The organism is Microbacterium sp. T32 (assembly GCF_001619615.1).
In the GTDB taxonomy this organism is placed as follows: domain Bacteria; phylum Actinomycetota; class Actinomycetes; order Actinomycetales; family Microbacteriaceae; genus Microbacterium.
Genome location: NZ_LQQP01000002.1, coordinates 113,638 through 170,515, shown reverse-complemented (window position 1 = coordinate 170,515; position 56,878 = coordinate 113,638). Strand labels below are relative to the sequence as shown.

The 56,878-nt window shown below is 71.1% G+C and carries 54 protein-coding genes and 2 tRNA genes (2 of these 56 running past the window's edge); 24 read left to right on the top strand and 32 right to left on the bottom strand.

All coding sequences use genetic code 11. The features are described from left to right. A protein-coding gene (gene phoU, locus AVW09_RS01620; protein ID WP_063256346.1) for a phosphate signaling complex protein PhoU crosses the window boundary here: on the top strand, positions 1-45 show its 3' end. 630 nt of this gene lie to the left of the window's left edge; the window shows 45 of its 675 coding nt (coding positions 631-675); its start codon lies off the left edge, out of view; the stop codon is at positions 43-45. A gap of 63 nt (positions 46-108) precedes the next feature. Here the strand turns inward: phoU and AVW09_RS01615 are convergent, their stop codons facing one another. Further along, the gene (locus tag AVW09_RS01615; RefSeq protein WP_063256345.1) at positions 109-855 is read right to left on the bottom strand and encodes a phosphoglyceromutase; all 747 of its coding nucleotides are present in this window, start codon (positions 853-855) and stop codon (positions 109-111) included. A 59-nt stretch (positions 856-914) separates the two neighbouring features. On the opposite strand from AVW09_RS01615, the gene AVW09_RS01610 reads away from it, so the two are divergent. Next, positions 915-1,703, top strand: coding sequence for a class I SAM-dependent methyltransferase (locus AVW09_RS01610; protein WP_063256344.1), 789 nt, complete (start codon positions 915-917; stop codon positions 1,701-1,703). Position 1,704: 1 nt separating this feature from the next. Here AVW09_RS01610 and AVW09_RS01605 read toward each other — a convergent pair whose 3' ends face one another. The 4 genes from AVW09_RS01605 to AVW09_RS01590 all read right to left on the bottom strand — a co-directional run bounded on the left by AVW09_RS01605 (position 1,705) and on the right by AVW09_RS01590 (position 4,952). Beyond that, a complete protein-coding gene (locus AVW09_RS01605; RefSeq protein ID WP_197462532.1) occupies positions 1,705-2,814 on the bottom strand; it encodes an FUSC family protein in 1,110 nt (369 codons plus the stop codon). Between the two features lie 10 nt (positions 2,815-2,824). Continuing rightward, positions 2,825-3,928 (bottom strand): CAF17-like 4Fe-4S cluster assembly/insertion protein YgfZ, encoded by a 1,104-nt coding sequence (gene ygfZ / locus AVW09_RS01600; RefSeq protein ID WP_063256343.1) that lies wholly within the window; start codon positions 3,926-3,928, stop codon positions 2,825-2,827. Continuing rightward, positions 3,928-4,527, bottom strand: a complete 600-nt coding sequence (locus tag AVW09_RS01595; RefSeq protein ID WP_063256342.1) for an FABP family protein — start codon at positions 4,525-4,527, stop codon at positions 3,928-3,930. The genes ygfZ and AVW09_RS01595 overlap by 1 nt, the downstream gene beginning before the upstream one ends. A gap of 134 nt (positions 4,528-4,661) precedes the next feature. Beyond that, positions 4,662-4,952: a hypothetical protein gene (locus AVW09_RS01590; RefSeq protein ID WP_063256403.1), complete on the bottom strand. Its 291-nt coding sequence runs from the start codon at positions 4,950-4,952 to the stop codon at positions 4,662-4,664. Positions 4,953-5,104: 152 nt separating this feature from the next. Here AVW09_RS01590 and AVW09_RS01585 point away from each other — a divergent pair, with 152 nt between their 5' ends. From AVW09_RS01585 to AVW09_RS01570, 4 genes are read left to right on the top strand one after another with little or no spacing between them, the layout of a single operon-like run. Next, on the top strand, positions 5,105-5,797 hold the full coding sequence (locus tag AVW09_RS01585; RefSeq protein WP_063256341.1) for a response regulator transcription factor: 693 nt from the start codon (positions 5,105-5,107) through the stop codon (positions 5,795-5,797). A 55-nt stretch (positions 5,798-5,852) separates the two neighbouring features. Next, positions 5,853-8,021 carry an RNA degradosome polyphosphate kinase gene (locus AVW09_RS01580; RefSeq protein ID WP_063256340.1) on the top strand — a complete coding sequence of 723 codons (2,169 nt, stop codon included), beginning with the start codon at positions 5,853-5,855 and terminating at the stop codon, positions 8,019-8,021. Next, entirely contained in the window at positions 8,018-8,956 is a 939-nt protein-coding gene (locus tag AVW09_RS01575) for an NUDIX hydrolase (RefSeq protein WP_063256339.1), read from the top strand. Before AVW09_RS01580 ends, AVW09_RS01575 begins: the two co-directional genes overlap by 4 nt. Continuing rightward, on the top strand, positions 8,953-9,465 hold the full coding sequence (locus AVW09_RS01570; protein WP_063256338.1) for a hypothetical protein: 513 nt from the start codon (positions 8,953-8,955) through the stop codon (positions 9,463-9,465). The genes AVW09_RS01575 and AVW09_RS01570 overlap by 4 nt, the downstream gene beginning before the upstream one ends. 307 nt (positions 9,466-9,772) lie before the next feature. Here AVW09_RS01570 and AVW09_RS01565 read toward each other — a convergent pair whose 3' ends face one another. Continuing rightward, complete coding sequence (locus tag AVW09_RS01565) at positions 9,773-11,071, bottom strand: M1 family metallopeptidase (RefSeq protein WP_063256337.1); 1,299 nt, start codon at positions 11,069-11,071, stop codon at positions 9,773-9,775. Beyond that, positions 11,068-15,006 carry a Pls/PosA family non-ribosomal peptide synthetase gene (locus tag AVW09_RS01560; protein WP_231901731.1) on the bottom strand — a complete coding sequence of 1,313 codons (3,939 nt, stop codon included), beginning with the start codon at positions 15,004-15,006 and terminating at the stop codon, positions 11,068-11,070. The genes AVW09_RS01565 and AVW09_RS01560 overlap by 4 nt, the downstream gene beginning before the upstream one ends. Before the next feature lie 169 nt (positions 15,007-15,175). Between AVW09_RS01560 and AVW09_RS01555 the strand changes: the two genes are divergently transcribed. The 4 genes from AVW09_RS01555 (at position 15,176) to pstB (ending at position 19,357) form a co-directional block, all read left to right on the top strand. Then, positions 15,176-16,297: a phosphate ABC transporter substrate-binding protein PstS gene (locus AVW09_RS01555; protein WP_063256336.1), complete on the top strand. Its 1,122-nt coding sequence runs from the start codon at positions 15,176-15,178 to the stop codon at positions 16,295-16,297. 162 nt (positions 16,298-16,459) lie between these two features. Next, a complete protein-coding gene (gene pstC / locus AVW09_RS01550; RefSeq protein ID WP_063256335.1) occupies positions 16,460-17,461 on the top strand; it encodes a phosphate ABC transporter permease subunit PstC in 1,002 nt (333 codons plus the stop codon). A gap of 5 nt (positions 17,462-17,466) precedes the next feature. Next, a complete protein-coding gene (pstA, locus tag AVW09_RS01545) occupies positions 17,467-18,561 on the top strand; it encodes a phosphate ABC transporter permease PstA (RefSeq protein WP_063256401.1) in 1,095 nt (364 codons plus the stop codon). A 16-nt stretch (positions 18,562-18,577) separates the two neighbouring features. Continuing rightward, the gene (pstB, locus tag AVW09_RS01540) at positions 18,578-19,357 is read left to right on the top strand and encodes a phosphate ABC transporter ATP-binding protein PstB (protein ID WP_063256334.1); all 780 of its coding nucleotides are present in this window, start codon (positions 18,578-18,580) and stop codon (positions 19,355-19,357) included. 54 nt (positions 19,358-19,411) lie between these two features. Here the strand turns inward: pstB and AVW09_RS01535 are convergent, their stop codons facing one another. The 4 genes from AVW09_RS01535 to sigK all read right to left on the bottom strand — a co-directional run bounded on the left by AVW09_RS01535 (position 19,412) and on the right by sigK (position 22,655). Continuing rightward, the gene (locus tag AVW09_RS01535; RefSeq protein ID WP_063256333.1) at positions 19,412-20,296 is read right to left on the bottom strand and encodes an aminodeoxychorismate lyase; all 885 of its coding nucleotides are present in this window, start codon (positions 20,294-20,296) and stop codon (positions 19,412-19,414) included. 269 nt (positions 20,297-20,565) lie between these two features. Continuing rightward, positions 20,566-21,204, bottom strand: a complete 639-nt coding sequence (locus AVW09_RS01530) for a hypothetical protein (protein WP_063256332.1) — start codon at positions 21,202-21,204, stop codon at positions 20,566-20,568. A 51-nt stretch (positions 21,205-21,255) separates the two neighbouring features. Continuing rightward, positions 21,256-22,056 (bottom strand): anti-sigma factor, encoded by an 801-nt coding sequence (locus AVW09_RS01525; RefSeq protein WP_063256331.1) that lies wholly within the window; start codon positions 22,054-22,056, stop codon positions 21,256-21,258. After that, a complete protein-coding gene (sigK, locus tag AVW09_RS01520; RefSeq protein ID WP_197462531.1) occupies positions 22,053-22,655 on the bottom strand; it encodes an ECF RNA polymerase sigma factor SigK in 603 nt (200 codons plus the stop codon). Before sigK ends, AVW09_RS01525 begins: the two co-directional genes overlap by 4 nt. A gap of 310 nt (positions 22,656-22,965) precedes the next feature. Between sigK and AVW09_RS01515 the strand changes: the two genes are divergently transcribed. Both AVW09_RS01515 and AVW09_RS01510 read left to right on the top strand, forming a co-directional pair. Continuing rightward, positions 22,966-23,637, top strand: a complete 672-nt coding sequence (locus AVW09_RS01515; protein ID WP_063256330.1) for a fasciclin domain-containing protein — start codon at positions 22,966-22,968, stop codon at positions 23,635-23,637. 203 nt (positions 23,638-23,840) lie between these two features. Continuing rightward, positions 23,841-23,913 (top strand) — tRNA-Lys (locus tag AVW09_RS01510). Positions 23,914-23,964: 51 nt separating this feature from the next. Here AVW09_RS01510 and AVW09_RS01505 read toward each other — a convergent pair. After that, complete coding sequence (locus AVW09_RS01505) at positions 23,965-24,339, bottom strand: hypothetical protein (RefSeq protein ID WP_063256329.1); 375 nt, start codon at positions 24,337-24,339, stop codon at positions 23,965-23,967. Positions 24,340-24,492: 153 nt separating this feature from the next. Next, positions 24,493-25,107, bottom strand: a complete 615-nt coding sequence (locus tag AVW09_RS01500; RefSeq protein ID WP_063256328.1) for a hypothetical protein — start codon at positions 25,105-25,107, stop codon at positions 24,493-24,495. A gap of 175 nt (positions 25,108-25,282) precedes the next feature. On the opposite strand from AVW09_RS01500, the gene AVW09_RS01495 reads away from it, so the two are divergent. The 3 genes from AVW09_RS01495 to panB are packed head-to-tail and all read left to right on the top strand — an operon-like array spanning position 25,283 to position 27,788. After that, a complete protein-coding gene (locus AVW09_RS01495) occupies positions 25,283-26,044 on the top strand; it encodes a DUF2520 domain-containing protein (protein ID WP_063256327.1) in 762 nt (253 codons plus the stop codon). Then, positions 26,041-26,931: a pantoate--beta-alanine ligase gene (panC, locus tag AVW09_RS01490; RefSeq protein ID WP_063256326.1), complete on the top strand. Its 891-nt coding sequence runs from the start codon at positions 26,041-26,043 to the stop codon at positions 26,929-26,931. Before AVW09_RS01495 ends, panC begins: the two co-directional genes overlap by 4 nt. Beyond that, entirely contained in the window at positions 26,928-27,788 is an 861-nt protein-coding gene (panB, locus tag AVW09_RS01485) for a 3-methyl-2-oxobutanoate hydroxymethyltransferase (RefSeq protein ID WP_063256325.1), read from the top strand. Before panC ends, panB begins: the two co-directional genes overlap by 4 nt. Here panB and AVW09_RS01480 read toward each other — a convergent pair. After that, positions 27,785-28,216 carry a VOC family protein gene (locus AVW09_RS01480; RefSeq protein WP_063256324.1) on the bottom strand — a complete coding sequence of 144 codons (432 nt, stop codon included), beginning with the start codon at positions 28,214-28,216 and terminating at the stop codon, positions 27,785-27,787. The two genes, panB and AVW09_RS01480, sit on opposite strands and share 4 nt — an antisense overlap. A 181-nt stretch (positions 28,217-28,397) precedes the next feature. Between AVW09_RS01480 and AVW09_RS01475 the strand changes: the two genes are divergently transcribed. Then, a complete protein-coding gene (locus AVW09_RS01475) occupies positions 28,398-29,345 on the top strand; it encodes a dioxygenase family protein (RefSeq protein ID WP_063256399.1) in 948 nt (315 codons plus the stop codon). A gap of 15 nt (positions 29,346-29,360) precedes the next feature. Here the strand turns inward: AVW09_RS01475 and AVW09_RS01470 are convergent, their stop codons facing one another. Genes AVW09_RS01470 through AVW09_RS01455 form a run of 4 tightly spaced genes read right to left on the bottom strand, consistent with a single transcriptional unit; the run spans position 29,361 to position 34,529 of the window. After that, positions 29,361-30,197 carry a DUF6671 family protein gene (locus AVW09_RS01470; RefSeq protein WP_063256323.1) on the bottom strand — a complete coding sequence of 279 codons (837 nt, stop codon included), beginning with the start codon at positions 30,195-30,197 and terminating at the stop codon, positions 29,361-29,363. After that, positions 30,194-30,517: a P-II family nitrogen regulator gene (locus tag AVW09_RS01465; RefSeq protein WP_063256322.1), complete on the bottom strand. Its 324-nt coding sequence runs from the start codon at positions 30,515-30,517 to the stop codon at positions 30,194-30,196. The genes AVW09_RS01470 and AVW09_RS01465 overlap by 4 nt, the downstream gene beginning before the upstream one ends. Then, positions 30,514-33,063 (bottom strand): DUF2309 domain-containing protein, encoded by a 2,550-nt coding sequence (locus tag AVW09_RS01460; protein WP_063256321.1) that lies wholly within the window; start codon positions 33,061-33,063, stop codon positions 30,514-30,516. The genes AVW09_RS01465 and AVW09_RS01460 overlap by 4 nt, the downstream gene beginning before the upstream one ends. Further along, a complete protein-coding gene (locus tag AVW09_RS01455) occupies positions 33,060-34,529 on the bottom strand; it encodes a proton-conducting transporter transmembrane domain-containing protein (protein WP_063256320.1) in 1,470 nt (489 codons plus the stop codon). The genes AVW09_RS01460 and AVW09_RS01455 overlap by 4 nt, the downstream gene beginning before the upstream one ends. Before the next feature lie 99 nt (positions 34,530-34,628). Between AVW09_RS01455 and AVW09_RS01450 the strand changes: the two genes are divergently transcribed. Then, positions 34,629-34,901, top strand: a complete 273-nt coding sequence (locus AVW09_RS01450; protein ID WP_063256319.1) for a helix-turn-helix transcriptional regulator — start codon at positions 34,629-34,631, stop codon at positions 34,899-34,901. A gap of 39 nt (positions 34,902-34,940) precedes the next feature. On the opposite strand, the gene AVW09_RS01445 is transcribed toward AVW09_RS01450, so the two are convergent. Beyond that, positions 34,941-36,416: a sensor histidine kinase gene (locus AVW09_RS01445; protein WP_063256318.1), complete on the bottom strand. Its 1,476-nt coding sequence runs from the start codon at positions 36,414-36,416 to the stop codon at positions 34,941-34,943. Beyond that, positions 36,413-37,135 carry a response regulator transcription factor gene (locus tag AVW09_RS01440; protein ID WP_082822759.1) on the bottom strand — a complete coding sequence of 241 codons (723 nt, stop codon included), beginning with the start codon at positions 37,133-37,135 and terminating at the stop codon, positions 36,413-36,415. The genes AVW09_RS01445 and AVW09_RS01440 overlap by 4 nt, the downstream gene beginning before the upstream one ends. 154 nt (positions 37,136-37,289) lie before the next feature. Here AVW09_RS01440 and AVW09_RS01435 point away from each other — a divergent pair, with 154 nt between their 5' ends. The 5 genes from AVW09_RS01435 (at position 37,290) to AVW09_RS01415 (ending at position 42,823) form a co-directional block, all read left to right on the top strand. Further along, complete coding sequence (locus AVW09_RS01435; protein WP_063256317.1) at positions 37,290-38,765, top strand: ABC transporter permease; 1,476 nt, start codon at positions 37,290-37,292, stop codon at positions 38,763-38,765. Positions 38,766-38,800: 35 nt separating this feature from the next. Further along, positions 38,801-39,520 carry an ABC transporter ATP-binding protein gene (locus AVW09_RS01430; RefSeq protein WP_063256316.1) on the top strand — a complete coding sequence of 240 codons (720 nt, stop codon included), beginning with the start codon at positions 38,801-38,803 and terminating at the stop codon, positions 39,518-39,520. 109 nt (positions 39,521-39,629) lie between these two features. Beyond that, entirely contained in the window at positions 39,630-39,881 is a 252-nt protein-coding gene (locus AVW09_RS01425; RefSeq protein WP_063256315.1) for a hypothetical protein, read from the top strand. Positions 39,882-40,003: 122 nt separating this feature from the next. Continuing rightward, positions 40,004-41,590, top strand: a complete 1,587-nt coding sequence (locus AVW09_RS01420; protein ID WP_063256314.1) for a molybdopterin-dependent oxidoreductase — start codon at positions 40,004-40,006, stop codon at positions 41,588-41,590. Between the two features lie 117 nt (positions 41,591-41,707). Then, positions 41,708-42,823 (top strand): sensor histidine kinase, encoded by a 1,116-nt coding sequence (locus tag AVW09_RS01415; RefSeq protein WP_082822747.1) that lies wholly within the window; start codon positions 41,708-41,710, stop codon positions 42,821-42,823. 10 nt (positions 42,824-42,833) lie between these two features. On the opposite strand, the gene AVW09_RS01410 is transcribed toward AVW09_RS01415, so the two are convergent. The 12 genes from AVW09_RS01410 to AVW09_RS01355 form a co-directional block, all read right to left on the bottom strand. Further along, complete coding sequence (locus AVW09_RS01410; protein ID WP_063256313.1) at positions 42,834-43,409, bottom strand: isochorismatase family protein; 576 nt, start codon at positions 43,407-43,409, stop codon at positions 42,834-42,836. 37 nt (positions 43,410-43,446) lie between these two features. Further along, on the bottom strand, positions 43,447-43,842 hold the full coding sequence (locus tag AVW09_RS01405) for a hypothetical protein (RefSeq protein ID WP_063256312.1): 396 nt from the start codon (positions 43,840-43,842) through the stop codon (positions 43,447-43,449). 162 nt (positions 43,843-44,004) lie between these two features. After that, positions 44,005-44,080, bottom strand: a tRNA-Thr gene (locus tag AVW09_RS01400). Between the two features lie 70 nt (positions 44,081-44,150). After that, positions 44,151-44,816, bottom strand: coding sequence for a deoxyribose-phosphate aldolase (gene deoC / locus AVW09_RS01395; RefSeq protein ID WP_022877762.1), 666 nt, complete (start codon positions 44,814-44,816; stop codon positions 44,151-44,153). A gap of 74 nt (positions 44,817-44,890) precedes the next feature. After that, positions 44,891-46,438: an alpha/beta hydrolase gene (locus tag AVW09_RS01390; RefSeq protein WP_231901730.1), complete on the bottom strand. Its 1,548-nt coding sequence runs from the start codon at positions 46,436-46,438 to the stop codon at positions 44,891-44,893. Continuing rightward, a complete protein-coding gene (locus AVW09_RS01385) occupies positions 46,435-47,610 on the bottom strand; it encodes a DNA polymerase III subunit delta' (protein ID WP_063256311.1) in 1,176 nt (391 codons plus the stop codon). Before AVW09_RS01385 ends, AVW09_RS01390 begins: the two co-directional genes overlap by 4 nt. Positions 47,611-47,685: 75 nt before the next feature. Next, complete coding sequence (gene tmk, locus AVW09_RS01380) at positions 47,686-48,360, bottom strand: dTMP kinase (protein WP_063256310.1); 675 nt, start codon at positions 48,358-48,360, stop codon at positions 47,686-47,688. Then, complete coding sequence (topA, locus tag AVW09_RS01375) at positions 48,357-51,065, bottom strand: type I DNA topoisomerase (RefSeq protein ID WP_063256395.1); 2,709 nt, start codon at positions 51,063-51,065, stop codon at positions 48,357-48,359. The genes tmk and topA overlap by 4 nt, the downstream gene beginning before the upstream one ends. A 389-nt stretch (positions 51,066-51,454) precedes the next feature. After that, positions 51,455-51,787 (bottom strand): TadE family type IV pilus minor pilin, encoded by a 333-nt coding sequence (locus AVW09_RS01370; RefSeq protein ID WP_063256309.1) that lies wholly within the window; start codon positions 51,785-51,787, stop codon positions 51,455-51,457. Beyond that, positions 51,784-52,014: a DUF4244 domain-containing protein gene (locus AVW09_RS01365; RefSeq protein WP_063256308.1), complete on the bottom strand. Its 231-nt coding sequence runs from the start codon at positions 52,012-52,014 to the stop codon at positions 51,784-51,786. The genes AVW09_RS01370 and AVW09_RS01365 overlap by 4 nt, the downstream gene beginning before the upstream one ends. Positions 52,015-52,045: 31 nt before the next feature. Next, entirely contained in the window at positions 52,046-52,930 is an 885-nt protein-coding gene (locus AVW09_RS01360; RefSeq protein ID WP_063256307.1) for a hypothetical protein, read from the bottom strand. Then, complete coding sequence (locus tag AVW09_RS01355; protein WP_063256394.1) at positions 52,927-53,871, bottom strand: TadA family conjugal transfer-associated ATPase; 945 nt, start codon at positions 53,869-53,871, stop codon at positions 52,927-52,929. Before AVW09_RS01355 ends, AVW09_RS01360 begins: the two co-directional genes overlap by 4 nt. Positions 53,872-54,370: 499 nt before the next feature. On the opposite strand from AVW09_RS01355, the gene acs reads away from it, so the two are divergent. Next, positions 54,371-56,338: an acetate--CoA ligase gene (gene acs / locus AVW09_RS01350; RefSeq protein ID WP_063256306.1), complete on the top strand. Its 1,968-nt coding sequence runs from the start codon at positions 54,371-54,373 to the stop codon at positions 56,336-56,338. Positions 56,339-56,491: 153 nt separating this feature from the next. Beyond that, positions 56,492-56,878 carry the 5' portion of a GntR family transcriptional regulator gene (locus AVW09_RS01345; RefSeq protein WP_063256305.1) on the top strand. Its footprint extends 276 nt past the window's final position, so only the first 387 of its 663 coding nucleotides appear in the window; its start codon is at positions 56,492-56,494; the stop codon falls past the right edge of the window.

Genomic DNA, 56,878 nt, shown 5'->3' with positions numbered 1-56,878 from the left:
GACTGGGCCGGCGCCGACGACGTGGCCCCGACCCCGGTGGTCTGACGCCGCGAACGTCGAAGGGGGTGGATGCCAGTGGCATCCACCCCCTTCTCGTTGCGGTGGGCGTTACTTCTTGTTGCCCTGCGCGGCGACGGCGGCGGCACCGGCCGCGGCGGCCTCGGGGTCGAGGTACTCGCCCGGGCCGAGCGGCTTCATGTCGTCGTCGAGCTGGTAGACGAGCGGGATGCCGGTGGGGATGTTCAGCTCGGCGATGTCGGCGTCGCTGATGCCCTCGAGGTGCTTGACGAGGCCGCGCAGCGAGTTGCCGTGCGCCGTCACGAGAACGGTCTTGCCGGCCTGCAGGTCGGGGACGATGTCGCTGTGCCAGTACGGCAGCATGCGGTCGATGACGATCTTCAGCGACTCGGTGTCGGGCACCTCGCCGTCGATGCCGACGTAGCGCGGGTCGCCGACCTGGCTGTACTGGTCGTCGGCGGGCAGCGGCGGCGGCGGAACGTCGAACGAGCGGCGCCACAGCATGAACTGCTCGTTGCCGAACTCCTCGAGCGTCTGCGCCTTGTCCTTGCCCTGGAGGGCGCCGTAGTGGCGCTCGTTCAGGCGCCACGAGCGCTGGACGGGGATCCACAGGCGGTCCGCCGCGTCGAGGGCGATGTTGGCCGTCTGGATCGCGCGGCTGAGGACCGAGGTGTGCAGGACGTCGGGCAGCACGCCCGACTCCTTCAGGAGCTCGCCGCCGCGCTGGGCCTCGGCCTTCCCCTGGTCGGTCAGCCGGACGTCGACCCAGCCGGTGAACTGGTTGGTCTTGTTCCACTCGCTCTGCCCGTGGCGGAGGAGGATCAGCGTGTGAGGCATGTCTCCATGCTAGCGACGCCGACGAGTCTCCTCCGGGCCGCGCCTGGCATCATGTCGGAGTGACTCCCTCCCCCGTCGGCCGCCCCACGCGCGGCACGACCGGAGTCAACCGCCTGCGACGAGTCGACCGCTGGATCGCGCGGCATCCGGTGCTCCGACGGGCCGCGGATCCGCTCGTCGTCGACCTCGGATTCGGGGCGAGCGCCGTGACCCCGCTCGAACTGCACGCACGGGTGACGAGGGTCCGGCCGGATGCCACGGTCCTCGGTCTCGAGATCGATCCCGACCGCGTCGCGCGGGCGCGCGCGCAGGCGGAGGGAGTCGAGGGCGTGAGCTTCGCGCGGGGCGGCTTCGAGGTGCCGACACCCGACGGCCGGCGCCCCGCGATCATCCGCGCGATGAACGTGCTGCGGCAGTACGACGAGGCGGACGTCGCGGACGCCTGGGCGCGCATGTGCGCACGGCTCGCGCCCGACGGCATCCTGGTCGAGGGGACGTGCGACGAGATCGGCCGCGTCGTGACGTGGGTGGAGGTGGGGGCGGATGCCGTCCCCCGGAGCCTCACCGTCTCGTTGCGGCTCGCCGAGCTCGACGACCCCGCGATCCTGGCCGAGCGCCTGCCGAAGGCTCTCATCCACCGGAACGTCCCCGGCGAGCGCGTGCACGACTACGTCGCGGCGCTGCAGCGCGAGTGGAACCGCGCCGCCTCCGTCGCCCCGTTCGGTCCCGTGCACCGCTGGCGCACGGCGATCGAGGCGCTGGCCGCGGATGGTTGGCCGGTGCGGGGACGGTCGCGCTGGAGACTGGGCGAGGTCGGCGTGGACTGGGACGCCGTCGCCCCGGCGTGAGTCAGACCCGCGGAAGCAGTGCTTGGGCCTCGGCGAACGGCATCCCGGTCGCCACGAGCAGATCGACCGTCAGCGGGCGCAGGGCCGCGACGAGGTTGAGCTCTCCGATGTTGCCGTCGGGCAGGATCTGAGCCGGATCGAGCCGCATCGCAAGGGCCGCGAGGGTGGCGCGGGCGGCCGGTTCGACCGAGACGTCGTCGAGCGCGTCGCGGACGAGGCCGGCACCGCGCTCGATCTCGCCGAGCAGGTCCGCCGGCACCGCGCGTGGCTGCCCGTCGGCGCACAGGTAGGCGGCACGGCGGGCGACGACACGGAGGTTGCGGGTGGCGAGGTCCATCGCCGCCCGCACGCGCGCATGGCGCTCGAGCTCGGTGCGTTGGCGGCGCAGGAACGGCGAGATGCGCGCGACCTCCTGTCCCGACTCGAGCGATCCGCTCCACGCATCGACGTAGGTCTGCAACGCTCGCGCACGCTCGAGCCCTCGCTCGGCACGGGCACGGTCGCCGCGCCGGAGCGCCCGCACGATCGTCGCGGTCGCGACGTCGAACGCGTCGAAGAGCTCATCGGCATCCCGGAGCTCGGTGCGCCGGAGCGTCCGCGGGATGAGCGCCGTGACGAGCAGGGCCGCCGCTCCCCCGACCGCGCCGTCGATGAGGCGGACGAACGGCGCGCCGGTCACCAGCACCAGCGCGATGAGCGACTGCACCACGGCCGACAGCGCGAACCCGGGCTGCGGCGAGAGGAAGCGCGCCACCACGAGAGTCACGAACATCGCCACCGCGATCTGCCACCACCCCGCGCCCGCGACCAGGAGCACGAGTTCCGCCAGGAGGATGCCGACGAGCATTCCCGCCACGGTCTCGGCCACGCGCCACGGACGGGCATCCCGCACCAGCCCGAGGCTCGACACCGTCACGGTCGCGGCGAGGAGCGGCACGGTATGTCCGAGCACGAAATGCGCGAACGCGAACGCCACGGTCGCGGCGACGACGATCTGCACGATCGCGGGAATCGACTCGCGGACCCGCCCCCACCGGCGCCGCAGGGTCGTGCGCACGCGCGAGTGCGGCACGACGACGCCGAGCGTCGTCGAGGACTCCTCGGCGGTCATTTCGCGGCGGTCATTCCGCGGCGCGGCGGCGCCCGAGGCGCGGCAACCGGGGAACGCCGGCGGTCGCGCCCGCGTCGGAGGGGACGACCGCCTCCACCGCCGCGGCGATGGGACCGTCCGCGGTGTCGACCACGTACGTCACGTCGGCCGGAGCCGTGCGCTTGACGAGGGCGAGGGCGATCGGGCCCTCCTCGAAGTGCACGGCGACCGAGGTCACGGCGCCGATGGCGTCGTCGCCGACGCGCACGACGTCACCGCGTGCGGGCAGCACACTGTCGCTGCCGTCGAGCTGCAGTGCGACCACGCGACGCGGCGGGTGGCCGAGGTTGTGCACCTTGGCGACCGTCTCCTGGCCGCGGTAGCAGCCCTTCGACAGGTGCACGGCGGTGCGGAGCCAGTCCATCTCGTGCGGCAGCAGGCGCTCGTCGGCGTCCGCGGCGACGCGCGGGCGCCAGGCCGCGACGCGCAGCGCCTCGACGGCCTCGCGCCCCGCGAGCATGACCTCGCCGGCCACGGCCGCGGCGACGATGCGGTCGAACTCGGTGGCATCCACGACCGCTTCGGCCCAGTCACGCTCGGCACCGGGGTGATCCTCGACGCGGGCGTAGGCCCAGCCGCCGGGAGAGACCTCGGGCCACGGGTCGACCCACACGACGGGGACACCCGCGGGGGCCAGCGCGCTCAGCCCCGCGACCGCGGCCCGGGTGCCGCCGACGACGAAGACCTCGTCGGACCGGTCGCGCACCTCGACGCGCAGACGGAAGCGCATGCGCCCGAGCCAGGCCGCGAGCGGCTCGGCGTCGGCGGCATCCACGATCAGCCAGGCGGTCTCACCGTCGTCGATCACCGACGCCGCGTGCTCGACGCGACCGTTCGGGTCGAGGATGAGCATCTCGGTCGACACGCCCGCGGGAAGATGCGTGAGCGCCTGCGACGACAGCGAGTCGAGCCAGCTCAGCCGGTCGGGACCGCCGACCGACAGCACGCGGCGATCGCCCAGGGGCGCCAGCGCGGAACCGGATGCCAGCCGACGCTGCTCCGCGAGGGGCGAGCCGACGTGGCGGAGACCCGCGTCGTCGACGACGGCCCCGGGAACCTCGGTGAGAGACGCCATCACTCGGCCCGTGCCAGTCGCGCCGAGGCGTGGGACGCGAGCTCGCGACCGAACGCCGCGATGTCCCACGCCCACAGCAGATGGTCGTCGACGAGTCCGTAGATGCGGGTAGCGGAGGCGTAGGGCTTGGCGCCCGCTGTGCGGACGACGGCGTCGCTCGCCAGGTCGATCCGCGGACCGCGGACCTGACCGAGGTACAGCTCGAGCACGCCGTTGGAGTGGGCCAGGCTCACCTCGAGCGGGAAGCCGCCCTCGGCGGTACGGAGCGTCTCGACGTCGTCGGCGGTGCGCGGCGGGGCGGCTTCGGTGGGCGGGAGCAGCGCGGGACCGGCATCCGCGTCGGTGGCCGGACGGGGAACGCGCCAGTACCCGGTCTCGGACACGAGCGGACGGCGGTCGTCGCCGTCGAGGAGCCAGGCCCGCGCCGAGTAGTTCAGGAAGTCGCCGCCGTCATGGCTGAAGCTCACGCTGTGCGCGAACTCGCCCGAGAACGTGCGGCCGTCGGCCTCGTAGTCGATGACGCCGGTGCCCTCCCACACGCCGATCAGCCACGAGAGCGGGACGAGGTCGGCGGGGAGGTCGGTCGGAATCTCGATCACGACGGCGCTCGTCAGCGCTGGCCGCGGTAGAGGTTCCAGATGACGGTGCCGGAGACGAAGGCGATCGCCAGCGAGGCGAGACCGAGAAGTCCCACGAAGAAGAGTTCGAGCGCGAGGAGGTCCATGGCCCAACTCTACCGGGGAACGATGGATGCCAGCCCGAACCCGGCCGTCACGACACCGAGCACCACGAGCGCCCCCAGCACACTCGCCGCGACCCGCTGGATGAACGCCTGCGAGCGGCCGTACCAGAGCTGCACGGCGAAGGCCGCGATGACGCAGCCGCCGAGCGCGACCGTGATCCACTGCGCGCGCCAGTCGGCCGGGATGAAGAGTCCGATCGCGAGCCCGGCCACGAGCGCGAGGACCCAGACCGCGACGATGCCGCCGTACGTGCGGCGCGGCGCGAGGTCGGGGGTCGACATGCCCTCCATCATCGCGCACACCGCCGCCATCGTGCGCACACGATGGCCGGGGCGCGTCGCGCCGGAGCGGTCCCGCCGAGGGCGTGACGGCACGACGGAGCGGCACCCCCCTAAGATGGGCGGGTGCGGCAGGCCCGCACTGGGAGGTCCGTTTGGCTCAGCTGCTCGTTCTCAGCTCCGCCCCCGGCGGTAGCGCGGTGCTGCCTGCGCTCGAATTGCTGAGCCACCGCGTCCGGCAGATTCCCGCCGAACCGGCGCAGCTGGTCAATGCCCCGAGTGCGGATGTCGTCTTCGTCGACGCGCGCGTCGACCTCGTCGGCGCGAAGTCGCTGTGCAAGATCCTCACGACCACCGGCATGGAAGCGCCGCTCGTCCTGGTGGTCACCGAGGGCGGTCTCACCGCGGTCTCGACCGACTGGGGAGTCGACGACGTCGTCCTCGTCGGCGCGGGCCCCGCCGAGATCGACGCCCGCATCCGCCTCGCGGTGGGGCGCCGCAGCGCCGAGCAGGTGTCGTCGCGCATCTCGACCTCGGGCATCACGATCGACGAGTCCTCGTACTCTGCGAAGGTGCACGGGAAGCCGCTCGACCTGACCTACAAGGAGTTCCAGCTCCTCCACTTCTTCGCCACCCACCCGTCGCGCGTCTTCACGCGCGAGCAGCTGCTCAGCGAGGTGTGGGGATACGACTACTTCGGCGGTACGCGCACGGTCGACGTGCACGTGCGACGCCTCCGCGCGAAGCTCGGCGACCTCGAGCAGCTCATCGGCACGGTGCGCAACGTCGGCTACCGCTTCAACGTGTACGAGGACGATCAGCCGCCCGTCCCGGCGACGCCCGCCTGAGCCCCGCCACGCAACCGTTCACGCGTACGTCATCGACCCCTGCAATGATGAGGGAATGATCGAACACGACGTGCTGGACGCGGGCCTGGGCGACGCGGATGACGACGACTTCGATGAAGCGATCGAGGCCGCCGACGAGCAGTTGCCCGACAATCGCTACCTCGATCGTGAGATCAGTTGGCTGGCGTTCAATCAGCGCGTGCTGGAACTCGCCGAGGACCCCACGGTGCCGATTCTCGAACGGGCCAACTTCCTCGCGATCTTCGCCAGCAACCTCGACGAATTCTTCATGGTGCGGGTCGCGGGCCTGAAGCGTCGCATCATGACGGGTCTCGCGGTCCCCACGAACGTCGGCCGCGCCCCGCAGGACGTCCTGGCGGACATCTCTGCCGAAGCCCACCGTCTCCAGCTCCGGCATGCCGCCGTCTGGACCGACCAGGTGCGCCCCGCCCTCGCCGAGGCGGGTATCGAGGTCGTCTCGTGGGATTCGCTCGACGAGGACTCCGCCTCGCGGCTGACCGAGTACTTCCAGCGCAACGTCTTCCCCGTGCTGATGCCGCTCGCCGTCGACCCGGCCCACCCGTTCCCCTACATCTCCGGCCTGTCGCTCAACCTCGCGATCCGCATCCGCAACGCGCGGACCGGGCGCCAGGAATTCGCGCGTCTGAAGGTGCCCCCGATGCTGCCGCGATTCGTCGAGGTGCCCGGCGACGGCCCCGGTGTGCGCTACCTCCCCCTCGAAGAACTGATCTCCAACCACCTCGGCGACCTGTTCCCGGGAATGGAGGTGCTCGACCACCACGCCTTCCGCCTCACCCGCAACGAGGACATGACGATCGAGGAGGACGAGACCGAGAACCTCATCCAGGCGCTCGAGGCCGAACTGCTGCGGCGCCGATTCGGACCGCCCATCCGCCTCGAGATCACCGAGGACATGGATGACGTGACCCGGGCTCTGCTGCTGAGCGAACTCGACATCACCGAGCAGGAGGTCTACCGGCTGCCCGGCGCCCTCGACCTGCGCGGACTGTTCGACCTGTCGCGCATCGACCGCCCCGACCTGCACTACCCGCCGCACGTTCCGAAGACGGCGCTGGCCTTCCAGCCGCCGGAGCAGAACGGTCGCGCCGACATCTTCGGCGCGATCCGCAAGGGCGACGTCCTCGTGCACCATCCGTACGAGTCGTTCGCGACCAGCGTCCAGGCCTTCCTCGAGCAGGCCGCGAAGGACCCCCACGTCCTCGCGATCAAGCAGACGCTCTACCGCACGTCGGGTGACAGCCCGATCGTGCAGGCGCTGATCGATGCCGCCGAGGCCGGCAAGCAGGTGCTTGCGCTCGTCGAGGTGAAGGCCCGCTTCGACGAGGCGAACAACATCGTGTGGGCGCGGAAGCTCGAGAAGGCCGGTGTGCACGTCGTGTACGGCCTCGTCGGACTCAAGACGCACTGCAAGCTCGCGCTCGTGATCCGCGAGGAGGAGGGGCACCTCCGCCACTACAGCCACGTCGGCACGGGCAACTACAACCCCAAGACCAGCCGCATCTACGAGGACTTCGGTCTCTTCACCGTCGACGACCAGGTCGGCCGCGACCTCACGCGCCTGTTCAACGAGCTGAGCGGCTACGCGATCGAGAAGAAGTTCAAGCGTCTCCTCGTCGCTCCCCTTCACCTGCGGAAGGGCCTGATCCGCCACATCGAACGCGAGCGGGCCAACGCGCTCGCGGGCAAGCCTTCGGGTGTGCGCATCAAGGTCAACTCGATGGTCGACGAACAGATCATCGACGCGCTTTACCGCGCAAGCCAGGCCGGCGTGCCCGTCGAGGTCTGGGTACGCGGGATCTGCTCGCTCAAGCCCGGCGTCGAGGGCATGAGCGAGAACATCCGGGTCCGGTCGATCCTCGGCCGCTACCTCGAGCACTCGCGCATCTTCACGTTCGTCAACGACGGCGACCCGCAGATCTTCATCGGCAGCGCCGACATGATGCATCGCAACCTGGACCGTCGTGTCGAAGCGCTCGTCCGCGTGGTCGACCCGAAGCAGATCCAGGAGCTTTCCGACCTGTTCGACCTCGCGATGGACGGCGGCACGAGCTCGTGGCACCTCGGTCCCGAGGGCGAGTGGGTCCGGCACAGCGTGGATGCCGAGGGCGCCCCGCTGATCGACCTGCAGGAGCACACGATGGCGCAGGTGCAGCGCAAGCGCCGATCGCGGGCGGTCCGGTGACGGAAACGGCCGTCTACGCCGCCGGCGGCGTGGTCTGGCGCATGGTCGACGGCAAGTACAAGGTGCTCCTGATCCATCGCACCAAGTACCGCGACGTCACGCTGCCCAAGGGCAAGGTCGATCCCGGTGAGACCCTCGCCGAGACCGCCGTGCGGGAGATCCGCGAGGAGACCGGCATCCGGGTCTCCCTGGGTGTCCCCGTGGGCGTTTCCCGGTATCGGATGCCGAACTCGCGCACGAAGATCGTCCACTACTGGGCCGCCGAGGCGACGGACGCGGCCCTGCGGATCTCGACGTTCGTGCCGAACAAGGAGATCGCGGCGATCGAATGGGTCGGGCTGAAAAAGGCGCGCAAGCACCTCAGCTACCCGGTCGACATCGAGATCCTCGACGAGTTCGTGCGTCTGGTCGACGAGCACGCGCTCCCGACCTTCCCGATCATCGCGCTCCGCCATGCGAAGGCCCGCGCCCGAGACGAGTGGGACGGTACGGACACGGCCCGCCCGCTGACACCGCGCGGCCGGAAGCAGGCGAACGCCATCGTGGGACCGCTGCTGGCCTTCGGGGTTCGCCGGATCGTGTCGAGCCCCGCGGAACGCTGCGTGCGTACCGTCGTCCCGCTGTCGGCGGCGCTCGCTCAGCGCGTCCAGCTCACCGAAGCGATCAGCCAGGACGCGTGGGAAGAGGGACGCGGCGACGCGCGGACGGTCGTCGGTGAGCGCGTGCGCGCCCGCAAGCCGGTCGTGGTCGTGAGCCACGGCCCCGTGCTGCCCGACATCATGCACGAGCTGGCCCTCGCCACCGGAACCATGCGCGGTTCGTACCTCGGCAGCTCGTCGGCGCTCGAGCCCGCGGCGTTCTCCGTCGCGCACATCCCGGTGGCGCACCCCGGGTCGGGCATCGTCGCGATCGAAACGCACGAGCCGCAGGTGTGACGCTCCCGTCCGACGTCCGCCTCGCCTGGCGGCGGGTGCCGGCGGGTCTCGCGCGCCGCACGGTGTCGCGGGCGCTGCTCGCCGAGCTGCTCCCCGGCGCGGAGTTCGTCTCGCGCTGCCCGGCCTGCGGCGGCGACCACGGCCGCATCCGCGTGGTCGGGATGGATGCCTCGGCCTCGGTGTCCTATGCCGCGGGGTGGGCGTTCGCGCTGGCGGTGCCCGGGCGGATGCGCGTCGGACTGGATGCCGTCCCGGCCGACACCGACGGTCTGGACCGCGTGCTGTCGGGAGGCGATGCGCGCGCGTGGGCCCGGGTCGAGGCCGTCCTCAAGGCCGACGGCCGCGGGCTGGCGGTCGATCCGGCGCGAGTGCACGTGACGGATCCGTTCGCGCCCGGGTCCGACTGGAGCGCGCGGATCGACGACGGCACTCCGGTTGCGGGCTGGGACGTCGCCGGTCCGCCCGGCACCGTCGTGGCGGTGGCCGCGGACCCCGCGCCCCCTCTCTGACCCGCACAAACTCAGCGATCCGCACAGCCTCAGCCACCCGGCATCCCTCCCGACTCACCGAACGCGAATCGCTGACCCTGCGCCGTGGCGCCGCGCTCCGCGCACAACCTCGGCGATCCGCACAACCTCAGCCACCCGGCATCCCTCCCGACTCACCGAACGCGAATCACTGACCCTGCGCAGGAGCACCGTGCGCAGCGCGCAACCTCAGCGATCCGCACAAACTCAGCGATCCGCACGACCTCAGCCACCCGGCATCCCTCCCGACTCACCGAAGGCGAATCGCCGATGTACTGCGGCGGCGGGCTCAGGGCAGTGCGGGCAGCTCGTGCCGGTCGATCCACGCCGACAACAGCTCGGCGGCATCCGTGCCCCCGGCCGCGAGGACCGCCGCACGGAAGTCGCCGGTGGATGCCAGGGAGTGGCGGTTCTCGGCCGTCCAGCGACGGAGCAGGTCGAAGAACGCCGCGTCGCCGACGACGCGCCGCAGCGCGTGGAGCGCGAGCGCGCCGCGCTTGTAGACCCGGTCGTCGAACATGTCGTCGGGCCCGGGGTCGGTGAGGAGGAGGTCCTGCGGCTTCGCGGCGAGCCGCGCGTAGTGGCCGCGCGCGCAGTCGTCGGCGGAGCGGCCGCCCGAGGCCTCGGACCACAGCCACTCCGCGTAGCAGGCGAAGCCCTCGTTGAGCCAGATGTCGCTCCAGTGCGCGATGCCGACGCTGTTGCCGAACCACTGGTGCGCGAGCTCGTGCGCGATGAGTCGCTGGGCCGCGGGGACGAGGTGGTTCATGCCGAACACGGCGAGCCCCTGCGCCTCCAACGGGATCTCGAGCTCGTCGGCCGTGACCACGAGGGAGCAGACCTCCTGCGGGTAGGGCCCGAAGAGGCCGTCGAAGACCCGGAGCATCTCGGGGACGGCGGCGAAGGCGCGATCCGCCGCGGCGGCGAGCGCCGGCGGCGCGGTGACGGTCACGGCCGGAACCACCCCGGCGCCGGAACCGGCGAGCGTCCGCGTGCGGTACGGCCCGACGTGCACGGCCGCGAGGTAGGTGGCGGTCGGGACCGAGGACGTGAAGGTCGTCGTCACGCGCCCGCCGCGGCGGCTCTCGGGGCCGGGCACGCCGGTGGCCGCGACCGCGTAGCCGTCGTCGACGGTGATCCGCATCGTCATCCGCGCGCGATCGTCGGGGCGGTCGTTGCACGGGAACCAGGTCGGCGCCCCGATCGGCTGACCGGCGACGAGAGCGCCGTCGGTGAGCTCCTCCCACCCGACCGCGCCCCACCGCGACCGGCGGGGGGCGGGAGCTCCGGCGTAGGCCACCTCGACCTCGAACGCCTCTCCGGCCGTGATCGGTCGCGGCGCGGCGACGCGCAGCTTGCCCGCTGCGGCGGAGAACCGCGCCGGCGCCCCGCCGATGCGGGCGCGCGTGGCACGGAGCCCCACGAGATCGAGGACCACCGTCGTCAGCTCGGTGTGGGCGACCGCGGAGATGACCGCCGTCCCCTCGAGCCGGTTCGTGCGCACGCGGTAGCCGAGTGTCAGGTCGTACGCCTCGACGCGGTAACCGCCGTCACCGCTCTGCGGGGCGTACGGGTCGGGCCCGCTCACGTGGTCGACTGGTAGGCGCGGACCTTCACGGCGCGCCAGGGTCCGATGGGGTTGCCGCTCCACCGCGAGCCGACCGGGACGGTCTCGCCCCGCATGACCAGCGACGCGGGACCGACGGTCGCGTGCGCCCCGAGGATCGATGCGGGGAGCACCACGCTGTGCGGCCCGAGGGTCGCACCCGTTTCCAGCTCGACGGTGTCCATACTCATGATTCGATCATGGAAGAGGTGGGTCTGGACGACGCACCCGCGGTTGACCGTCGATGCGTCGCCGAGAGTGACCAGATCAGGCTCCGGCAGCCAGTAGCTCTCGCACCACACGCCGCGGCCGATCCGGGCGCCGAGGCTCCGCAACCACATCGCGAGCGCGGGCGTTCCGGCGGCGGAGCGCGCGAACCACGGCGCCGCGACCATCTCGGTGAACGTGTCCGACACCTCGGTGCGCCACACGAAGCTCGACCATAGCGGCTGCTCCCCCGCGCGGATGACGCCGACGATCGCCCACTTCGCGAGGGTCGAGACGGCCGCGGCGATCGCGCCCGCCGCGAGCAGCACGAGGCCCGACAGCAGCAGCGTCCACACCGGGCCGATGGCATCCCAGAGTCCCGCGAGGGTGAAGATCACCCCGAGTCCGATCGCGCACGTCACGACGACCGGCACGAAGCGGCACAGCTCCCACAGCGTGCGCGCGAGGCGCAGGGCCGGGGTGGGGCGGTACGTGCGCGATTCGTCACCCTCGGCCGACAGACGTCGCAGACGCACCGCGGGCGAGCCGAGCCACGACGACCCGGGCTTCGCCTTGAGCGGCGCGGCGGACAGCACCGCGACCAGGCCGTCGCGCGGCACGCGGTGTCCGGGAGCGGCCATGCCGGAGTTCCCGAGGAACGCCCGCTTGCCGATCCGCACCGACCCGACGCGCAGCCAGCCCGCACGCAGCTCGTACGACGCGACCATCGTGTCGTCGGCGAGGAACGCCCCGTCCTCGATCCGCGTCATCGTCGGCAGGAGCAGGACCGTGGATGCCTCGACGTCATGGCCGACGTGAGCGCCCAGCATCCGCAGCCAGACGGGGGTGAACAGGCTCGAGTACAGGGGGAAGAGGATCGTGCGCGCGGAGTCGAGCAGCCGCTCGATCGTCCACGCCTGCCAGGCCACGCGGCTCCGAACCGGGAAGGTTCCCTCGACGAGCCCGACCGAGAACGCGCGGACGAGCAGGACGACGGATGCCGCGAACACCAGGCCCGTGGCCGCGACGCCGGGCACGAGCCAGGCGAACGCCGCCCCGGTCGCCGCCGCGAGCGAGTCCGCGCCGCTGATGCCACGGGCGACGACGAGCCCACCGACGGCGAACGACAGCAGCGGCAGCAGCGCCAGGAGCACCGCGGAGGCGGCATAGGCCCACAGCCAGCGCGTCGGCGCGGCCGGACGCTCCGCCGGCCAGCCTTTCGCGGTGCCCCCGACCCGGACCGCGGGAGACCCCGCCCAGGACTGGTCGGCCTTGACGCGGCCGAACACGGCCGAGCCGGGCGCGATCTCGGCGCGCCGGCCGATGCGCGTGCCCGGGGCGAGGGTCGAGCGCGCGCCGACCGTGGCCTCCGCGCCGATCCGCACTTCGCCGATGCGCACGAGGTCGCCGTCGATCCAGTAGCCCGTGAGATCGACCTCGGGTTCGATCGAGGCGCCGTCGCCGATGACGAGCATGCCGGTGACCGGGGGCAGGGCGTGCAGGTCGACGTTGCGGCCGATGCGCGCGCCGAGCGCGCGGGCGTAGTACGACACCCACGGGGCGCCGGCGAGGCCCACCGCGTCGACTTGGGCGGCGATCTGCTCGGCCAGCCACAGGCGCACGTGCACCGAGCCACCGCGCGGGTAGTCGCCCGGGCGGAGCCCCACGAGGAGCAGCCGCGCGGACACGACGGCGATCGCCATGCGGCCGAACGGTGTCGCGAAGACGAGCAGCCCGATGAGCAGCACCGGCCACGGAACGTCGGGCAGCACCTCGAAGCCCGGGACGAGCTGGAGGATCGCGGATGCCGTGAGCAGATACAGCAGCCAGCGCACGCCCGAGAGGATGAAGAGCGGGGCACCGAGGAGCGTCTGGACCCACTGCGTCGCCCGCGGGGTGGGCGTCGGCTTGTGGAAGGCCGCGGGAGTCTCGTCGCCGAGTTGCGGGCCGAGGGCCTTCGCCATCGCCCCGAGGCGCGGCACGTCGTAGATGTCGGCGACCGAGAACTCGGGAACGCGCGCACGGATACGCGAGACCAGTTGCGCCGCCGCGAGCGAGCCGCCGCCGAGGTCGAAGAAGTCGGCCTTGCGGTCGGTGACCGGGAGTCCGAGCACGGCCTGCCACTGCTCGGCGAGCCAGGCTTCGTCGGCGGAGAAGTCGGTCGCGGCGGGGGCGTCGACGCCGGGCAGCGGCCACGGCAGCGCGGCCCGGTCGACCTTGCCCGAGGTGCGGACGGGGAGTTCGTCGACGACGCCGAGCAGCGGGATCGTGGCGGCCGGCAGCCGCTCGGCGAGCGCCGCGCGTGCGGCGGAGCGATCCAGCTCGGCGCCGTCCTCCATGACGAGGTATCCCACGAGCACGGGCACGCCCGCCTCGGTCGTGCGCACCGCGACGGTCGCCGCATGCACCTGCGCGAGATCCTGCAGCGCGGACTCGACCTCGCCGAGCTCGATGCGTCGTCCGCCGACCTTCACCTGGTCGTCGGCGCGACCCTGGAAGACGAGCCCCTCCGGCTCGAAGCGCACGAGGTCGCCGGAGCGGTACGCCCGCTCCCACCCGAGGGTCGGCATGGGCGCGTACTTCTCGGCATCCTTCGCGGGATCCAGGTACCGGGCGAGGCCCACTCCCCCGATGATCAGTTCACCGACGTCACCCTCGGCCACCGGCTGCCCCTCGGCGTCGACCACGGCCAACGCCCAGCCGTCGAGCGGCAGGCCGATGCGGATGGGGAGGGTCCCGTCGAGAGGGGCGGCGCACGCGACGACCGTCGCCTCGGTGGGTCCGTAGGTGTTCCAGACCTCGCGGCCGTCGGCGACGAGCCGCGCGGCGAGCTCGGGCGGGCACGCCTCTCCGCCGAAGATCAGCAGGCGCACGTTCTCGATGGAGTCGGCCGGCCACATCGCGGCGAGGGTCGGCACGGTCGAGACGACCGAGATGCTCTGCCGAAGAAGCCAGGGGGCGAGATCCTCACCCGACCGCACGAGCGAGCGCGGAGCGGGCACGAGGCACGCGCCGTGTCCCCACGCGAGCCACATCTCTTCGCACGAGGCGTCGAACGCCACCGAGAGCCCCGCGAGCACACGATCACCGGGGCCGAGCGGATCGCCCTGCAGGAACAGGCGCCGCTCCGCCTCGACGAACGCCGCCGCGGAGCGGTGCGTCACGGCCACACCCTTGGGCACGCCGGTCGAGCCGGAGGTGAAGATGATCCACGCGTCGTCGTCGACGGTCGGCGGTGCCACGATGGGCACCGCGCTCGTGCTCGGGTGCGGCGCCTCCCCGTCGTAGAGGCGCACGAGGTCGTCGTCGCCCCCGACGAACTCGCCGTCGCCCGCGATGATGCCCTTCACCCCGGCCTCGCCGAACACCAGGCGGGCGCGCTCGTCGGGGTCGTCGGCATCCACCGGCACGTAGGCGGCCCCGGCCGCCATCACCGCGAGGATCGAGACGTACAGCTCCTTCGAGCCGGACGGCATGCGCACCCCGACCCGGTCGCCGCGGCGCACCCCCGCCGCGTGCAGGGCCGCCGCGGTTCGCCAGACGCGCGCGAGCAGCTCGCGGTAGCTGAGCGCACCCGACCCGTCGTCGATCGCGGAGGCCTCCGGATGCCGGGACGCCACGTCGGCGAGGATGTCGATGAGCGTGCGCGCCGGTGGGGCGAAGCTCGTGCGGTCGAGCAGCTCTTGGCCGGAAATCGCGGGGGTCGTCACGGGGATGAAGCGTACACAGGCCAGGAAAACACCCCGGATCGGCCCCGGAACGGCGGCACCGGTTCACCTTCCGTTCACCCGTGCAACGCACTCTCGTAAGAGTCGGTGTTTAGCGTTCCGGAGAACCCTGCACCGGGTTCGTGTCCCCGACATGCGAAGGATTCACACAGTGAAGCTCTCCCGACTCGCCCAGCTGGGCACCGTGGCCGCAGTGGCCTCTCTCGCCCTCGCCGGCTGCTCCTCCTCCAGCGGAGGCACCACCGAGTCCTCCCCGTCCGCCTCGTCCTCCGACGTCGCGTTCACGATCGACCCCAGCCTCGCCGGCACCATCACCGCCGGTGGCTCGAGCGCCCAGGCCAACGCGCAGGCTGCGTGGACCAGCGCCTACAACGCCACCGCCAAGGGCGTGACGATCAACTACGACAAGTCGCAGGGCTCCGGCGGCGGTGTCACCAACTTCCTGAGCGGCGCGTACGACTTCGCCGGCTCCGACTCGCCCCTCAACGCCGACCAGACCACGCAGTCCAAGGCGCTCTGCACCGACGGTGGCGTGAACATCCCGATCTACCTCGACGGTGTCGCGATCATCTTCAACATCCCCGGTGTGACCGAGCTCAAGCTCAGCGGCGAGACCATCGCGAAGATCTTCGCGCTGCAGATCACCGACTGGTCCGACCCGGCCATCACCAAGGACAACGGCACGGCTCTGGCCGCCGGCCCCATCACGACCGTCGCGCGTTCGGACGGCTCGGGCACCACGACCAACTTCACCAACTACCTCGCCGCGACGCAGTCGTCGGTCTGGACCTCGCCCGCGGGCAAGGACTGGCCGATCGAGGGCAACGTGTCGAAGCAGAAGGGTGGCTCGGGTGTCGTCGAGGCCGTCAAGGCCGGTTCGGGCACCATCGGCTACGCCGACCACTCCGCCATCGGCGACCTGAAGTCGGTCGCGATCATCCAGGACGGCACCGCGATCCCCTTCAGCCCCGAGGCCGTCACGGCGACCTTCGCGGCCGCGGCCGTCGACGCCGACAACGGCGTTCCCGGTGACCTGTCGAAGAAGTTCGACTACACCAAGCTCACCGCCGAGACGTACCCGATCCCGCTGGTCTCGTACGCCATCACCTGCACCGAGTTCAAGGACACCAAGCAGGCCGAGCTCGTGAAGTCGTACCTCGGCTTCATCACCAGCTCGCTCGGCCAGCAGGTCGCCGCGAAGAACGCCGGTTCGGCGCCGCTGCCCGAGTCGGTCCTCGCGGACGCCGCGAAGACGCTCGTGGCGATCAAGTAAATATCTCTCGGATCCGAACCGGTCCGCACCTCGGTGCGGGCCGGTTCGGGCTGATCAGAAGCGTCGACGTCCGCGTCGACGCTTCCGCTGAGCCCGACCATCCTCAGAGAGAATCCCGACCCGAGGAGCACACCATGACCATTGCCGAGCGCGAGGTCAGCCGTGGCTGACACCGTCTCTGCTCCCCCGGCCGGGGGCCCATCGACCATCGTCGGCAAGCGCCGCGCCGGAGACACGGCGTTCCTCGGGCTGTCGATGACGGCGGCCGTCTCGATCATGATCATCCTCGCGGGCGTCGCGATCTTCCTGATCATCAAGGGCCTGCCCGCCATCACCGGCAACTGGACCGAGGGCGACCTCGCCGGCTACCAGAACGGGTCGTGGACGAACTTCTGGGAGTACGTCGGCCCGCTCCTGTGGGGCAGCATCTGGGCGGCGCTGATCGCCATGGTGCTCGGCACGCCGGTGGCCATCGGCATCGCGCTGTTCATCTCGCACTACGCGCCGCGCCGCATCGCCGGCGCCCTCGGCTACATCGTCGACCTGCTGGCCGCGGTGCCGTCGATCGTGTTCGGCCTGTGGGGCATCATCGTGATGCGCCCGCTGCTGATCCCGGTGGGCCAGTTCCTCAACGAGTACCTGGGGTGGATCCCCCTCTTCGAGGGTTCGCCCTCGAGCACCGGGTCGACGCTGCTCACGGGTTCGGTGGTGCTCGCCGTCATGATCCTCCCGATCGTCACCTCGATAACGCGCGAGATCTTCCTGCAGACCCCGCGTCTGCACGAGGAGGCCGCACTGGCGCTCGGCGCCACGCGGTGGGAGATGATCCGCCTGTCGGTCTTCCCCTACGCGCGCAGCGGCATGGTGTCCGCCACGCTCCTCGGCCTCGGCCGCGCGCTGGGTGAGACCATGGCGATCGCCCTCATCATCTCGCCGAGCCTCATCTACTCGGTGCTGATCCTCACCGACGGCTACAACTCGCAGACCATCGCCGCCAACATCGCGCTGAACTTCCCCATCGCCACCGACCTGCAGCGCTCGGCGCTCATCGGCACCGGTCTGATGCTGTTCGTGGTGTCCCTCGCGGTGAACATCCTCGCTCGCTACATCATCGGCGCGACCGGCCCCGGTGCGAAGGGTCGCAAGAAGGGGAAGCGCTCGTGACCACCATGAAGGCGTCGTCGCAGGTGTCGACGGCATCCTCTGCCCTCGCGCTGACCAGCGGTCAGCTCCCGCGCTTCATCGAGCCGATGGTGCTGATCGGCGTCGCGGTGATCGTCGCGGTCATCCAGTTCCTCGTGGGCGGGTTCAATCTGGCCGCGTGGCTGATCCTCACCGCCGTGCTGTACCTGATCGCGATCGGCGTCGGGTCGACGATCGTCGAGAGCCGCCGCAAGGCCGTCGATCGCGTCATCCGCGGTCTCGTGACCGCCGCGTTCCTCCTCGCGGTCGCCCCCCTCATCTCGACGCTGTGGACCGTGGTGTCCAAGGGCCTCGAGGTTGTGAACTGGAACTTCATCACGCAGACGGGCGGTAGCGCGTTCGATCCCGACACGCTGGCGGTCGTCGCGACACCCGGCGCTCTCCAGGCCATCGTCGGAACCCTCATCATCACCGGCATCGCCGCTCTTATCTCGGTGCCGATCGGTATCCTCGCGGCGGTCTACCTCGTCGAGTACGCGCTCCCGACAAACCCGCTGCGCCGGACGATCACCTTCCTCGTCGATGTCATGACGGGTATCCCCTCGATCGTCGCCGGTCTGTTCGCCTTCTCGCTGTTCGCCCTCATCGTCGGACCGAAGGCGTTCAGCGGGTTCTCGGCATCCATCGCCCTGTGCGTGCTGATGATCCCCATCGTCATCCGCTCCACCGAAGAGATGCTGCGTCTGGTGCCCGCGGATCTGCGCGAAGCGTCGCTCGCCCTCGGCGTGCCGCGATCGGCCACGATCGTGAAGGTCGTGCTGCGCACGGCGGCGAGCGGCATCATCACCGGTGTCGTGCTGGCCGTGGCTCGCGTCGTCGGTGAGACGGCGCCGATCTTCATCGCCGCGAGCTTCACCGACAACTTCAACTCCAACCCGTTCGACGGCCCGATGCAGACCCTCCCCGTCATGGCGTACACCGCGTACAGCTTCCCGGGGCAGGACATCGACGCTTCTCAGGCCCAGGCCTGGGGCGCGGCGTTCCTGCTGGTCGTGCTCGTCGTCATCTTCAACCTGATCGCCCGCATCGTGGCCTCGGTGTTCGCACCGAAGGCGCGCTGATCCCAGGAAGGCCCCCGTGTCCAAGCGCATCGAGGTCGAAGACCTCAACGTCTACTACAGCGACTTCCTCGCGGTCGAAGGCGTCTCGATCGACATCCAGCCCCGCACCGTCACGGCCTTCATCGGCCCGTCCGGCTGCGGGAAGTCCACGTTCCTCCGCACGCTGAACCGCATGCACGAGGTCATCCCCGGCGGACACGTCAAGGGACGTGTCCTCGTCGACGGCGACGACCTGTACGGTCCCGGTGTCGACCCGGTGCTGGTGCGCCGCCACGTCGGCATGGTGTTCCAGCGTCCGAACCCGTTCCCGACCATGTCGATCCGCGAGAACGTCCTGGCGGGCGCGAAGCTCAACAACAAGCGCCTCTCGAAGAGCGACGGCGACGCGCTCGTCGAGAAGTCGCTGCAGGGCGCGAACCTCTGGAACGAGGTCAAGGACCGTCTCGACAAGCCGGGCGGCGGCCTCTCCGGCGGTCAGCAGCAGCGTCTGTGCATCGCCCGCGCGATCGCCGTCTCGCCGGACGTCCTGCTCATGGACGAGCCCTGCTCGGCCCTCGACCCCATCTCGACGTTCGCGATCGAGGAGCTCATCTCGGAGCTGAAGAACCAGTACACGATCGTCATCGTCACGCACAACATGCAGCAGGCGTCGCGTGTGAGCGACAAGACGGCGTTCTTCAACATCGCCGGCACCGGCAAGCCCGGCAAGCTCATCGAGTACAACGACACCTCGACGATCTTCACGGCGCCCACCGTTCAGGCGACCGAGGACTACGTCTCGGGACGCTTCGGATAAGCACCGCTCCCTCGCGATGGCCCCGCTTCGGCGGGGCCATCGTCGTTTCCGGACTCAGTCGCGCGGCGAGAGCAGATACGCGTTCAGTTCGTCGGTGAGGGCGCGATCGACGGTCTTCGCCTCGCCGTCCACCGCCGCGATCGGGGCCGCGAGCCGGACGCTGGACAGCAACCACGCGGCATCCGCTCGCGAGAGGTCCGACGCGGGCACCGTCTCGTACGCGGTCTCGAAACCGCGTTGCTCGAGGTGGGCGAACAGGCTCCGCTGGGTGGTTCCGTGCAGGATGCCGGCGTTCGGGGTCGGCGTGACGAAGCGGTCGCCGAAGCGCAGGACCACGGATGCCGTGGGCGCCTCCAGCACGAAGCCGTCGCTGGTGACGAACACGGCGTCGTCGGCCCCACGCCGCTTGGCCTCGCGGATCGCGGCCATGTTCACCGCGTACGAGAGGGTCTTCGCGCCGAGGAGGAGCCACGGCGCGCGCGCCGGCACGTCGGAGGCATAGCCGCGGTCGAGCGTCGTGACGCGCACGCCCTCCGTACGCGCACGCGCGCTGTCGGGCGCGTCTGCGAGGGTGATCCACGCGGTCGGCGTCGGGCCGTGCTCCACGCCGCGGCTGAGGATGAGCTTCACGACGCTCTCCCCCGCCGGCGCCTCGGCGGCGACGCGGGCGATCGCGGCCCGCCACTGGTCGAGGTTCGGCGTCGGGAGCTCGCACAGGTCCGCGGAGTGCGCGAGGCGGGCGAGGTGGGGCTCGACCTCCTGAACGTGACCGTCGATCGCGCCGAGCGACTCGAAGATCCCGTCACCGCGCTGGGCGCTGAGGTCGCCGACGCGCAGCGCTGCGCCGCCGGGATCGATCACCGTGAAGGTGTCGGAGAAGTCGTTTCGCCGGATATCGGATGCCACGGGGTCGATCATGAGAGCGAAACGCCAAGCCATGCATCGACCCTATGCCCCCGTACCGACACGCCCGGTTCGCGTCAACCACCCCGCGCGAGGGAATGCCTCGGCGCCGCGCTTGTTACACTTTCATAGCCGGGCCGCAGTAACCCCGGGCTCCATCTTCTGCCGCTGCGAGCGGCCTTGCGCCGAGAGGCGTTCTGCGGCCCGGCACTTTTCTGCCCCGGCGGCGCGGCATCCATCGCCGAGTGTCCACGACACGCCGCTGGGCACTCCCGGCGCGGCGTGTCGTGGACACTCGCCTCGGATCAGGTCAGCGCATCGCGGCGCCACAGCGCGGCCGCGGCCGCGAGGTCGTCGGCGTAGGTCGAGAGGCGCAGCGCGCGCGTGGTGAGCGCCGTGGCGCGCTCCGACTCGGTGTTCTCGTAGTCGTCGGCGAGGTGCGTCGCACCAGACGCCTGGATGCGGCAGAAGGCCGCCGCCCGCTCCAGCGCGACGGCGAAATCGCCCTCGAACAGGCCGCGCAGGATCGTGTCGATGAGCTGCACCAGCTCCTCAGGACCCGCGGGAGCCGGGGCGCCGACGACCACCGGGTCGACGGTCGCCATCTCGGCGCGCCCGCGCTCGAACAGCAGCGCGGCGGTCGCGGCGTCGTCGTGGATCATGAGCTGCAGCAGGTACAACCGCCACAGCGCGCCCGGGAGCGACCGGGCGGGGGAACGGGACCACAGCTCGGCGATGTCGTCGATGCCGTGGTCGTCGGTGAACGCCACGAGACGCTCGACGACGTCGACGGACGGGTCGGCACGGACGCGTGACAGGAGGGCGTGGGCGGTGCTGTGCGCGACGCGCGACACCTCGGCGGGGTCCTCGGCGGCGAACAGTCGGTCGAACAGCTCAGCGGGGCGCCGGATGGGCTTGTGGAAATCGCGAGGGGAATCGCTCATCGTTCCAGGCTAGAGCGTGTCCCGCTCGGGCCGGGCCGGAGCGACGACCGTTCAGGCGGTGGCCACCGCGACGACGGGAGCCGAGCTGGGGGTGCCGTCCGGCGACCCGCCAGCGGGTTCCACCGTCACGGCGATCACGTCACCGGAGTGGAACTGCCCCTGCAGCACAGCGGTCGCCTTGCCCGTGGCATCCGTCGAGAAGATCCCTGCCGCGATGGGCGTGTCGTCACGGACGAACCAGAGCTCGTAGGTCCGGTCCGTCGGGAGGGCGGGCATGCCATCGGTCACGAGCACGCTCTGACCCGTGGATGCCGACCAGTGCGCCGTCACGACGCCGCCGTCGGGCATGGTCGTGGAGGCCGACTGCGCGTCGGGAGCGGACGTGATCTGCTCGAGAGCGACGACGGATGCCGGCCGAGTGAGCTGCTGACTGATCGTCACGGCACCGAAGCCGAGCACGAGCACGGCCACGAGGGACGCGGCGAGGGTGAACCAGCGACGGAGGCCCCAGCCGGACCCGGCGACGACCGCGGGCTTCGCGTCGCTCACGACCTCGACCGGGGCGGGGCCGGCGGCCGCGTAATCCTCCGTGTCGCCTGAGTTCTGCTGCGGCTCGACGGGGATCTGCGGGAGGTCGGTGATGCGCGCCAGCAGGGAGGCTCGGATGGATGCCGGCGGCTCGACGGGCGCGATCGTGTCGCTGATCGCGGCGACGGCGTCAGCGGCATCCTGGACGTGGGAGGACCAGTGCGGATTGCCCGCCAGAGCCTCCTGGTATGCGCGTTCGTCTGCATCGGAAAGCGCATTCAGCGCGTGACCGGCAGCGAGGTCGGCGAAATCCCTCTCGTTCACTTGTCCACCCCCATCTCCGTTCTCAAGCGCGACAGGCCGTCGCGCATCCTGGTCTTGACCGTACCGAGCGGCGCTCCGACGAGCGTAGCGATTTCACTTTGGCTGTACCCACCGAAGTAGGCCAGCGAGAGCGCTTCTTTCTGCGCGTCGGGCAACGTCGCGAGTGCGTCCACGACGCGCCGCCCTTCGATCTTGAGTTCTACGTTCTCTGAGACATCGTCGTACGCGACGTCGATATTCCGGAAGCCCGCGCGCACGTCACGATCGACGCTCGACTGCGATGACCGCACGCGGTCCACCGCTCGTCGGTGTGCGATCGTGAGGACCCACGACCTTCCCTGACCTTTGTTCGGAGTGAAGCGCGCGGCGGATTGCCAGATCTCCAGGAAGACCTCCTGCAGCACTTCCTCGCTCTGCGACCGGTCGACGAGCACCCGCAGGATGAGACCGAACGCGCGAGCCGACAGGGTGTCGTACAGCTCGGCGAAGGCGTTCCGATCGCCGGCGGCGATTTTCTGCAGCAATTCTCCGACGTGGTCGACGTGGTCCGCCCCGTCCTCGGGGAGAGAGAAACCGTCGATCACCATGAATCCCAGCATGCCGTACCGCCCCGGGACTTCCCTCCCCCGTGCGCGCGTGGCGCAAGAGCGCTACGGAAACGTGATCCTGATCGTCGGTCGATGGCCGGGACGTCGGGTCGATGGCATCCAGGAAAACATTCTCAAGAATATTTTCGGCCCTCTGAACTGGTCTTTTCCCGGCTGGCGGGCACCGATTCGCAAAAATCCGCAATCCGAACGCGAGGGGGTCCCGAAGACCCTGTGTACGCCGCAACACGGCGAACCGCCCCCCGCACCGGGGTGTCCTTACGGGTCGCAGCCGCGGTCCGAACGATTTCGGAGGAATGTCATGCTGAAGAACAAGAAGCCTGTCGTCGCCGGTCTCGCCCTCGTGCTGGGTTCGGCCTTCGCTCTCACCGCATGTTCGGGTGGCTCCACCACCGCCGGCGGCACCACCGAGGAGTCCTCGGCTGCTCCCTCGATGGCCGCGTCCCCCTCGGCCTCGTCGAACACGATGGACCCGGCCGCCAACCTCGTGGGCCCCGGTTGCGCCGACTACGCCGCCGCCGTCCCGTCGGGCGCCGGTTCGGTCGAGGGCATGGCCGCCGACCCCGTGGCCGTCGCCGCGTCGAACAACCCGCTGCTCAAGACCCTGACCGCTGCGGTCAGCGGCCAGCTGAACCCCGACGTCAACCTCGTCGACACGCTCAACGGCGGCGAGTTCACGGTCTTCGCTCCGGTCGACGACGCCTTCGGCAAGATCGACCCCGCCGTCATCGACTCGCTGAAGACCGACTCGGCCACGCTGACCAAGATCCTCACGTACCACGTGGTCCCCGGCCAGATCACCCCCGACGAGATCGACGGCACGCACGCCACGGTCGAGGGCCAGGACGTCACCGTCTCCGGCTCGGGCGACTCGATCAAGGTCAACGACGCCAACGTCATCTGCGGTGGCGTTCAGACCGCCAACGCGACCGTGTACCTCATCGACTCGGTGCTGATGCCCCCGGCCATGTGATCTCACATGTCCGGACCGATCACTGACGGATCGGACCTGACGGCGAGCGCCGGACCCCAGGCGAGGGGGTCCGGCGCTCGCTCTTTTGTGCGTTCAGGCGCGGCTGTTCCACGCGGCCGTTGGTGGCCCCGGGGCGACAGACGTGGACCCGGGGCCACGCGCGGGCGCGGACACCCCGCGACCGCCGGTAGGGTGGATGCCACGGGCCTCTAGCTCAGTCGGTAGAGCATCGGACTTTTAATCCGCGGGTCGAGGGTTCGAGCCCCTCGGGGCCCACGACACGGAAACCTCGTCGAGATCACTGGCGTTCCCGCGGCCTTCAGGCCGCTACCCAGCCGACGTCCGAAGGACATAGCGGTCTGGGACGGTGAGCGTGTGGAAATAGTGGACGAAGACCTCGCCCGCCTCGTCCGCCCTGAACACCTCGTCCGGGAACACGACGGCGCGGCCCGTCCCCCCGAAGAACTCGATTGCCACCGCCGGCTTTCTCTTGCGGCGGCCGCCGCGCCCGACGACATAAAGGCGTTCCACGCCGTCCTCATCCACGCGTCGCCACTCGACGGTCATCGCCTCCGCGCTTCCGGCTGCCTGCAGGAACACGCTCGGCAGGCTTTCACGCGTCACGTCCCACACGCTTTGACCGTCGGTCAGCTTCGAAAGAGCGAACGTCGAACGACCCGGTTCCCCGACCAGAGAGAGCATGCGGCGCAGGTTGTCCTCGTAGGACCGCGGACTGTTGGGGAGGTTGGCAAACGAGGCACCGTTAACCTCATAGACGAACGTGGGGTTAGGGCTTGTCATGGCACTCGCTTCAGATGGACGCTGGTAACGCTCATGATCTTGCCGTCGCAGCTCTCAGAAGCGCAGTACCAGACCAACGCCAACAGCGAAGCAGATGAGCCCGCCCGCACCAGAAGCGATCGAGAAGACCTTGGCATCCGACGGTGTCGTGATCGGCACCGGCTCGCGCGAGAAGGTGAAGAACGTGGGCGGAAGCGAGAGGCGATGCGTGAAGCGGAAGCAAAGCCACGCGAGCAGGGAGTCGACCGCGCCCAGGACGAAGCCGAGCGTCGCTGCCGCCGTCGCGATCGACGCCGCTCCCCTCCCCCCTCCGTACAGGCCGAGAAATGCCAAGACGGCCTGGACGAAGAAGATCGCCGACATTGCCAGAACACCCAACGCCACGATGAGGAATCTCTTGCCGTCGGGAGTCCTGTCGAGGTCGAGCTTGCTCGCAAACGGCACACCCTGGATCTCACGAAATTGACCGATCGTCTCGGAGTCCAGGAATACACGAGCCGCGTATATCGCCGCCGCCAAGACCAGCAGAGATGCTCCTGCCAGACAGAAGACAAAGCCAGCCAAGTTACTCAACGGTTCCGCCCATGAGCTCGATAATGTCCGGCCACCCTCGCTCTCCAACCTGCCCGAACACCCCAGGGGCTGCAACGGCGCGAACTCGGTGCCCACACCCTATCCGGCCCCACCCCTCCTGATTTCCTAGAGGCTGCTCCTCTCCCCAACAGGTCAGCGAACGGTCAGCCCTCGATGTCGCGGTCCGCTCCGCGCACGGCAGCCTCCCCTCACCCCGCCGCGATACCCTGGAATCCGGCGCAGCCGCCCGTGCGGGCCCCGCCCACACACTATGAAGACCTCCTCGCTCTCCGCCCTGCGTCACGACGCGCCGGTGCTCGTCGTCGGCGACGGTCGCATGGGCCGCGCGCTCGCGATCGCCCTGTCGGACGCGGGCGTGCCCGTGGTCGGCCCCGCGGGCCGCGGCGAGAACGGGGCGGATGCCGGAATCGTTCTCCTGGCCGTGCCGGATGCCGCGATCGCCGACGCGGCACGGGCCGTCGCGCCCGGCCGACTCGTCGGACACCTGTCGGGCGCGCTCGACCTTTCCGTGCTCGCGCCGCACGAGGCATTCGGCATCCATCCGCTCATGACCGTCACGGGCGCCGGAGCGACCTTCGCGGGGGTGACCGCCGCCCTCGCCGGTACGACGCCGCGGGCGCACGCCACCGCAGAAGCGCTCGCGGACGTGCTCAGGATGACGGGTGTCACGGTACGCGACGAGGATCGCGCGGCGTACCACGCGGCTGCCTCGATCGCCGCGAACTTCCTGGTCACGCTCGAGGGCATGGCCGAAGACCTCGCCGCGACCGCGGGAGTCGACCGGGACGCTCTGGTTCCGCTCGTGCGCGCCGCGGTCGAGAACTGGGCCGACCGCGGGGCGGCATCCGCCCTCACCGGACCGGTCTCGCGCGGCGACGACGTCACCGTCGCCCGCCAGCGCGCCGCGATCGCGGAGCGACTCCCCGACCGCCTCGCGCTCTTCGACGCACTCGTGGACGCGACGCGCGACCTGGCCGCGACGCAGCGCGCCGGAACGACGGCCGCCCCGTGAGCCCGCGGATCGCCCGCACCGTCGCCGAACTGCGCGCGGCGCTCGCCCCGCACCGAGCGGACGGCGTGGGGTTCGTCCCCACGATGGGCGCGCTCCACGAGGGACACCTCTCGCTCCTGCGCGCCGCGCGCGACGACAACGGCACCGTGGTCCTCTCGATCTTCGTGAACCCGACGCAGTTCGGCGAAGCCGCCGACCTCGACGCCTACCCGCGCACCGAAGCGGCGGACGTCGCCCTCGCCGCGGAGGCGGGCGTCGACGTGGTCTTCGCGCCCTCCGTCGCCGAGATGTACCCGGCCGGCTTCGCCACCATGGTGTCGGTGGGCGGGGCGATCACCGGCACGCTCGAGGGCGCCGAGCGCGGACGTTCCCACTTCGACGGGGTCGCCACGGTCGTCGCAAAGCTGCTGCTCGCGGTGCAGCCCGACCGCGCCTACTTCGGCGCGAAGGATGCCCAGCAGGTCGTCGTCGTCCGCCGCATGGTGGCGGACCTCGGCATCCCGGTCGAGATCGTCACGCTGCCCACCTCCCGCGACGCGGACGGCCTCGCCCGCTCCAGCCGCAACACGCGCCTCTCCCCCCGCGACCGCGCGGTCGCGGCGGCGATTCCGCGGTCGCTCCGAGCGGCACAGGATGCCTTCGCCGGTGGCATCCGGGATCCTCGGTCCCTCACGGACACGGTGCGCGCCGAGCTCGCCGGCCTGAACCCCGAGTACGTCGAGGTCGTGGATGCCGACAGCCTTGCGCCGATCGCGGAGGTCGAGCGACCCGCGCTCCTCGCGCTGGCGGTACGGGTCGGTCCGGTCCGACTCATCGACAACGTGGTGCTGGTCCCGGGTCTCGATGACCGGATCCCCCTCGGCCCCAACGGAAGCGATCACGCATGACGCGTTCGAAAGTCACCCTGCGCTCGCTGCGCGACCTCGCCAACGCCGACACGCCGATCGTCATGGTCACGGCCTACGACTTCCCCTCGGGACGCGTCGCCGAGCGCGCGGGCGTCGACATCGTGCTGGTCGGAGACTCCGGCGCGCAGGTCGTCCTCGGCCTTCCGGACACGACCTCGGTGACGCTCGACGAGATGCTGACGCTGGCCAAGGCCGTCCGCCGTGCCGTGCAGACGCCCCTCGTCGTGTGCGACCTCCCCTTCGGCACCACCGAGCTGACCGATGAGCAGGCCGTCGCGACCTCGGTGCGGTTCGTCCAGGAGGCCGGCGCCGACGCGGTCAAGCTCGAGGGTGCGAATCCCGCGCGGCTCTCGCGACTGCGGGCGATCGTTGCGGCCGGCATCCCCGTCGTCGGCCACGTCGGCCTGACGCCGCAGACGGCGACGGCGCTCGGCGGACTCCGCGCGCAGGGCCGCACGGCCGACGACGCGATCCGGGTCGCGCGTGACGCTCTCGCGGTTCAGGATGCCGGCGCGTTCGCGCTCGTCATCGAAGCCGTTCCCGCCGACGTGGTGGATGAGATCCGCCGGGCGCTCCGCATCCCGGTGATCGGGATCGGCGCGGGCACGGCCGACGGCCAAGTGCTCGTCCAGCACGACCTCCTCGGGATCACGGAGGGGCGCGCGCCGGTGTTCGTGAAGCGGTACGCCGCGGTCGGCGACGCGATGGTCGAGGCCGTCGAGGCGTACGCGCGCGAGGTCCGCGAGGGCGCGTTCCCGGCGGCGGAGCACGTCTATCCGACGTCCGCCGAGGTCGCCGCGGCCGTGCGCGCGTACGTCGAGGGCAGAAGCCGCTAGCTCCCGCTCTTCGCCCAGCCGTCCGGAGCGGCGATGTTGAACATCCAGGCGACGCCCCACGGGTCGATGAGCTCGCCGTAGAAGTCGCCCCAGACCTGCTTCTCCAGCGCCTGCACGACCTCCGAGCCCTGTTCGACGAACCGGTCGTAGAACCCGGCGACGCGATCGATCTCGTCGCTCATGAACGCCGCGTGCACGCGGTTCTTCCCCCATCCCTCGGCCGGTTCTCCAAAGGCATCCGCTCCCATGACCGTGAACCCCTCGGCGCGGAGCTCCGAATGCATGACTCCGTCGGCGGGAGCGTCGGGCATTCCGAAGTCGGCGAACGTGGCGATCTGCAGGTCACCGCCGAACACCGACTGGTAGAAGGTCATCGCCTCGCGGGCGTGGCCGGCGAACGAGATGTAGACGACGAGCGAGGTAGGCACGGCGGCATCCTTCGTGCGAGAGGAGCGATTCGTTCTCACCGTAGACCGGAGAGGGTGCGGTGAGAAGGCCGTGAGCGCATCCGCACCTCTCATAGACAGGGCATAGGAACGGTGAGGATGCCGTGAGGGCGGGGCCGCGATGATGACGGAGTCCCGACCGACCGGCATCCAGGAGTCCGATATGAACCGCATCCCCGAACCCGAGCAGACGCCCTCCGGCCCGGCGTACGAGGGGCGCTTGCTCGACCGACCCGACGACGAAGTGGTGGACCAGGGCGCCGGGTTCGACCTGCGGACGATGGTCGGTCGACGCGGACTGCTCGGCCTGGTCGGCCTGGGCGCGGGAGCGACGATCCTCGCCGCGTGCACGCCGCAGAGCGAGGCCGCTGTGACCACGACGCCCTCACCCACGGCCAGCGCGACACCGACGGCCTCGGCATCCGCCGCGAGCTTCGCGACGGAGGAGATCCCGCAGGAGACCAACGGCCCCTACCCCGCCGACGGAACGGCGAACGTGAACGTGCTCGAGCGCTCGGGCATGCTCCGGAGCGACATCCGCTCGAGCCTCGACGGTGGGGCGACCGCGGATGGCGTCCCCCTCACGTTCACCTTCACGCTGAGCGATCTCGCGAACGGCAACGCCGCCTACGCCGGGGCGGCCGTGTACATCTGGCACTGCGACGCGCAGGGGTTGTACTCGATGTACTCCGACGCGATCGTGAACGAGACGTACCTCCGCGGCATCCAGGTGGCGGACGCGCAGGGGCGCGTGACGTTCACGACGATCGTTCCCGGCTGCTACCGCGGACGCTGGACCCACATCCATTTCGAGGTGTACCCGGATGCCGCGTCGGCGACGAACGTGTCGAATCAGATCGCGACGTCGCAGGTGGCGTTCCCGAAGGACATGCTCGACGCGGTCTATCGCGACTCCGCGTACTCCGGCTCGACCGAGAACCTCGCCGATCTCGGGAGCATCGACAACGACAACGTGTTCTCCGACGGGTACGCCCTGGAGATGGCGAGCTTCGTCGGCGACGCGAGCACCGGTTACGTCGGAACCCTCGCGGTGGCGGTGGATGCCACGACCTCGGCGGCCGTGTCTTCGCCCGGCGGGCCGCGGTCCTGACGTGGGCCCGCGCCCTCACGGATTGCAGACGTCGCAGGTCGCAGGATCGGCGACCGTCACGGGCCGAGGTCGCTCCTGACGGGCAGGGCAGGCCGCGCAGCCGTCGACGTCGGCCCGGACGCGCGACGTCGGTGTGCCGCACCCGCCGCACGGAACCCCGCGCACCACGTCGACGGGACCGAAGCCGGGGCACGCGCAGGCGGGGCAGGGTGTGCGCAGACGCGCTGCCATCCCCCAGGCGACGCCGCGCAAGGTGCGGCGGCGCTGCGGGTTCAGGTGCGCGCGGAGGTCGGGCTCGAGCCGAACCGGCCCTCGAGCCACCAGGCCGAGAACGACCCGTTCGTCCTGCAGGCCTTTCCGCAGCTCGTTCCCGAGTCGCGCGACGACGGCCTGCCCGGGGAACCCGACGCGGTCGAGGTACGCCCGGGCCGCAGCCTCGTCCTCGACGTCGCGCGGGGCCGCGACCCGGGCATACGCCCGCACACCGTGCGGAACCCGGATACCGCGCTCGAGGTCCACGAAGACGACGAGCTCCTCGTGCACGACCGGCCCGAAGCCGCCGAGCGAGGGTGCGTACGACGCCTCCGTCGCCACCCCGAACGGCGTCCCGAGCTCGGCCGCGGCGCCCGCGGCCTTGGCCTCGGCGGCATCCATCGGGCTCAGCGCCCTCGGCACGTCTCCGGTGAACGTGCCGAGGGCGTCGGTGTCGAGCGCGGTCGTCGCCCGCACCGCGGCATCCAGCCATCTCCCGAAAGCGGGGGCGAACGCCGATTCCTTGCCGTGGAGCGTGCCCACCGCGATGGTGGCCTCGGCGTAGGGCGAGGGGTCGTGGCATCCAGCGGTCGTCGTCACGCGAAGTAGTCGGGGCGGCTGACCGCCGTCGACGAGACGAACATCACGCCCGCACCCCCGTCGAGGATGGGACGGATGCCGGCGATGATCGCGTCCGCCCGTTCGGGCGCCACGACCGTCACCAGCAGCGTGAGCGCGTCGTGGTCGTTGAACAGCAGACGTCCGCCGCGCGACCCGTGGTGGCCCACGCCGACGACTCCGGTGATCGCGGTGTACCCGGTGGCTCCCACGGACTGGAGGAGTTCGGCGATGCCGGCCACCTCGTCGCTCGGGACGACCACCTCGATCTTGGTCATGGGGGTGAGCTCGGACATGCTCATGAGCGGTTCTCCTTCTCTCGGTCGTTCTCTGTCGAAACGGGCAGGTCGAGTTCTGCGGGAGCGTCCCGACCCGGCTCGGTCTCCCACCCGTAGGTGCCGAACCGCACCCACCGGTCGGTGTCCTGCTCGCGCGCGCGCAGGGTGATCCAGCGGTTCACGACGAGATTGCGCACCACCTCCGACGACTGCACGATCTCGTTGATGCGCGTGAGCGGCGCCTGCACGAACACCTGCAGCCGCACCGGTTCGTGCCGAGGGTCGCGTCCGACGCCGACGGACTGCCACGGCAGGCCGAGCCGCACGTCGCCGCCGAATCCCGACAGGACGCCGACCGATCCGACGACGTTGTGCAGCGGCTTCGGCCCGGCACCGAATCGGTCGGGAGCGACCGTGGATGCCGCGTACTGGGCGTTGATCCACTGCGCGACGATCATGGGCGCGGTGAGGATCGTCTCCAGTCCCGTGCCGTCCGGGTCGGCGGCGGCGTCGTAGCTGTGGAGGAAGGCGCGCCGGCCGAGATCGCGTCCGCGCGTGATCGCCCGCGGCCCCACGATGAATGCCGCGTTGCCGGCGAGACCCCATTCGGGATACGCCTCCGCCCAGTCCACCGAACGCCGCACCGTGTCGGCGACGGCGAGCGCGGGGTCGACGGGTCCCGGGAGCTCGGCGGCGCGTTCCCGCACGTTGCCCTCCCGCGCGGCATCCAGCGCACGGAGGAGTTCCCACATCGCGCTCTCGTGGGTCGCGGGGATCCGCCACGGTTCGAGGACCGTGACCTCGTCGGTGACGGTGTCGTGCTGAGCGGCGACGAAGAGCGTGTCCTCCGGGATGCGGATGCCCCGGGCGTGCAGTGCCACGCGGGTCGCCGGGTCGTTGAAGATCATCGCCGCGGCCCGTGCGTTGGGCTCTCCCTCGTGTCCGCCGCACGCCCCGCACTGCAGGCTCGAGGCGTACGGGTTGTTCACGACCGAGGCGCCGTGCCCGCACAGCAGGACGACCCGGGCGAAGCCCTCGACGAGTCCCATCATCCGCAGCGCCGTCTCGGCGTACAGCACCCGTTCCTCAAGGGTGAGGACGACGTCGGCGTCCACGTGCGTGGGCGGCGCGACCGGCCGCGAGCGGGCGCGGAGCAGCCCCCACCCGCGCGGTGCGAAGGTGCGTGCGACCGTGGCCGCGCCGAACACCCACCCGGCGGTCTCGGCGAACGCGTACGGCGCGACCGTCGACTTCTCGAGCGCCTGCACGGTCGCGGATCGCTCGAGCGCGGCCTCGCGGCGCCCGCGCCACTGCGCGATGGCCGCGCGGTCGACCGACGACTCGGTCACCGCGACGCGCGGGGTCAGCAGCACCGGGCACGAGGCGATCTCCGGCGAACCATCGGCCGGCCGGAACGACAGCGGCACGGCGAAGAACCCCGCGAAACCGAGGGTCTCGATCTCACCCGCACTCTCCAGGTGCCGCCGGAATCCCTCCGACCGCGGGTCGATGCAGAACACCGCCTGCGCGAGCGGCCGCGCGGCGGACGGCGCGATCTCGCGCAGCACGGGCGCCGTCGGCGGGGCGAGTTCGGCCACGACGGGTCGCTCGTACGCCTCCTCCCAGATCGCCAACCGGTCCACGGCATCGACGAGCGACAGGACCCGGTGCAGGAGTGCGCGCGTCGCCGCGGCGCGCGGGTCGATGTCGAGTGCCCGAGCCACCGCAGTGAGGCGTGCGTCCTCCTGCGCCGCCGGTGTCGGCGCGGGCGGTACGGTGGCGCCGGCGGGCAGAAGCAGGCGTTCGAGCGTGACCCGGATCGCGAGGAACGACGTCAGATCGACGCCCTCCCCCGCCGTCCTCAGCACGGCGGCCCACCCGGGCTGGGCGAGGACGTGGGCGCGCAGGAAATGCTCCGCACCGCCGCCGTCCACGCCCCACCGCTCGAGCGCCGCATCGATGGCATCCGCCGGGTCGTGCGCACTCGAACGGATGCCTGCTCGCACCTGCCGCGGAAGGGTCGGGTCGAGCGCGGCCAGTCGCCGCCAGGAAGCCCACATCCCGTCGCGGCGCACCGGCGCCGACCACGCCGGTGCGCCGAGGACGGCCGCCATCCACCGCCCCGTGAGGTCGTCGACGCGCGCGTGCACGGCCGGGTCGATCGCTCGGGCCGGCGTCGGCATCGACGACCCGGCGGGGGCGGCCGGCGGCGACACGTGCAGGTCGTGGAGAAGGATCTCGGCGACCGTCGTGATCCGCCCGTCCGCCATGAGCGACTGCGGCGAGCGCGCCTCCGGCACCCGGAGCCGGAGGGCTGCGGCGAGGTCGTCGTCCGAGATGCGCCCCCGCACGTGCAGTTCGCGGAACCGCCGCTCGTCGGGCGTGAGCAGGATGCCGTGCTCCCGGGCGATCGCGCGGAGCGCGTCCTCGCGCGGAAGGTGCTCGTAGGCGGCGACGGGGCTGCGTGCGATGAACGTCTCGAGCGGGTAGTGCGGCGAGATCGCGCGCCCGGCCGCGGTGACCCATCCGCGGATGAGGGCGCGACGCGGAGCCGGTGCGGTCGTGGTCATGAGGTTCTCCCGTACTCGAGGGGACCGCGGGCGGCGGTCGGGTGGGCGATGGAGGCGGCGGAGCGAGGGGACGGCAGAGGAGCTCTTCCCCACGCGAAGGCGAAGGCGAACAGGCGGTCTGCGGCTCGCCCGTGTGTTCGGGTGAGCATCGCGAGGAGGCCGGCGACGACGAACACCGCGATCGCGAAGAGCGGCGGGACGGCGGCATCGGCGTGGGCGAGCGCCTCCGCCGTCGGGACCACCAGCAGCACGTATCCGACGATTGCCACGGCGACGAGAGCGACGAGAACGGCCCGGATGCCGATGGTCCCGCGGCCCGCGCCGATGCGGCCACCCGCGACACCCGCGGTGGCGAGCACGAAGAGGAGGAGAACGGCCGCAGTGTGGGTCAGGATGCCGCCGGCGACCATGGCCGCTCCACCCCCGACCAGGACGACCCCCGCGCCGAGGACGGCGCCGAGGCGTGATCCCGGTGTCGCGGCGCGCGACCGCGCGGCGACCGCACGCTCGACCGCGGACCCTGCGCCGAGGAAGAGGCTCGCCTTGAAGAGCGCGTGGCCGAGCACGTGCACCAGAGCGACACCGTAGGCGCCGAGACCGCAGGCGAGAAGCATGAACCCCATCTGCGCGGCCGTGGACTGCACGAGCCGCCCCTTCACGTCGGGGCGGGTGAGCATCGCCACCGAGGCGCAGAGCATCGTGACCGCGCCCGCGACGGCGACGATCCACGGCCCCGCGATCGAAGGGACCTCGGCGAAGCGCAGGACGAGGATCGCCCCCGCGTTGACGAATCCGGCGTGCAGCAGGGCGGATGCGGGTGTCGTGGTGGCGGCCGTGGCGGCGAGCCAGCGATGCAGCGGGAAGGATCCCGCGCGGGCGATCGCGGCCAGGGCGACGAGGACGCCGGTTGCAACGGCCGGGGCGCCGGTCAACGCCGTGAGGTTCTCGAACCCAGCCGACCCCGTCGTCGCGAGGACGACCGCGACCGCCGCCCACAGAGCGAGGTCGCCGGTCGCGAGAGCGACCGCGGCACGGCGAACGGCCGCCCGCGTCTGCGGCCCGCGGCCCCCGGTTCCGATCAGCACCAGCATGGTGAACGTCGCCGTGCTCCATCCCGCCGCCAGGAGCACCACCGAGTCGGCCGACACCGCAACCGTCGACCCCGCCGCGACGAGGGCCGAGAGCGCGAAGAACACCCGTGCCCGTGGGTCACCGCGCAGGTGACGGTCGGCGAAGACCTGGACGACGAGCGTGAGGGCGACCACGAGCACCATGACCACCGCTCCCGCCAGGTCGAGGCGCTCGGCGATCGCGCGGGACAGACCGGCAGCGGCCAGGATCGTGGCCGCGCCCGTCGGCCACACCGCCGCGAACCCGTCGGTGCGTCGAGACCCGGCTCGCGGGACGAGGGCCGCCACGGCGGCGATCAGCAACGCGACCACGGTGAGGAGCGAGAAGATCGACATGCGAGGGACGTTACCTGCATTTAAAAACAGGTGTCAAATCACCGGTAGTTGAATACCCGTATCACGTCTCCTGTCGTAATGTGCAGCTATGATGTTCCGATGGGCCAGTGGACGTTCCTCACGAATCACGCCCACGTGCTCATCTACGTGGCGCGCGATCCGGGCGCCCGGGTGCGCGAGATCGCAGACGCTGTCGGTATCACCGAGCGCACCGCCCAAGGGATCCTCACCGACCTCGTCGACTCCGGCTATCTGCGCCGGACCAAGGAGGGCCGCCGCAATCGCTACGACTGCGTCGAAGACCTCCCGCTGCGGCATCCCCTCGAGAGCAATCACCCGGTCGGGGAACTCCTGCGGGCACTCCGCGGCTGAGGCGGGCCTGCGGCGAGACAGCGCCGCGCGTCCGATGCGTCAGCCCCAGACCTCCCTCGCCGCGGGCAGAAGCACCTCGAACGTCGTCTCTCCCGGGCGGCTCTCGACCGTGATCGTTCCCCCGTGCGCGAGGACGATCGCCTGTGCGATCGACAGCCCGAGGCCCGTGCTCCCCGCGTCGCGGTTGCGCGATTCGTCGCCGCGCGCGAACCGCTCGAACAGGCGGTCCACGACCGCCGTCTCGATCCCCGGCCCGGTGTCGGACACCCGCAGGACGACGTGCCCTCCGTCGGGGAACACCGATGTCGTGACCACCGTGCCGGGCGGGGTGTGGGTGTGAGCGTTCCGCAGCAGGTTGGCGATGACCTGGCGCAGCCGGTCCTCGTCGCCGGGGACGGTGAGCGGGGCGTCCGCGGCGATCTCGAGACGCCACTCCCGGTCGCGGTCGACGGCCTGCGCGTCGCTCACGGCATCCACCGCGAGGAGCGGCAGCTCGACGTCGTCGTCTCGCAGACCCTGCCCCGCGTCGAGGCGCGCGAGGAGCAGCAGGTCCTCGACGAGCGCCCCCATCCGTCGGGCTTCGGACTCGATGCGCTCGAGCGAACGGCGCTGGGATGCCGTCATCGGATCGGTGTCCGCGAGTGACAGCTGCGCGTAGCCGCGGACGCTCGCGAGGGGTGTACGCAGTTCGTGACTGGCATCCGCGATGAACCGGCGCAGCTCGCTCTCGCTGTGTTCGCGCGCGGAGAGCGCGGTCTGCACCCGCCCGAGCAGGTCGTTGAGCGAGGCGCCGACGCGGCCCACCTCGGTGCGGACGTCGGTGTCGGCGGCATCCACTCGATCCGGGATGTCGACGTCACCGCGTTCGAGGGAACGCTCCGAGACGCGCTGCGCCACACCCGCGACGCGCTCCAGCGGACGCAGGCTCCGGCGGACGAAGAGCGACAGACCCGCCACCGCGACGATCAGCGTCACCGCACCGACCGCGACGAGGATCGCGGTCAGCGCGCGCGTGGTCGCGTCGACATCCGCGAGCGAGAGGCCCGCGTAGACCGTGATCCCGCTCGAGAGCGAGCGGGCGACCACCCGGAAGGAGCCCAGGTCACCGCCGAGGTCTACCGTGATCGGGGCCTCTCCGGGCCGCACCGCGCCAGTCAACACTGACACCTGCGCGTCGCTGAGCTCGATCTCGCTGCCATCGGCGGCGACGTACCCCGAGACCCGCGGCGTGCCGTCGCTCCCGACCACCGCCTGCAACGATCCCGCCCGCGGCGCCGGCCGCCCGCTCGGCGCGACGGAATCGGGGGCCGGGGTGGGCTCCGTCCTTCCCGGCGTCCCACCGTCGCGCTGCGCCGCGAACTGCAGCGCCGAGGTCACCTGCTCGTCGAGGCGGTCGTACACGAACGCGCGGAGCGCCGTGAGGGTCGCAACGGCCATCACGACGATCGCGAGCACGACGAGCCCGCTCGCCCCGAGGACGAGCACGCGCTGCAGCGTCGGAGGGCGGCGGGTCATGACGGCTTGATCGTGTAGCCGACCCCGCGCACGGTGTGGATGAGAGGCTCCCGGCCCGCGTCGATCTTCCGCCGCAGGTAGGAGATGTAGATCTCGACGACGCCGCTGTCGCCGCCGAAGTCGTACCCCCACACGATGTCGAGGATCTGCGCCTTGCTCACCACGCGGCGCGCGTTCTGCATGAGGTAGCGCAGCAGCTCGAACTCCTTCGCCGTGAGCTTGATCGGGATGCCACCCCGCTCAACCTCGTACGCGTCCTCGTCGAGCGCGAGATCCCCGACGCGCAGCACGGTATCGGCGATCGCCGCCGCGGCGACGTGCCGCCGGGCCATCCCGCGCAGGCGGAGGATGACCTCCTCGAGGTTGAAGGGCTTCGTGACGTAGTCGTCTCCGCCCGCGGCGATCCCCGCGATGCGGTCCTCCACGGCATCCTTCGCCGTCAAGAACAGGACGGGGACGTCGTTCCCGGCAGCGCGGACGCGGGTGAGCAGCTCGACGCCGTCGATGCCGGGCATCATGACATCGAGGACGAGCAGGTCGGGGGCGAAATCGCGGATGACGTCAAGCGCCGCCCGGGCGTCGGTGGTCGCGCGCGCATCCCATCCCTCGTTGCTCATCGCCATGCGCAGCAGCTCGCCGAGGTTCAGCTCGTCGTCGACGACGAGCGCGCGGATGGGCGTGCCGTCGGGACGGGTCAGCGGCGGGCGGGAAGCGGGCATGTGCCTCAGCATGCCGTGTCCGGAGCCGCTCGGCATCCCTTCCGGCTTCTCCCGGCGCCCCCCATAACCGCTTCATAGCAACGGTGAGGAATCGGTGAGGGTGCCGTCCCTAGCTTCGGGGCCACGGCCGCACCCCGCGCCCGGAAGGAGAACCATGTACTGGACGTACCTGCGGCGCGAACTCGGCGGCCGCAAACGACAGACCGTCATCGTGGCGGTCGGCCTCGCCGTCGCGATCGCCCTCGTGATCGTGGTCAACGCGCTCTCGGCGGGCGTCCGCGACGCGCAGTCGGAGGCCCTCGCGTCGGTCTACGGCGTGGGCACGGACCTCACGGTGACCGGAGCCCAGAGCGAACCCGGGTCGGGCACCGGGCCGCGCTTCGACTTCGGCGCCGACGCCGGCTCCAGCCAGGACGGAACGACCTCCCTCAGCCAATCGCGGCTGATCACCGACTTCCGACGCCAGACGCTCGACGCCTCGACGGTGGCGACGGTCGCGGGACTCGACGGCGTCGCCTCGGCGACCGGCGCACTGTCGCTGACGAACACCACCTTCTCGGGGCAGATCCCCGACCGCAGTGCCACCGAGTCGGGTGGGCAGTCCGGTCAGCCCGGCGAGCGCACCGGCGGGGGCCCGGGCGGGAACGGCGGGAGCAACTTCAACGTCGACGCCTTCAGCGTGCTCGGCGTCGACCCCGCCGCCACGGTCGGGCCGCTCTCGGCCGTGACCGTCTCCGAGGGCCGCGCGCTGTCCGCCTCGGACGCGGGCACCGACGTCGCCGTCCTCGACGCGACCTACGCCGCGAGCAAGAGCCTCGCCGTGGGCGGGACGATCGATGTCGGGGGTACGTCGATGCAGATCGTCGGCATCGTCACCTCGGCCGCGGCGACCGCCGACACCGCCGCCAATGTCTACCTCCCCCTCGACGTGGCGCAGACGCTGTCGGGCGCGGGCGACGTCGTGTCGACCGTGTACGTGCAGGCCACCTCATCGGATGCCATCGGCACGGTGCAGAGCGAGCTGACCGCCGCGCTGCCCAACGCCACCGTGAGCTCGGAGTCGCAGCTCGCCTCGACCGTCTCCGGCTCGCTGTCCAGCGCGTCGTCGCTCATCACCAACCTCGGCACGTGGCTGTCGATCGTCGTGCTCGCCGTCGCCGTCGCCCTCGCGGTGCTCTTCACCCTGTCGGGCGTCGCCCGCCGCACCCGCGAGTTCGGCACGTTGAAGGCCATCGGCTGGTCCAACGGCCGCGTCGTCGGCCAGGTCGCGGGCGAGTCGCTCGTGCAGGGACTCATCGGCGGCGCCGCGGGTCTCATCCTCGGGCTCGGCGGCATCCTGATCGTGAACGTCATCTCCCCGACCATCGCGGTGACCGCGTCCGCGCAGGGCACGGAAGGGCGCGGCGGGGCCGGGGGCTTCGGCGGCGGGGGCGGCGGCTACGGCGGCGGGGGCGGCTTCGGCCGCGCGGCGGCGCAGGCCTCGGACGTCGTCCTGCACGCCCCGCTCACCCCGACCGTCATCGTCGCCGCGGTCGGCATCGCGATCCTGGGCGGTGTGCTCGCGGGGGCCTTCGGCGGCTGGCGCGCCGCACGCCTCAGCCCCGCCGCCGCCCTCCGAGCGGTCGGTTGACCGACATCCCTCACCCACAAGGAGACATCGTGACCATGACAACTGCATCCCCCACCGACGCCACCGCGGTCGACGCGGCCGGGTACCACCTCGAGAACGTCACCCGCACGTATCGTCAGCGCGAGCGCATGGTGACCGCGCTCGCGGGGATCGACCTCGAGATCGCCGCCGGCGACTTCGTCACCATCCAGGGACCCACCGGGGGCGGTAAATCGACGCTCCTCCAGATGCTCGGAGCGCTCGACCGGCCGACGTCCGGGAGTGTGCGCCTCGGCGACCTCGACATCGCGCAGGCCTCGAACGGCCGGCTCAGCCGCATCCGCGCGGGCGAGATCGGCTTCGTGTTCCAGGGGTTCAACCTCATCCCGACGCTCACCGCGGCCGAGAACGTCGACATGGGCCTGGAGCCGCTCGGGCTGGCCCGCGACGAACGGAAGCGCCGCGTCCACGAGGCACTGGGGCGCGTCGGGCTCGCCGAACGCCACGACCACCGCCCGGGCGAACTGTCGGGCGGCCAGCAGCAGCGCGTCGCGATCGCCCGCGCGGTCGCGAAGCAGCCCACGGTGCTGCTCGCCGACGAACCGACCGGCAACCTCGACGAGCACATGCGCGACGAGATCCTCGACGTCCTGGACGCGCTGAACGCCGAGGGACTCACCCTCGTCGTCGTCACGCACGATTCCGCCGTCGCCCGCCGCGCCCGGCGTCGGCTGCGCCTCGCGGACGGGAGGATCACCGAGATCACGCACAAGTGACGCGTGCGGCTGCCGGTGCCGTCGGGGCACGGGCAGCCGCACGTCGCACAGGACACCGTCCGGTCGCCAGGCCCTGTCGGGCCGGCGCCTCGCCGGTTACGGTTCCCGCATGAGCCCCTCCGCGAGCAAAGAGCCACCGTCCTCCACCCGGCAGAAGGACGCTGAGCACCGCACTCTTCTCCAGCGTTACGGCCCGCTGCGCCTCCTCGCGCCGTGGGCCTGCATCATCGCGGGTGTCGGACTCATCGTCCGCTCCACGATGGTCGGATCCGGCAGCCTCATCTGGGTGGGCGCGGTCGTGCTCGCCATCGGTGTCATCGGCGGTCTCGTGGCGATGTGGATGGCACGGCGCGGACTCTGACGCCCGTACCGCGGGACCGCCCTGTCTCGAGCGCCGAGCACCGCGGCATCCATTCGCTCTCCCGCTCCGAATAAGCGGATGACGGCGACGCTTCGCACGTCGTCGACAGGGAGAGGGATGCCATGACCACCGACACCGCCACCCGCACCGACGAGCCGGGCACCGTCCGGCGTCCGCGGGGCTGGTTCTGGGCCGCCCTGGCCGGGCTCATCTCGGCCGCCGCGCTCCTCGCCGTCGCCGAACTGTTCGCGCTCCTCGTCGCGCGGGCCGCTAGCCCCGTCCTCGCGGTCGGGTCGTTCATCGTCGACATCGTGCCCCGCCCTCTGAAAGAGCTCGCGATCACGGTCTTCGGCGAGTCCGACAAGATCGCTCTCCTCGTGGGGGTCGGGCTCGGCGCGGCTGTCGCCGCCGCCGTCGCGGGCGTCCTCGAGTACCGGTTCCGTCCGGTCGGCGCGATCCTCCTCGGCATCGGCGGAGCCCTCGCCACCGCCGCCATCCTCACGCGCGCCGGTGCCGGTGCCCTGGCATGGCTCCCGCCCGTCCTCGGAACCGTCGCGGGCGTGGTCCTCCTCGTCCTCCTCACCCGGCGCCTCCGGCGCTGGTCCACGGCGGCGGCCGCCGACGACGCCCCCACGGCGGGGCTCAACCGTCGCGGCTTCTTCCTCCTCTCGGGCATCGCCGCGGCGAGCGCGGTCGTGGTCGGCGTCGGCGCGCGCGTCCTCAACGCGGCCACGAACTCCGTCGCCGCCGCCCGCGACGCCCTGCGTCTGCCGTCGGCGCGCAGCACGGTCACCGTGCCGGAGGGCGCGTCCCTCGATGTCCCCGGCCTCTCGCCGATCATCACGCCGAACGCCGACTTCTACCGCGTCGACACCGCCCTCACCGTCCCGAACGTCGACCCGTCGACGTGGCGACTCAGCATCGAGGGGATGGTCGACAAGCCGATCGAGCTGTCCTTCGACGACCTCGTGAACATGGGCCTCGACGAGTACGGCGTGACGCTCACGTGCGTCTCGAACGAGGTCGGCGGCAACCTCGTCGGGAACGCGATCTGGCAGGGCGTCCCGATCCGCGACGTGCTGCGCCTGGCGTCCCCCCAGGGCGACGCCGACATGGTGCTCTCCGAGAGCGTCGACGGGTTCACGGCATCCACTCCCCTGTCGTCGCTGACGGACGACGGACTGGATGCCATCTTCGCGGTGGCCATGAACGGCGAACCGCTGCCCTTCGAACACGGTTTCCCCGTGCGTATGGTCGTGCCGGGGCTGTACGGCTACGTCTCGGCGACGAAGTGGGTCACGAAGCTGACGGTGACGCGCTTCGACCAGATGGAGGCGTACTGGACGCCGCGCGGATACTCTGCCGAGGCGCCGATCAAGATGTCGTCGCGCGTGGACACCCCGAAGATCGGCACCCCCGTCTCGGCCGGCAAGGTCCCCATCGCCGGGATGGCGTGGGCGCAGCCCGTGGGAGTCAAGACCGTCGAGGTGAGCATCGACGACGGCGACTGGCAGCAGGCGACCCTCTCCGCCCCCATCAACGATCAGTCGTGGGTGCAGTGGGTACTCGAGTGGGATGCGCAGCCCGGCTCGCACTACATCACGGTGCGCGCAACGGACAAGCAGGGGAACGTCCAGATCCAGGAGGCCGCGGCGATCGCCCCGAACGGCTCCAGCGGGTGGCAGCGCACGCTCGTCACCGTCCGGTGACGTTGCGTATAACGGCCAGCGCACGATAGGTGTCAAGTCCTGTTCACGATGAGGACCCGCGGGGCATGATCGCCTCATGCCTTCAGCAAGCAGCCCGACGCCCCGCGGCTCCGCCGCATGAGTGTGGCCGAGGACGAGTCCTCTTTGCTCCCTTCCGCCGACGCCGCGCCCAGCGAAGGACGACCGATCGCTAGCCTGCGGCGCACGCTGCCGCCGGACTGGGACGGCCAGGTCGACCAGTTCGCGATCGTGAAGCTCGACGGCGGCGGAGTGGTGCGCGGATGGAACCTCGGCGCCGAGCTGATCAAGGGGTACGCCGCGCACGAGATCATCGGCCAGCACTTCTCGCGCTTCTACCGGGAGGAAGACCGACGACGCGGCCTGCCGGACCGGCTGCTCGCCGCGGCTCAGCGCGACGGGCACGTGGAGGACACGGGGTGGCGCGTCCGCAAGGACGGCGGCGAGTTCTGGGCGCGCGTCACGATCTCGGCGATCCGCAGCGAGTCCGGTCAGGTGCTCGGCTTCGTGAAGATCGTGCGCGACCTGACCAGCGAGAAGGAAATCCTCGACGAGCAGGCCGCACTGCAGCGGACGTTCGCCCACGACCTCCTCTCCCCCGTCACCGCGCTCCGCGGGTACCTGGACCTCCTGGCGGACGAACTCCCCGCCGACCACCGGCTCCTCCGCCTCGCGGGCGAGGCCAGCGACCACCTCGTCGCCATGGCGCAGGCGCTCCTCGCCGACGCGGCCGCGCGACCCGAGCCGGGACGTCGGCGCGTGGCGATGGACCTCATCGCGCGCGGTGCCGTCGCCCTCGTCCTCCCTGGCGACGCGCCCGATCGGGTGACTTTCGGGCAGATGGATGCCATCCCCGTCGAGGGTGACGTTCTGGGCCTCCGCCGCGCCGTCGCCAACGTCCTCGAGAACGCGGCGAAGTACTCCGACGACGTCATCGAGGTGGAGGTCTACGAAACCGACGAGGGCGCGACGGTCTCCGTGAGCGACCGGGGACGCGGCATCCATCCCGACGATCTCGCGGTCATCCTCGACGAGGGCGAACGCGGGCGGCTCGCCGACCCGCGCGACGGCGGAAACGGGATCGGGCTCGCGAGCGTGCGCCGGATCGCCGCGCAGCACGGCGGTACCGTGCGGATCTCGAGCGAGCTGGGCGCCGGGACGACCGTACGTCTGACGATCCCACGGGCCGACGACGAGGTCACGCCGGCCGAATGAACTCCGGCGGTCACTCCGAGCGCGTGACCTCGGCGCCGGCCGCGGCGATCTCGGCGAGCGCCGTGGCGCTGGAGTCGGGGTGGACGCCCGCGACGAGGTCGGTGAACACGCGCACCCCGCGGCCGGCCTTCAACGCGTCGAGGGCGGACGCGCGGACGCAGTAGTCGGTCGCGATCCCGACCACGTCGATGTCGCTGATGCCGTTCTCGTTCAGGATGCCATCGGCCGTGATGCCGTCGTCGGTCACTCCCTCGAAGAGCGAGTAGGCGGGCTTCCCTTGCCCCTTCTTGAGGTGGTGGGTGACGCGGCTCGTGTCGAAGACCTCGTCGTAGTCGGCGCCGTACGTGCCGCCGACGCAGTGCGCGGGCCACGTGTCGACGAAGTCGGGTTCCGCCGCGAAGTGACCGCCGTTGTCGTCGTCGCCGTGGTGCCAATCGCGGGAGGCCACGATCACGGCGTAGTCATCGGCGTGCGCGTCGAGGAAGCGCGAGATGCGCTCGGCGACCGCGTCGCCCCCGGTGACGCCGAGGGCACCCCGCTCGGTGAAGTCGTTCTGGACGTCGACGATGAACAATGCCCGGCTCATGCGTCGAGCCTACGCGCGGGCGCCGACACCGGGTCGGTCATCCCCGGGTGAACAGCAGGACGATCGAGAGCACGAACGCCAGAGCGCCCAGACCCAGCACCCCGGTAGCGAGCAGCGTCAGGAACCGCACGTGGGGCGACGACCGGGTCAGTCGCATCCGGTGCCGGGATCCGCGACGCGCGAAGACGTCGGCCATGTCGGCATCCCCGATCCGCGCGTCCTCGTGCGGAGAGAGCGGCGCTTCGTTCACACCGCCGTGCTCGTCGAACCAGCGCACGACGCGGTGGCCGTCGACGTCCTCGACCACGGCCCGCACCGGCACCCAGGTGCCGTCCGCGACGTAGACGATCATCGCGACGATGGCGAGCAGGAGGCCGACTCCCAGGCCCACCCACGTGAAGAGCTCGATGACGACATCTACGACGTTCGACACGGGGGCTCCTGCGGGCGGCGACGTTCTCCACGCCGAAGGGCGGCGGGCGGGGCTCTCAGCCTATCGGGCCGTTGCCCCTCGGTCCGTTCCGCGGTGTTCGGGGTGGCTCGATCGACCGGGAGAACACGAAAGGCCCGGGGGAACCCGGGCCTTTCGTGGTGCTGGAGCCGCCTAAGGGAATCGAACCCTTGACCTATTCATTACGAGTGAATCGCTCTGCCGTCTGAGCTAAGGCGGCGCGCGCCGCTGTGGCGTGCACGATCATCGATCTTACATGGTCAGCGGGCGGGCTGACGAATCGTGCCGGCTCAGTAGTCGCCGGTTGCGGAACGGTCGGCGAGGATGTCGCGGCTCGACGACAGGCCCAGGCGGGTCGCACCGGCGGCGATCATCTCCTCCGCCGCTGCGCGCGTGCGGATGCCTCCGGATGCCTTGACCTCGGCGCGATCGCCGACGGTGCGCTTCATGAGCTCGACGGCGTGGACGCTCGCCCCGCCCGCGGGGTGGAAGCCCGTGGAGGTCTTGACGAAGTCGGCTCCCGCGGCGACGGCGGCCTCGCAGACGGCGACGATCGCGTCGTCGGAGAGCGCGGCGGCCTCGATGATGACCTTGAGGACGGTCGGGGCGGGGACGGCGGTGCGCACCGCGCGGATCTCGGCCTCGACGACCTCGTAGCGGCCCTCGATGGCGGCACCGATGTCGATGACCATGTCGATCTCGTCGGCGCCCTGGGCGACCGACAGCGCCGCCTCGGCGGCCTTGACCTCGGCGTGGTGCTTCCCGCTCGGGAAGCCGCAGACGACAGCGACCTTGAGCCCCGCGGGCACCTCGACGGGGAGGAACGACGGCGACAGGCACACGCTGTAGGTTCCGAGCTCTGCGGCGTCGGCGATCGTGCGCTCGACGTCGGCGCGGGTGGCCTCGGGCTTGAGCAGCGTGTGGTCGATGTAGGTGGCCAGGTCGGGCGTGGTCATGGTGCTCCTTCGGGCGGGGACGACGACAAGCCTACGTTCCGCGGACGTTGGTGTGCTCGGCGAGGCGGCGCCTCTCAGCCGCAGCGGTGGCCGTCGTCCGGCACGATTCCGTCGATGAGGTAGGCGTCGACGGCGTCGGTCACGCACGCGTTGCCCTTGTTGTAGCCGAGGTGCCCCTCGCCGACATTCGTGATGAGGATGCCCTGGGCCAGCTGTGAAGCGAGGCTCTGCGCGCCCTCGTACGGGGTGGCGGGGTCGCCTGTCGTGCCGACCACGAGGATCGGCGGGGACCCGGGCGCGGTGATCTGCTCCCGCTTCCCCGTCGGCGGCGCCGCCCATGTCTTGCACGGATCGCCGCCCGAGCCGCTCCAGTACGGCGCGATCACGGGCGCCGCGGCATCCAGCTTCTGCTGCAGCTCAGCAACGGCGGCATCCGTCCCCTGATCGGGATAGTCCATGCAGTTGTAGGCGATGAACGCCTCCATCGTGTTGCCGTCGTAGTGGTCGCCCATGCGGCCGTTGTAGAAGTCGGCGAGCTGGAAGGCGACGTCGGCACGACCGTTGCTCACGTCGGTCAACGCGGACCGGAGGTAGGGCCAGCTCTCCTCGCTGTAGAGGGCGGCGGTGATCGCGGTCATGAGGGTGTCGCCGCCGAGCCGACGGCCGTCGCCCGCGGTGATCGGACGCGCGTCGACGCGCGCGAGCAGGGACGCGACGTCGGCCATCGCGTCGTCGACCGTGCCGGCGAACGGGCAGTCCTTCGTCTTCAGACAGTCGGCCATGAACGACCGGAGCGACTGCTCGAATCCGACGGCCTGGCTGAGCGAGGTGTCGGAGCCCGAAACGCTCGGGTCGATGCCCCCGTCGAGCACCATGCGATTGACCCGCTCGGGGAACAGCCCCGCGTAGGTCGCGCCGAGCAACGTGCCGTACGAGAAGCCGAGGTAGTTGAGCTTGGGGTCGCCGAGCACGGCGCGCAGCACGTCCATGTCGCGCGCGGAGTTCTCGGTGGTGATGTACGGGAGGATGCCGTCGCTGTGGTCCTGGCAGGCCTGCGCGAAGTCGGCAGCGCGTTGGTCGAGCGCCGCCTTCCGTTCGTCGCTCCCCCGCGCCCCCGGCGGGATGTCGTACAGGAAGGCATCGAGCTGAGCCGGTTCGTAGCAGGTGACCGCTGTCGACTCTCCGACCCCGCGGGGGTCGAATCCGATGACGTCGTAGTCCTGGGTGAGCTTGTCGTCGACCAGGATCGACAGTGCCTGCTTCATCAGGGAGACGCCGGCCGCACCCGGTCCGCCGGGGTTGGTGAGCAGCGACCCGATCGGCGTGCCGGACGTCGCGCGGTGCCGGACGACGGCGAGCTCGAGGTCGCCCACGCTCGGGTCCGCATAGTCGCGGGGAACCGTGACCGTGGTGCAGTCCAGGCCCGTCCCGCAGGGCTGCCAGTCCAGCGTCTGCCCGTAGTACGGCAGGAGTTCGGCGGAGACGCCGTCGGTCTGCGGCGCGAGAGACGCACCGTCGGTCGGCGGCACGGGCGGGATCTGGGCGTAGAGGCACCCGGAGAGGGCGACGGCGAGGGCCGCGATTCCGGCAACGGCCGTGGCGAGACGCCGGCGCAGGCTCACGGCGCGGATCCGTTCGCCACGGTGATCAGGAGGCTCTCGAGCGCGAGCAGCGGAGCCGCGTTCTGCTCGAGATTGCGGCGGGTCTCGGTGATCCGGTCGAGCACCCCGAGGGTGCGGGCCGGGGTCCACTCGGCGGCAAGAGAGCGCAGGTCGTCGATCCTTTCGGCGTTGACGAGATCGCCGTCGCGCCCGTACTGGAGCATGACGACGTCGCGGAAGAGCGACTGCAGGTCGGTGAGCACGCGATCGATGCCGTCGCGGAGACTGCGGGTCGCGCGGCGCTTCTGATCGTCTTCGAGGGCGTTCAGCTGGCTGCGGACGCTCGGCGGCACCGCCGCGCCCTCGGCGATCCCGAGGGTGCGCAGCAGGGTGCGGCGCTCCTCCTCGTCTCGGGAGGCCGTGAGGGCCTTGGCGTCATCGGTGGCGAGGCGGACGATCTGCCCCGCGACCTCGACGGCGTCGCTGATGCCGCGGACGGCGAGGACCGCGGACAACGTCTCGGCGCGGCGCGCGCGGGCGTCGTCGTCGGTGGCGAGGCGCTGCGCCATGCCGATGTGGCGCTGAGCGTGGCGCGCGGACTCCTCGGCGACGTCGGCGGGCACGCCGGTGCGCTCGACGATCAGAGACGCCACGTCGGCGACGGAGGGCTCCCGCAGGCGCAGCACCCGGACGCGCGAGCGGATCGTCGGCAGGAGGTCGGCGTCGCTCGGCGCGCACAGCACCCACACGGTCTGCTCGGGCGGCTCTTCGAGGGCCTTGAGCAGGACGTTCGACGTGCGCTCGGCCATGCGGTCGGCGTCCTCGACGACGATGACGCGGTGTCGGCCCAGCGACGGCGCGAACGACGCGCGCTCGACGAGACGGCGGGCTTCGTCGATGCGGATGACGACCTGCTCGGTGCGCAGGGCCGTGAGGTCGGGGTGGGTGCGGGCGAGCACCTGCCGCTGCGCAGCTTCGTCGCCGGGGTCGGCGATGAGCGCGGCCGCGAAGGCGTAGGCGAGCGTCGAGCGGCCCGATCCGGGCGGACCCGTGATGAGCCACGCGTGGGCGAGGGCGGCGGGATCGGCGGCGGCGGCACGGAGCGTCTCGACGGCCTCGGCCTGTCCCCACACCGCATCCCACGGAAAGGGCGCGGCGACCGTCGAAGGGGGCGGCTCCACGGCGGTCGACATGGGTTCCACCCTAATCGTGGCCACCGACACCGCCGCTGCCGATCCGCTGGGTGTCGATCGCGTGACGGCAGACCCTCAGACGAGTCGGGATGCCACGGCCGCACGCACCCGTTCGGCGAGCGCGGGCGCCGGCTGGGTGGCATCCAGGACGAGGAAGCGCTCGGGCTCGGCCGCGGCGAGGGCGAGGAAGGCGGTCCGTACGCGTTCGTGGAACTCGGACTTCTCGGCTTCAAGGCGGTCGAACGGCTTGTCGTCGGCATCGAGTCGCGCGCGGGCGGACGCGGGGTCGAGGTCGAGCAGCACGGTGAGGTCGGGCAGGAGGCCCTCGGTGGCCCACAGCGACAGTTCCCGCACGTCGTCGGCATCGAGCACACGTCCCGCGCCCTGATACGCGACGGAGGAGTCGAGGTAGCGGTCCTGGATCACGACGTCGCCGCGCGCGATCGCGGGCCGCACGACGGTCTCGACGTGGTGGGCGCGGTCGGCGGCGTAGAGGAGCGCCTCGGCGCGCGGAGCGATGTGCCCGCGGTGGTGCAGGACGATGTCGCGAATGCGCACGCCGACGTCGGTGCCGCCGGGTTCGCGGGTGCGCACCACCTCGCGACCCTGCCCGCGCAGCCACTCCTCGAGGAGTGCGGCCTGGGTGGTCTTGCCCGCGCCGTCGCCTCCCTCGAAGGTGAGGAAGAGGCCGGGTCCCCCGGCCGTCGCCGCGCGGGGGGCGTGCGGGGGCCGGGGGGCGTCGGCGGTCACGACTTCTTCGCCGGGGCCTTGCGCGTGGTCGTCGTCTTCTTCGCCGCGGTGCGCTTCGGGGCGGGGCCCTTCGCGCGCTTGTCGGCGATGAGTTCGACGGCGCGCTCGAAGGTCACGGCCATGGCGTCCTCGCCGCGCGGGACCGTCGCGTTGGTCTCGCCGTCGGTGACGTAGGGGCCGAACCGGCCGTCCTTGAGCTTGATCGGCTTGCCGCTGACGGGGTCGGCCGCGAACTCCTTGAGCGCGCTGGACGCACGGCGGGCGCCGTACTTGGGCTCGGCGTACTTGGCCAGGGCGTCTTCGAGGGTGATGTCGAAGATCTGGGACTCGGAGTCGAGCGACCGCGAGTCGGTGCCCTTCTTCAGGTACGGGCCGAACCGGCCGTTCTGCGCGGTGATCTCCTCGCCCGTGGCGGGGTCGGTGCCGACGACGCGCGGGAGCGAAAGCAGCTGCAGCGCCGTGTCGAGGTCGATCGTGTCGACCGACATCGAGCGGAAGAGCGACGCCGTGCGGGGCTTGGGCGCGGCCTCCTTCTTGGCGCCGCGCTTCTTCGGCGCCTCGACGACTTCACCCGTGGCCTGGTCGACCTCTTCGGGCTCTTCAGCCTCGACCTCTTGCACGTAGGGGCCGAAGCGACCGTCCTTGACCACGACGAGCTTGCCGTTCTCGGGGTTCTCGCCGAGCACGCGGTCGCCGGCGACGGGCGCATCGATGAGCTCCTGCGCCTTCTCGGGCGTCAGCTCGTCGGGCGCCAGATCTTCGGGGATGTTGACGATGCGCGGCTTGGCGTCCTCGGGGGCGCCGGGCTGGACGACCTCGAGGTACGGCCCGTACTTGCCGAAGCGGAGGGTCGCGGTGTCGCTGATACGCGTGGAGTTCAGCTCGCGCGCGTCGATCTCGCCGAGGTTCTCGACGATGTGACGGAGACCCACCTGCTTCTCGGACCCGAAGTAGAACGCCTTGAGCCACTCGGTGCGGCGCTGCTCACCACGGGCGATGGCATCCAGGTCGTCTTCGAGGGCCGCGGTGAAGTCGTAGTCGACGAGGTCGGCGAAGTGCTGTTCCAGCAGGCGCACGACGCTGAAGGCGAGCCAGCTCGGAACGAGCGCCTGACCGCGCTTCGTGACGTAGCCGCGATCGAGGATCACGCCGATGATGCTGGCGAAGGTCGACGGGCGACCGATGCCCTTCTCTTCGAGCGCCTTGACCAGGCTCGCCTCGGTGTAACGCGGCTTGGGCGACGTGCTGTGCCCCTTGGGCTCGACGTCGCTGATCGCGAGCTCGTCGCCGACGGCGACGGGGGGCAGCGACTGGTCCGCGTCCTCGTCGTTGCGCTTCTCGTCGTTGCCCTCTTCGTACGCCTCGAGGAAGCCCTTGAAGGTGTAGACCGTGCCCGAGGCGGTGAACTCCGCGTTCTTCTCCCCGGCCTTCACGGCGAGGGTCACCGTGGTGGTCTCGTACTTGGCATCCGACATCTGGCTGGCGACCGTGCGCTTCCAGATGAGGTCGTACAGCTTCTGCTCGTCGCGGTCGAGCGACGAAGCGAGCGACGCGGGCGTGCGGAAGTGCTCGCCCGAGGGACGGATCGCCTCGTGCGCCTCCTGCGCGTTCTTGGAGTTGTTGCGGTAGACGCGCGGGTTGGCCGGCACCGCCTTGTCGCCGTACAGCGCCACCGCCTGCTCGCGCGCGGCCTTCACGGCCTGCGTCGAGAGCGCGGTGGAGTCGGTACGCATATAGGTGATGAAGCCCTTCTCGTAGAGACGCTGCGCGACGCCCATGGCGTGCTTCGCGCTCATCGAGAGCTTGCGTCCGGCCTCCTGCTGGAGCGTGGAGGTCGTGAAGGGGGCGCGGGGGCTGCGGGTGCCGGGCTTGGCCTCGACCTTGGCGACCGTGGCCTTGGCCGCGGCGACGATGTCGGCGGCGAGCGCGCGGGCCTGGGCCTCGTCGAGGACGACGACGGCCTTCTTCAGCTTTCCGTTGTCGTCGTAGTCGCCACCGCGGGCGAGAGGGGCACCGTCGAGACGGTTGAGGCGCGTCGTGAACGAGGACCCGGACTTGGATGCCAGCGCCTCGACGTCCCAGTACGAAGCCGAGACGAAGGCCATGCGCTCGCGTTCACGCTCGACGACCATGCGGGTCGCGGCGGACTGCACGCGGCCGGCGCTGAGCGCGGTGCCCTCGCGGCCCGAGCCGACCTTGCGCCACAGCACGGGCGAGACGTCCCACCCGTACAGGCGGTCGAGGACACGGCGGGTCTCCTGGGCGTCGACGAGCGACTCGTCGAGGTCGCGCGTGTGGTGGACGGCATCCTGAATGGCGTCCTTGGTGATCTCGTGGAACACCATGCGACGGACGGGGACCTTGGGCTTGAGGACCTCGCGGAGGTGCCACGCGATGGCTTCGCCTTCGCGGTCACCATCGGTGGCGAGCAGGACTTCGTCGGCGGACTTCAGGGCGCGCTTGAGCTCGGCGACCGTCTTCGTCTTGCGGTCGTTGACGACGTAGTAGGGGTCGAAGTCGTTCTCGACGTCGATGGAGTACTTGCCGTACGCCGCCTTCTTGTCGGCGGGGATCTCCTTCTTGGAGGCCAGGTCGCGGATGTGACCGACCGAGCTGAGCACCTCGTAGCCATCGCCGAGGTATCCCTGGATCGACTTCATCTTCGTCGGGGACTCGACGATGACGAGCTTCTTGCCGTTTGCCACTGGGGTCCTTTCTTCGTTGCACACCATACACACGCCTTCCTGGTCGGGATCCGGGAGGTCGCGCGCCGTCGAGACATCGGGTGGTCCGGCTCGGGAGCGTGCAGCGAACGGAATCCCACCGTACGCGCTGCCGACCGTCACCGTGGCGACGAGGCCGTCGACATCGCATTCGCTCAGGTTCACGCCACCGGCTGCGGAGATCGCGGCGGCGGCCTCGCACGGCACTCCGGGGAGCGCGCCGCTGACGGTGTCGGCGGCGGCGAGGGCCGCGGCATCCGCGATTCCGGCGAGGCGCTGGGCCTGCACCGCGGCGCCGCCCGCGAGGCCCAGCCCGAGGGCAGCGAGCGCGATCGCCGCCACCACGCCCACGGCCGAGACGCTCCCGGCCATCACCCACCCCCACCGAGGGCGCACGCATGAGCCCGCAGCGGTTCGAGGGCGATCGGCAGCGGAACGGGGGTCGAGACATCGACGCACACGAGCCTGTCGGTCCGTTCGAAGGAGAGGTCCGCCCCGGCATCCGCCACTACAGCCCGGGCGCGCTGCTCGTCTCCGCGCCCGAGCAGCCGCGCGGACTCGGCCGCGGTGTGCTCGAGTCGCACGGACGCTGCCGCCGCGACCAGCGCGCCGAGGGCCAGCGCGAGCACCAGGATGATCGCGGGGAGGGCCACGGCGAACTCTGCCGTGACCGCTCCGCGATCGTCGAGGAACGGCCGTCTCATTGCACGGAAAGAGCACGACGGACGAGGTCGGTGAGGATGCCGCGCACCTCATCCGACCGCATGATGACGACGAGGAGGCCGGCGAAGGCCACGGCCGCCATCGTCGCGATCGCGTATTCGGCCGTCGCGGCACCGCGGTCGTCCAGGAACAGGGCCGACGCGCGACGGGTCGTGAGGGGACGAAACGACGCGTGGGATCGGGTAGGTGTGAGGGAGGGAGTGGACATCGGACTCTTCTTTCTATGAGGGAACGGACGGTCAGAGAGGAAGGGAGGTGGACCGGACGACACCGAGAACGGCGGGCACCACCGCGAGGAGGAGGAAGGCCGGGAGCGTGCAGACGCCGAGGGGAACCAACAGGCGGGTCGACAACCGGGCCGCCGCCTCCCGACCGGTCGCCCGGGCGCGGTGACGAGCGAGCCACGCTTCGCCGCGCAGCAGTTCCACGGCAGGAGCCCCGGCCCGCGCCGAGAGCTCGAGCGCCGTCGCGATCCCGGCCGTCGGTTCCGCGTCGGCTCCCCGCGCTGCCGCGCTGAGCGCCCACGCGCGCTCGATCGACGCTCCCGACGCCAGCGCCATCGCCACGAGCTCGGCATCCCACCCCGGGATGCCGTCATCGGGTCGAGCGCGCCGCGCAAGATGGGGAGTCGAGATCACGCTCGCCGCGAGCAGGACGAGCCCGGCGAGCAGCGCGCACGCCCCGAGCGGCTCGGCAACCACGCGCAGCGGGTCCAGACCGAGAAGGGAGCCGAGCGGCAGGCCGAGCACCGGGAGCAAGGTCAGCAGCCGAGCCGTGGCGACGGGCTCGGCGAGCGCCACCGCGATCTCGGCCTTCACCTCGCGCGCATCTCGAAGGGCGGTGACCGCGGAACGCAGGGACTCGGCGAGCGGCGCCCCGACGGCCGTGGCGACCGACCACGCCGCCGCGATGTCGCCCCACGCCCCTTCCCCGGAGCGGAGAACCCCCGCGACGTCGCCACCCGCCTCCGCGACGCGCGCGGCGTCCACCACGAGCGCATCGCCCTGCACGGCGAGATGCCGCCATGCCGTTGGGCCGGACAGACCCGCGCCCAGGAGGACGGCCAATCGCGTCGCGGTCTCGATCGCTGCGTCGTCGCGCCCGCCGCTGCCCGACGCCCTCACGCGATCGCCTCGACGTCGACTCCGAGCCGATCGCCCACGAGCACCGGCCGACCGATGCCGACGACCCGTCGGCGACCCTCCCGACGCTCGACGTGCACGATCGCGTGCAGGGCGCTGACGGCCTGGCGCGCGAGGGCAGCGGCATCCATTCCCGCGAGGGCCCCGAGCGCTTCCAGGCGCGCCGGGATCTCCGCGAGACCGCCCGCATGGAGGGTTCCCGCGCCGCCGTCGTGCCCGGTGTTCAGCGCGAGGAGCAGCTCCCTGATCTCGGCGCCTCGGCATTCCCCCAGCACGAGGCGGTCGGGGCGCATGCGCAGCGCCTCGCGGACGAGTCTCGGCAGCTCGATGCCGCCGGCGCCCTCCAGGTTGGCCTGTCGGGCTTCCAGAGCGACGTGGTGCGGATGCCGCGGGCGGAGTTCGGCGACTTCCTCGATCGTCACGATCCGCTCCGCGGCGGGGACGGACGACAGGAGGGCCGAGAGCAGAGTCGTCTTTCCCGCACCGGTACCTCCGGTGATGAGGACGTTGCATCGCTCGCGGACGAGCGCACCCAGTGCGCGCCGGATCGCGACCGAGAACATGCCCGCTCGATGCAGATCGTCCAGGTCGGGCGAACCCCAGCGCGGAACGCGAATCGAGATGGCCGTCCCTCGCGCGGCCACCGGAGCGAGGACGACGTGCACGCGCACACCGCGCTCCAGGCGCACGTCGACGCACGGGGACGCGTCATCGAGGTGACGCCCGCCCCGCGCGATCAACCGGACGGCCAGCCGCCGGACCTCTGCCTCTGTCGCGCGCCACGACGGCACCCGTTCCGCGCCGCTCCCCCGGTCGACGAACATCCCCTCGTCGCCATTCACGAAGACGTCGCTGACGTCGGGGTCGTCGAGGAACGGCTGCAGGAACGCGAGGGCCGGATCGTCTCCCGCGAAGGAAAGCAGGCGGGGAGCGGACGAAGGCTCCGCGGCGAGCGGTGCCTGCGCGGGAGCGGGAAGGGGGAAGAGGCGGGGGGAGGTCACGCCGATGACGGTACGGAGGTCCGCCCGGCCGCCGCGGCGCCGATGCCACGATCCGTGGATGATTCCACCGATTCGCCGCCTGGGGAGGGCAGGTGTTCCTCGGGGAGAGTCGGGCGCGGAACCGCCCGGAAAAAAAGAGAGGGCGGCATCCCGTCAATGGGGGGCGAGGGATGCCGCCACGCGCCGGGGAAAAATTGGGGGGCTCCCCCCGACGCGCTTGCCGGAAGCGATGTTCGGGCAGATACAAGAGTACGCACACGAGCGCGCCACGCCAACCCGAATCGCTAGATGATCGAGCGATATATCAGGCGTTTCGCCCAGAGCGGATCCCAACTATCGGAGGTAACCGCCGTTCGGAGCGGAGGGATAGCGTGACCCTGGCGCGAGGACGCGCCGTGCCTCGACCGCGAAGGAGCGCCAGATGAGCAGCCAGATCGATCATCTCCTCAACGAAACCCGCCGTTTCGCCCCGTCGGCGGAGTTCGCCGCGAACGCCGTCGCCGACGCGAGTCTGTACGAGCGCGCCGCCGCCGACCGCGAGGGTTTCTGGGCGGACCAGGCGCGCGAGCTCCACTGGCACACCCCGTTCACGAAGGTTCTCGACTGGTCGAATCCGCCCTTCGCCGAGTGGTTCGCCGACGGCGAGCTGAACGTCGCGTACAACTGCCTCGACCGGCACGTCGAGGCCGGTAACGGCGACCGCATCGCGCTCCGGTGGGAGGGCGAACCCGGCGACCGGCGCAACGTCACCTACGCCGAGCTGACCGACGAGGTGAAGCGCCTGTCGAACGTGCTGATCGACCTGGGCATCGAGCGCGGCGACCGCGTCGCGATCTACCTCCCGATGATCCCCGAGGCGATCGCATCCATGCTCGCCGTGGCCCGCATCGGCGCCGTCCACTCGGTCGTCTTCGGCGGCTTCTCGGCCGACAGCCTCCGCTCCCGCATCGACGACGCCGGAGCCAAGCTCGTCATCACCGCCGACGGCGGTTGGCGCAAGGGAAAGGTTTCCCCCCTCAAGCCCGCGGTCGACCAGGCCCTCGCCGATCGCAACGGGTCCGGCATCCAGGAGACCGTCGAACACGTCCTCGTGGTCAAGCGCGGTGAGAACGACGTCGAGTGGATCGACGACCGCGACATCTGGTGGCACGACGTCGTGCCTCAGGCCTCGGCCGAGCACGAGGCCGAGGCGTTCCCCGCCGAGAACCCGCTGTTCATCCTCTACACGTCGGGCACGACCGGGAAGCCGAAGGGCATCCTGCACACCTCGGGCGGGTACCTGACGCAGGCGGCGTTCACGAACCGGGTCGTGCACGACGTGCACCCCGAGACGGACGTCTACTGGTGCACCGCCGACATCGGCTGGATCACCGGCCACACCTACGTCACGTACGGCCCGCTCGCCAACGGCGCGACGCAGCTCCTCTACGAGGGCACCCCCGACACCCCGCACCCGGGACGATGGTGGGAACTCATCCAGAACCACGGCGTCACGGTCTTCTACACCGCGCCCACCGCAATCCGGTCGTTCATGAAAATCGGCCGCGACGTGCCGCAGAGCTTCGACCTTTCGTCGCTGCGGCTCCTCGGATCGGTCGGCGAACCCATCAACCCCGAGGCGTGGATCTGGTACCGCGACATCATCGGCGCCGACCGCGCGCCGATCGTCGACACGTGGTGGCAGACCGAAACCGGCGCGATCATGATCTCGGCGCTCCCCGGCGTCACCGAGACGAAGCCCGGCTCGGCGCAGGTGCCGCTCCCCGGCATCTCCATCGACGTCGTCGACGACGCCGGCGAGCCCGTCGGGCACGGCAACGGCGGACTGCTCGTCATCACCGAGCCGTGGCCGTCGATGCTGCGCGGAATCTGGGGCGACCCCGACCGCTTCGTCGAGACGTACTGGGCGAAGTTCGCCGACAAGGGCTACTACTTCGCCGGCGACGGCGCCCGCCTCGACGACGACGGCGACGTGTGGCTGCTCGGCCGCGTCGACGACGTCATGAACGTCTCGGGCCACCGCCTGTCGACCGCCGAGATCGAGTCGGCCCTCGTCGGACACGAGGGCGTCGCCGAGGCCGCGGTCGTCGGCGCGTCCGACGAGACCACCGGCCAGGCCGTCGTCGCCTTCGTCATCATCAAGAGCCGGTACATGAAGAAGAACGGCGTCGACGGACTCGGCGACGTCCTCCGCAAGTGGGTCGGCGAGCAGATCGGCCCGATCGCGCGCCCCCGCGACGTCTACATCGTGGGCGAGTTGCCCAAGACCCGATCCGGCAAGATCATGCGGCGCCTCCTCCGCGACGTTGCCGAGGGCCGCGAGGTCGGCGACACCACCACCCTCGCCGACACCGCCGTGATGAGCGTGATCAGCGCCCAGGTGAAGTGAGGCACGCGAAGGTCCCGGATGCCGTACGCACGGCATCCGGGACCTTCGTCGTTTCACGCATGTGTATACGTTGTGCGCAACCGCGCGACCGTGAGAGCGCTCAGGCACCCTTTGTGTATACACTGAGAGAATCAACGGCGAGGGAGGGATGCCATGCGGGCCAGCGACCGCGCGTACTCCGCCCTCCTCGATGACATCCAGACCGGCGTGCTCGCGCCAGGTACCGTCCTCGGCGAGGTCGAGCAGTCCGCCCGCCTCGGCGTGAGCCGGACGCCCCTCCGCGCGGCGCTCGCGCGTCTCACCGCCGACGGGCTTGTCGCCCAGGCATCCCCGCGCGTCACCGTCGTCACCGCGATCGACGGCGAGGACATCCGCGCGCTCTTCGTCGTCCGGCGCGCGCTCGAGGAGACCGCCGTGCGCCTGGCCGCCGCGTCCCCCCGCGCGGCCGACTTCGCCGCGCTGGCCGCGGCGTTCGACGACGTACACCTCGACCGCGAGGAGGCCCGCGACGACTACTACCGCCTCATCGCCGATTTCGAC

Bases quoted from the DNA above. Each gene is read 5' to 3' on its own strand.
- AVW09_RS01615 (WP_063256345.1), bottom strand. From the start codon at position 855: ATGCCTCACACGCTGATCCTCCTCCGCCACGGGCAGAGCGAGTGGAAC.
- AVW09_RS01605 (WP_197462532.1), bottom strand. From the start codon at position 2,814: ATGACCGCCGAGGAGTCCTCGACGACGCTCGGCGTCGTCGTGCCGCAC.
- ygfZ (WP_063256343.1), bottom strand. From the start codon at position 3,928: ATGGCGTCTCTCACCGAGGTTCCCGGGGCCGTCGTCGACGACGCGGGT.
- AVW09_RS01590 (WP_063256403.1), bottom strand. From the start codon at position 4,952: ATGTCGACCCCCGACCTCGCGCCGCGCCGCACGTACGGCGGCATCGTC.
- AVW09_RS01580 (WP_063256340.1), top strand. From the start codon at position 5,853: ATGATCGAACACGACGTGCTGGACGCGGGCCTGGGCGACGCGGATGAC.
- pstA (WP_063256401.1), top strand. From the start codon at position 17,467: ATGAAGGCGTCGTCGCAGGTGTCGACGGCATCCTCTGCCCTCGCGCTG.
- AVW09_RS01535 (WP_063256333.1), bottom strand. From the start codon at position 20,296: ATGGCTTGGCGTTTCGCTCTCATGATCGACCCCGTGGCATCCGATATC.
- AVW09_RS01530 (WP_063256332.1), bottom strand. From the start codon at position 21,204: ATGAGCGATTCCCCTCGCGATTTCCACAAGCCCATCCGGCGCCCCGCT.
- sigK (WP_197462531.1), bottom strand. From the start codon at position 22,655: ATGCTGGGATTCATGGTGATCGACGGTTTCTCTCTCCCCGAGGACGGG.
- AVW09_RS01515 (WP_063256330.1), top strand. From the start codon at position 22,966: ATGCTGAAGAACAAGAAGCCTGTCGTCGCCGGTCTCGCCCTCGTGCTG.
- AVW09_RS01505 (WP_063256329.1), bottom strand. From the start codon at position 24,339: ATGCTCTCTCTGGTCGGGGAACCGGGTCGTTCGACGTTCGCTCTTTCG.
- AVW09_RS01495 (WP_063256327.1), top strand. From the start codon at position 25,283: ATGAAGACCTCCTCGCTCTCCGCCCTGCGTCACGACGCGCCGGTGCTC.
- panB (WP_063256325.1), top strand. From the start codon at position 26,928: ATGACGCGTTCGAAAGTCACCCTGCGCTCGCTGCGCGACCTCGCCAAC.
- AVW09_RS01475 (WP_063256399.1), top strand. From the start codon at position 28,398: ATGAACCGCATCCCCGAACCCGAGCAGACGCCCTCCGGCCCGGCGTAC.
- AVW09_RS01465 (WP_063256322.1), bottom strand. From the start codon at position 30,517: ATGAGCATGTCCGAGCTCACCCCCATGACCAAGATCGAGGTGGTCGTC.
- AVW09_RS01460 (WP_063256321.1), bottom strand. From the start codon at position 33,063: ATGACCACGACCGCACCGGCTCCGCGTCGCGCCCTCATCCGCGGATGG.
- AVW09_RS01455 (WP_063256320.1), bottom strand. From the start codon at position 34,529: ATGTCGATCTTCTCGCTCCTCACCGTGGTCGCGTTGCTGATCGCCGCC.
- AVW09_RS01450 (WP_063256319.1), top strand. From the start codon at position 34,629: ATGGGCCAGTGGACGTTCCTCACGAATCACGCCCACGTGCTCATCTAC.
- AVW09_RS01445 (WP_063256318.1), bottom strand. From the start codon at position 36,416: ATGACCCGCCGCCCTCCGACGCTGCAGCGCGTGCTCGTCCTCGGGGCG.
- AVW09_RS01440 (WP_082822759.1), bottom strand. From the start codon at position 37,135: ATGCCCGCTTCCCGCCCGCCGCTGACCCGTCCCGACGGCACGCCCATC.
- AVW09_RS01435 (WP_063256317.1), top strand. From the start codon at position 37,290: ATGTACTGGACGTACCTGCGGCGCGAACTCGGCGGCCGCAAACGACAG.
- AVW09_RS01430 (WP_063256316.1), top strand. From the start codon at position 38,801: ATGACAACTGCATCCCCCACCGACGCCACCGCGGTCGACGCGGCCGGG.
- AVW09_RS01425 (WP_063256315.1), top strand. From the start codon at position 39,630: ATGAGCCCCTCCGCGAGCAAAGAGCCACCGTCCTCCACCCGGCAGAAG.
- AVW09_RS01420 (WP_063256314.1), top strand. From the start codon at position 40,004: ATGACCACCGACACCGCCACCCGCACCGACGAGCCGGGCACCGTCCGG.
- AVW09_RS01415 (WP_082822747.1), top strand. From the start codon at position 41,708: ATGAGTGTGGCCGAGGACGAGTCCTCTTTGCTCCCTTCCGCCGACGCC.
- AVW09_RS01410 (WP_063256313.1), bottom strand. From the start codon at position 43,409: ATGAGCCGGGCATTGTTCATCGTCGACGTCCAGAACGACTTCACCGAG.
- deoC (WP_022877762.1), bottom strand. From the start codon at position 44,816: ATGACCACGCCCGACCTGGCCACCTACATCGACCACACGCTGCTCAAG.
- AVW09_RS01385 (WP_063256311.1), bottom strand. From the start codon at position 47,610: ATGTCGACCGCCGTGGAGCCGCCCCCTTCGACGGTCGCCGCGCCCTTT.
- AVW09_RS01370 (WP_063256309.1), bottom strand. From the start codon at position 51,787: ATGAGACGGCCGTTCCTCGACGATCGCGGAGCGGTCACGGCAGAGTTC.
- AVW09_RS01365 (WP_063256308.1), bottom strand. From the start codon at position 52,014: ATGTCCACTCCCTCCCTCACACCTACCCGATCCCACGCGTCGTTTCGT.
- acs (WP_063256306.1), top strand. From the start codon at position 54,371: ATGAGCAGCCAGATCGATCATCTCCTCAACGAAACCCGCCGTTTCGCC.